Origin of the sequence: Aquirufa aurantiipilula (genome assembly GCF_019923745.1) — a bacterium.
GTDB classification, from domain to species: domain Bacteria; phylum Bacteroidota; class Bacteroidia; order Cytophagales; family Spirosomataceae; genus Aquirufa; species Aquirufa aurantiipilula.
This window is the reverse complement of the sequence record NZ_JAANOG010000007.1, coordinates 115343-173013: the sequence shown is the minus strand read 5'-3', so window position 1 is coordinate 173013 and position 57671 is coordinate 115343. Positions and strand designations below refer to the sequence as shown.

The 57671-nt window shown below is 35.7% G+C and carries 50 protein-coding genes (2 of these 50 running past the window's edge); 37 read left to right on the top strand and 13 right to left on the bottom strand.

Annotated elements, in window-relative coordinates:
* The 5 genes in view from G9H60_RS09645 to G9H60_RS09625 are tightly spaced (at most 33 nt apart) and all read left to right on the top strand, a layout consistent with a single transcriptional unit that may run on beyond the window.
* Window positions 1–246: the 3' end of a cbb3-type cytochrome c oxidase N-terminal domain-containing protein gene (locus tag G9H60_RS09645; protein WP_223143844.1), read on the top strand. 495 nt of this gene lie to the left of the window's left edge; 246 of the gene's 741 nt are visible here — the last part of the coding sequence; the start codon falls outside the window, past its left edge; it ends in the stop codon at window positions 244–246.
* A gap of 19 nt (window positions 247–265) precedes the next feature.
* A complete protein-coding gene (locus G9H60_RS09640; protein ID WP_223143843.1) occupies window positions 266–478 on the top strand; it encodes a YgaP family membrane protein in 213 nt (70 codons plus the stop codon).
* A gap of 33 nt (window positions 479–511) precedes the next feature.
* The gene (gene ccoG, locus G9H60_RS09635) at window positions 512–1915 is read left to right on the top strand and encodes a cytochrome c oxidase accessory protein CcoG (RefSeq protein ID WP_223143842.1); all 1404 of its coding nucleotides are present in this window, start codon (window positions 512–514) and stop codon (window positions 1913–1915) included.
* On the top strand, window positions 1908–2363 hold the full coding sequence (locus tag G9H60_RS09630; protein WP_223143841.1) for a FixH family protein: 456 nt from the start codon (window positions 1908–1910) through the stop codon (window positions 2361–2363). Before ccoG ends, G9H60_RS09630 begins: the two co-directional genes overlap by 8 nt.
* Window positions 2363–3058 carry a sulfite exporter TauE/SafE family protein gene (locus G9H60_RS09625; RefSeq protein WP_223143840.1) on the top strand — a complete coding sequence of 232 codons (696 nt, stop codon included), beginning with the start codon at window positions 2363–2365 and terminating at the stop codon, window positions 3056–3058. The genes G9H60_RS09630 and G9H60_RS09625 overlap by 1 nt, the downstream gene beginning before the upstream one ends.
* On the opposite strand, the gene G9H60_RS09620 is transcribed toward G9H60_RS09625, so the two are convergent.
* The 3 genes from G9H60_RS09620 to G9H60_RS09610 are packed head-to-tail and all read right to left on the bottom strand — an operon-like array spanning window position 3042 to window position 7555.
* Window positions 3042–4109 (bottom strand): response regulator, encoded by a 1068-nt coding sequence (locus tag G9H60_RS09620; protein ID WP_262900005.1) that lies wholly within the window; start codon window positions 4107–4109, stop codon window positions 3042–3044. The two genes, G9H60_RS09625 and G9H60_RS09620, sit on opposite strands and share 17 nt — an antisense overlap.
* Window positions 4099–5322, bottom strand: a complete 1224-nt coding sequence (locus tag G9H60_RS09615; protein ID WP_223143839.1) for a PAS domain-containing sensor histidine kinase — start codon at window positions 5320–5322, stop codon at window positions 4099–4101. Before G9H60_RS09615 ends, G9H60_RS09620 begins: the two co-directional genes overlap by 11 nt.
* 52 nt (window positions 5323–5374) lie before the next feature.
* Window positions 5375–7555 (bottom strand): penicillin acylase family protein, encoded by a 2181-nt coding sequence (locus G9H60_RS09610; RefSeq protein ID WP_223143838.1) that lies wholly within the window; start codon window positions 7553–7555, stop codon window positions 5375–5377.
* A 186-nt stretch (window positions 7556–7741) separates the two neighbouring features.
* On the opposite strand from G9H60_RS09610, the gene G9H60_RS09605 reads away from it, so the two are divergent.
* The 10 genes from G9H60_RS09605 to G9H60_RS09560 all read left to right on the top strand — a co-directional run bounded on the left by G9H60_RS09605 (window position 7742) and on the right by G9H60_RS09560 (window position 26641).
* Window positions 7742–11131, top strand: coding sequence for a HEAT repeat domain-containing protein (locus tag G9H60_RS09605; RefSeq protein WP_223143837.1), 3390 nt, complete (start codon window positions 7742–7744; stop codon window positions 11129–11131).
* Between the two features lie 91 nt (window positions 11132–11222).
* Window positions 11223–11525: a hypothetical protein gene (locus G9H60_RS09600; protein WP_223143836.1), complete on the top strand. Its 303-nt coding sequence runs from the start codon at window positions 11223–11225 to the stop codon at window positions 11523–11525.
* Between the two features lie 142 nt (window positions 11526–11667).
* Entirely contained in the window at window positions 11668–13266 is a 1599-nt protein-coding gene (locus G9H60_RS09595) for a SulP family inorganic anion transporter (RefSeq protein WP_223143835.1), read from the top strand.
* A 90-nt stretch (window positions 13267–13356) separates the two neighbouring features.
* Window positions 13357–15861, top strand: a complete 2505-nt coding sequence (locus tag G9H60_RS09590) for a YbcC family protein (RefSeq protein WP_223143834.1) — start codon at window positions 13357–13359, stop codon at window positions 15859–15861.
* Between the two features lie 5 nt (window positions 15862–15866).
* On the top strand, window positions 15867–17732 hold the full coding sequence (locus tag G9H60_RS09585; protein ID WP_223143833.1) for a proton-conducting transporter transmembrane domain-containing protein: 1866 nt from the start codon (window positions 15867–15869) through the stop codon (window positions 17730–17732).
* A 133-nt stretch (window positions 17733–17865) separates the two neighbouring features.
* Window positions 17866–19272 carry a glycoside hydrolase family 30 protein gene (locus G9H60_RS09580; RefSeq protein ID WP_223143832.1) on the top strand — a complete coding sequence of 469 codons (1407 nt, stop codon included), beginning with the start codon at window positions 17866–17868 and terminating at the stop codon, window positions 19270–19272.
* Complete coding sequence (locus G9H60_RS09575) at window positions 19269–20639, top strand: Gfo/Idh/MocA family protein (protein ID WP_223143831.1); 1371 nt, start codon at window positions 19269–19271, stop codon at window positions 20637–20639. Before G9H60_RS09580 ends, G9H60_RS09575 begins: the two co-directional genes overlap by 4 nt.
* 10 nt (window positions 20640–20649) lie before the next feature.
* Complete coding sequence (locus G9H60_RS09570) at window positions 20650–22044, top strand: sialate O-acetylesterase (protein ID WP_223143830.1); 1395 nt, start codon at window positions 20650–20652, stop codon at window positions 22042–22044.
* Window positions 22045–22073: 29 nt separating this feature from the next.
* Window positions 22074–24554 carry a PIG-L family deacetylase gene (locus G9H60_RS09565; protein ID WP_223143829.1) on the top strand — a complete coding sequence of 827 codons (2481 nt, stop codon included), beginning with the start codon at window positions 22074–22076 and terminating at the stop codon, window positions 24552–24554.
* Window positions 24551–26641, top strand: coding sequence for a penicillin acylase family protein (locus G9H60_RS09560; RefSeq protein ID WP_223143828.1), 2091 nt, complete (start codon window positions 24551–24553; stop codon window positions 26639–26641). The genes G9H60_RS09565 and G9H60_RS09560 overlap by 4 nt, the downstream gene beginning before the upstream one ends.
* A gap of 137 nt (window positions 26642–26778) precedes the next feature.
* Here G9H60_RS09560 and G9H60_RS09555 read toward each other — a convergent pair whose 3' ends face one another.
* The 4 genes from G9H60_RS09555 to G9H60_RS09540 are packed head-to-tail and all read right to left on the bottom strand — an operon-like array spanning window position 26779 to window position 30641.
* A complete protein-coding gene (locus tag G9H60_RS09555) occupies window positions 26779–27621 on the bottom strand; it encodes a 3-hydroxyacyl-CoA dehydrogenase (protein WP_223143827.1) in 843 nt (280 codons plus the stop codon).
* 1 nt (window position 27622) lies between these two features.
* Window positions 27623–28648 (bottom strand): phosphotransferase family protein, encoded by a 1026-nt coding sequence (locus G9H60_RS09550; RefSeq protein WP_223143826.1) that lies wholly within the window; start codon window positions 28646–28648, stop codon window positions 27623–27625.
* Complete coding sequence (locus G9H60_RS09545; protein WP_223143825.1) at window positions 28645–29856, bottom strand: acyl-CoA dehydrogenase family protein; 1212 nt, start codon at window positions 29854–29856, stop codon at window positions 28645–28647. The genes G9H60_RS09550 and G9H60_RS09545 overlap by 4 nt, the downstream gene beginning before the upstream one ends.
* Before the next feature lie 5 nt (window positions 29857–29861).
* Window positions 29862–30641 (bottom strand): glucose 1-dehydrogenase, encoded by a 780-nt coding sequence (locus tag G9H60_RS09540; RefSeq protein WP_394369780.1) that lies wholly within the window; start codon window positions 30639–30641, stop codon window positions 29862–29864.
* Between the two features lie 99 nt (window positions 30642–30740).
* On the opposite strand from G9H60_RS09540, the gene G9H60_RS09535 reads away from it, so the two are divergent.
* Window positions 30741–31712 (top strand): zinc-dependent alcohol dehydrogenase family protein, encoded by a 972-nt coding sequence (locus G9H60_RS09535; RefSeq protein ID WP_223143824.1) that lies wholly within the window; start codon window positions 30741–30743, stop codon window positions 31710–31712.
* A gap of 89 nt (window positions 31713–31801) precedes the next feature.
* Here the strand turns inward: G9H60_RS09535 and G9H60_RS09530 are convergent, their stop codons facing one another.
* The 5 genes from G9H60_RS09530 to G9H60_RS09510 all read right to left on the bottom strand — a co-directional run bounded on the left by G9H60_RS09530 (window position 31802) and on the right by G9H60_RS09510 (window position 37164).
* Entirely contained in the window at window positions 31802–32983 is a 1182-nt protein-coding gene (locus tag G9H60_RS09530) for an alpha/beta hydrolase family protein (RefSeq protein WP_262900004.1), read from the bottom strand.
* A 26-nt stretch (window positions 32984–33009) separates the two neighbouring features.
* Window positions 33010–33390 (bottom strand): iron chaperone, encoded by a 381-nt coding sequence (locus G9H60_RS09525; RefSeq protein ID WP_223143823.1) that lies wholly within the window; start codon window positions 33388–33390, stop codon window positions 33010–33012.
* Window positions 33391–33526: 136 nt separating this feature from the next.
* Window positions 33527–34765, bottom strand: coding sequence for a YaiO family outer membrane beta-barrel protein (locus G9H60_RS09520; RefSeq protein ID WP_223143822.1), 1239 nt, complete (start codon window positions 34763–34765; stop codon window positions 33527–33529).
* A gap of 94 nt (window positions 34766–34859) precedes the next feature.
* The gene (locus tag G9H60_RS09515; protein WP_223143821.1) at window positions 34860–35711 is read right to left on the bottom strand and encodes a ThuA domain-containing protein; all 852 of its coding nucleotides are present in this window, start codon (window positions 35709–35711) and stop codon (window positions 34860–34862) included.
* A gap of 79 nt (window positions 35712–35790) precedes the next feature.
* Window positions 35791–37164 carry a M20/M25/M40 family metallo-hydrolase gene (locus G9H60_RS09510; RefSeq protein WP_223143820.1) on the bottom strand — a complete coding sequence of 458 codons (1374 nt, stop codon included), beginning with the start codon at window positions 37162–37164 and terminating at the stop codon, window positions 35791–35793.
* A 218-nt stretch (window positions 37165–37382) separates the two neighbouring features.
* Here G9H60_RS09510 and G9H60_RS09505 point away from each other — a divergent pair, with 218 nt between their 5' ends.
* The 3 genes from G9H60_RS09505 to G9H60_RS09495 are packed head-to-tail and all read left to right on the top strand — an operon-like array spanning window position 37383 to window position 40686.
* Window positions 37383–38492: an alpha/beta hydrolase family protein gene (locus G9H60_RS09505; protein WP_223143819.1), complete on the top strand. Its 1110-nt coding sequence runs from the start codon at window positions 37383–37385 to the stop codon at window positions 38490–38492.
* Window positions 38492–39697, top strand: coding sequence for an MFS transporter (locus G9H60_RS09500; RefSeq protein ID WP_223143818.1), 1206 nt, complete (start codon window positions 38492–38494; stop codon window positions 39695–39697). Before G9H60_RS09505 ends, G9H60_RS09500 begins: the two co-directional genes overlap by 1 nt.
* The gene (locus tag G9H60_RS09495) at window positions 39694–40686 is read left to right on the top strand and encodes a zinc-dependent alcohol dehydrogenase (RefSeq protein WP_223143817.1); all 993 of its coding nucleotides are present in this window, start codon (window positions 39694–39696) and stop codon (window positions 40684–40686) included. Before G9H60_RS09500 ends, G9H60_RS09495 begins: the two co-directional genes overlap by 4 nt.
* A 37-nt stretch (window positions 40687–40723) precedes the next feature.
* On the opposite strand, the gene G9H60_RS13445 is transcribed toward G9H60_RS09495, so the two are convergent.
* The gene (locus G9H60_RS13445) at window positions 40724–40936 is read right to left on the bottom strand and encodes a GDCCVxC domain-containing (seleno)protein (RefSeq protein WP_262900003.1); all 213 of its coding nucleotides are present in this window, start codon (window positions 40934–40936) and stop codon (window positions 40724–40726) included.
* 155 nt (window positions 40937–41091) lie between these two features.
* On the opposite strand from G9H60_RS13445, the gene G9H60_RS09490 reads away from it, so the two are divergent.
* The 18 genes from G9H60_RS09490 to G9H60_RS09405 form a co-directional block, all read left to right on the top strand.
* Window positions 41092–41835 carry a hypothetical protein gene (locus tag G9H60_RS09490; RefSeq protein WP_223143816.1) on the top strand — a complete coding sequence of 248 codons (744 nt, stop codon included), beginning with the start codon at window positions 41092–41094 and terminating at the stop codon, window positions 41833–41835.
* A 23-nt stretch (window positions 41836–41858) separates the two neighbouring features.
* Window positions 41859–42656 carry a hypothetical protein gene (locus G9H60_RS09485; RefSeq protein ID WP_223143815.1) on the top strand — a complete coding sequence of 266 codons (798 nt, stop codon included), beginning with the start codon at window positions 41859–41861 and terminating at the stop codon, window positions 42654–42656.
* 325 nt (window positions 42657–42981) lie between these two features.
* Complete coding sequence (locus G9H60_RS09480) at window positions 42982–44187, top strand: site-specific integrase (RefSeq protein WP_223143814.1); 1206 nt, start codon at window positions 42982–42984, stop codon at window positions 44185–44187.
* A 3-nt stretch (window positions 44188–44190) separates the two neighbouring features.
* Complete coding sequence (locus G9H60_RS09475; RefSeq protein WP_223143813.1) at window positions 44191–45054, top strand: hypothetical protein; 864 nt, start codon at window positions 44191–44193, stop codon at window positions 45052–45054.
* Between the two features lie 197 nt (window positions 45055–45251).
* Window positions 45252–45461, top strand: a complete 210-nt coding sequence (locus G9H60_RS13630) for a helix-turn-helix domain-containing protein (protein ID WP_223143812.1) — start codon at window positions 45252–45254, stop codon at window positions 45459–45461.
* 30 nt (window positions 45462–45491) lie between these two features.
* On the top strand, window positions 45492–46937 hold the full coding sequence (locus G9H60_RS09465; RefSeq protein WP_223143811.1) for a DNA primase family protein: 1446 nt from the start codon (window positions 45492–45494) through the stop codon (window positions 46935–46937).
* 348 nt (window positions 46938–47285) lie between these two features.
* Entirely contained in the window at window positions 47286–47633 is a 348-nt protein-coding gene (locus G9H60_RS09460; RefSeq protein WP_223143810.1) for a hypothetical protein, read from the top strand.
* 102 nt (window positions 47634–47735) lie between these two features.
* Window positions 47736–48290: a hypothetical protein gene (locus tag G9H60_RS09455; protein WP_223143809.1), complete on the top strand. Its 555-nt coding sequence runs from the start codon at window positions 47736–47738 to the stop codon at window positions 48288–48290.
* Between the two features lie 278 nt (window positions 48291–48568).
* Window positions 48569–49411, top strand: a complete 843-nt coding sequence (locus G9H60_RS09450; RefSeq protein ID WP_223143808.1) for an AAA family ATPase — start codon at window positions 48569–48571, stop codon at window positions 49409–49411.
* Window positions 49404–50366 carry a DUF3871 family protein gene (locus tag G9H60_RS09445; protein WP_223143807.1) on the top strand — a complete coding sequence of 321 codons (963 nt, stop codon included), beginning with the start codon at window positions 49404–49406 and terminating at the stop codon, window positions 50364–50366. Before G9H60_RS09450 ends, G9H60_RS09445 begins: the two co-directional genes overlap by 8 nt.
* Before the next feature lie 279 nt (window positions 50367–50645).
* Complete coding sequence (locus G9H60_RS09440) at window positions 50646–51125, top strand: JAB domain-containing protein (protein WP_223143806.1); 480 nt, start codon at window positions 50646–50648, stop codon at window positions 51123–51125.
* A 69-nt stretch (window positions 51126–51194) separates the two neighbouring features.
* Complete coding sequence (locus G9H60_RS09435; RefSeq protein ID WP_223143805.1) at window positions 51195–51449, top strand: helix-turn-helix domain-containing protein; 255 nt, start codon at window positions 51195–51197, stop codon at window positions 51447–51449.
* A 228-nt stretch (window positions 51450–51677) separates the two neighbouring features.
* Window positions 51678–52178, top strand: a complete 501-nt coding sequence (locus G9H60_RS09430; protein ID WP_223143804.1) for a hypothetical protein — start codon at window positions 51678–51680, stop codon at window positions 52176–52178.
* Window positions 52138–53094 carry a tetratricopeptide repeat protein gene (locus tag G9H60_RS09425; protein ID WP_223143803.1) on the top strand — a complete coding sequence of 319 codons (957 nt, stop codon included), beginning with the start codon at window positions 52138–52140 and terminating at the stop codon, window positions 53092–53094. The genes G9H60_RS09430 and G9H60_RS09425 overlap by 41 nt, the downstream gene beginning before the upstream one ends.
* A 597-nt stretch (window positions 53095–53691) precedes the next feature.
* Complete coding sequence (locus tag G9H60_RS09420; protein WP_223143802.1) at window positions 53692–55332, top strand: hypothetical protein; 1641 nt, start codon at window positions 53692–53694, stop codon at window positions 55330–55332.
* A gap of 136 nt (window positions 55333–55468) precedes the next feature.
* Window positions 55469–55720 (top strand): hypothetical protein, encoded by a 252-nt coding sequence (locus G9H60_RS09415; RefSeq protein ID WP_223143801.1) that lies wholly within the window; start codon window positions 55469–55471, stop codon window positions 55718–55720.
* A gap of 404 nt (window positions 55721–56124) precedes the next feature.
* Window positions 56125–57267, top strand: coding sequence for an AAA family ATPase (locus G9H60_RS09410; RefSeq protein ID WP_223143800.1), 1143 nt, complete (start codon window positions 56125–56127; stop codon window positions 57265–57267).
* Window positions 57260–57671 carry the 5' portion of a S8 family peptidase gene (locus G9H60_RS09405; protein WP_223143799.1) on the top strand. Its footprint extends 1889 nt past the window's final position, so the window shows 412 of its 2301 coding nt (coding positions 1–412); it begins with the start codon at window positions 57260–57262; its stop codon lies beyond the right edge, outside the window. The genes G9H60_RS09410 and G9H60_RS09405 overlap by 8 nt, the downstream gene beginning before the upstream one ends.

Genomic DNA, 57671 nt, shown 5'->3' with positions numbered 1-57671 from the left:
GCTTGTCATGGTGATAAAGGTCAAGGAGGCGTAGGTCCTAATTTAACTGACGTGTACTGGATACATGGAGGTAGCATTAAGGATTTGTTTCATACCATCACCAATGGCGTTCCTGAAAAAGGGATGATTGCTTGGAACAAAACATTGAATCCAATTCAGATTCAACAAGTTTCTTCCTATATCCTCACTCTACAAGGAAGCAACCCTCCAGGGGCTAAAGAGCCTCAAGGAACGGAGCAAAAATAGTCATCTAAACTCAACTAATATGAAACAGAATGTTGGACGTACAGACAGAATTGCTCGCTTAGCTGCAGCGGTAGCTTTGGGCATTCTTACTTATGCTGGGATAATTCCCGAGAATTTGTCCGTAGTTGTTTATGTCGTTGCTGGCATCATTGCCCTAACAGGAATTGTTCGTTTTTGTCCTCTGTATAAACCTTTTGGTATAAGTACTTGTAGAGAAAAGGCTCCATTTTAAATTAAAAAGGTCCGGAAACGGACCTTCTTTTTTATGTCAAATATCAGTTTAGAAAATGATGATTATCGAAATCATCTATATAATCAAAGCAAAGATGGTAAACGTCTTTGGATTTACCCAGGAAGAATCATTGGTCGTTTATATCGCCTAAGAACCTATTTTTCTTACCTGTTAATGATATTATTGTTCGGCCTTCCATGGATAGAAAGAAAAGGAGAGCCCGTTTTCTTATTCAATGTCATTGAGCGTAAATTCATCTTTTTTGGCGTTCCGTTCTTTCCCCAAGATTTTCATCTAGTAGCATTAGGCTTGGTGGCCTCCTTAATTTTCATCAGCTTGTTTACCGTTCTTTTTGGTCGAGTTTGGTGTGGATGGGCTTGTCCACAAACTATCTTCATGGAAATGCTTTTTAGAAAGATTGAATATTGGATTGAAGGGGACGACAAAGCCCAAAAAAGATTAGATGCGGCCCCTTGGGACAGTCAAAAAATAGTCAAGCGTGTAAGTAAGCATTCTTTGTTTATCCTTTTGTCATTTGCCATTTCAAATACCTTTTTGATGTACATCATGGGTAAAAAGGAATGGATCAAATTAGTAACTGAACCTCCTGTGGATCACTTAACTGGTTTATTTGCCATTCTCTTGTTCACTGGTACCTTTTATTTTGTATTTGCTAGATTCAGAGAATTGGTCTGCATTGTGGTTTGCCCTTATGGTCGCTTGCAAGGTGTATTACTAGATAATAATTCCATCCTAGTATCTTATGACCATAAACGCGGTGAGCCTAGAGGTAAAATACAAAAGGGAGTAGACCAAAGTCAGCAAGGAGATTGTATCGACTGCCACTGGTGTGTACGTGTTTGTCCTACAGGTATTGATATTCGAAATGGCAGTAATCAATTAGAATGCATAGGATGTACGTCGTGTATTGATGCCTGTGACGAGGTCATGGAAAAAATCAATAAGCCTAAAAATCTCATTCGATATGATTCTGTCAACGGAATCAATGAACAAAAGAAATTGAAGTTCAACTTAAGAATTGGGGCTTATAGTGGAGTTTTATTATTATTGATAGGGGCTATTGCTTTTCTATTATTAACGAGAAGTCCCTGGGAAACCACGCTTTTAAGAACTCCCGGAATGACTTTTCAATTGGATGAAAAAAATAAAGAGGTTAGTAATCTGTACTCCATAGAAATTTTGAACAAATCGCTGGATTTACAAAATTTACAATTCCAAATTGAAGCACCCATGCGGATTCAATGGGTAGGAACTCCTCCTCAGGGTATTGAGCCAGGTAAAATGGTCAAATCTGAATTTTTCATTAAAGCTCCCATTGGAGCATGGAAAAGTAAGGATAAAATAGAAATTCATATCCAAAATAAAGAGGGTGAAATAGAAACAATCAAAACTAGATTTATACAGCCTGATGAGTAATACAGAAAAAAAATCATTGAATTGGGGACATGCCATAATTGGAGTATTTATACTTTTTGGTGCATTCATGGCCTATTTTTATGTCAATATGACACACGAAACCATTGAATTAGTGGGTGACCATTATTATGAGGATGGACAAAAATTTCAAAAGAAAATAGACCAAAGAAAGGAAACAGCTTTATTATCTGAAAAAGTAGAACTTCAATTTAATCCTTCAAATAAGGAAATCAAATTACGTATTCCCAAAGGTTCACATGATGTGAAAGTGAATTTCTTTCGTCCTTCTTCAGCGGCTCAAGACAAATCCTTCTCACTGAAAAGTCCTAGCGATAGCACTTGGACTATTGCTGGCGAATTCTTGACAAAAGGTCCCTGGAAAATTAATATTGAATGGATGATAAATGAAAAGACCTATTTGGAAGATCAACGAATTTTAGTTCCTTAATGCAGACTTGGTATCTCAGCTTTTTAGTAGGATTAGCCGGCAGTTGGCACTGTATAGCCATGTGTGGCCCTATTATGCTACATATAAGGCAAAAGAACCAACAAGCTAATCTGAGTACTATTCTCTATCAAGTTGGACGTATTTTTACTTATTCCATCTTAGGTCTATGCGTGGCGAGTTTAGGGTCCATTTGGATTTTCCCAACCTGGTGGCATTTTTATTACCTTGTGGCAGGTTTGATTTTACTCTTCCTATCCATAGGTAAACTAAAAGATAGCTCATTTGATTTCCTTTATCGCTGGATTGGAAAACCTTTGCAACAATCGGGGAGAGGCATGGGACTCTTAGGCCATTTCTTATTGGGAATGGGTAATGGATTACTTCCATGTGGATTGGTGATTGGAGGACTTAGTTTGGCTTTGATTCAACCAAATCCTTTGCTTGGAGCATGGACCATGTTTATTTTCGGTTTAAGTACCTTACCAGCCATTACAACAGCCATGTTAGGATTTAATTGGTTGGAAAAAAAACAAGGCTATTTGATGTCCTACGTCAGATATATAAGCTGGGGAGTCGCCTTTTTGCTTTTATTTCGTGGAGCTTGGGGAATCGGGATGAGTCATTCGAATTATTTAAAAAACTCTCCACTCAGCCCCATCATTTGTCATCCATTTAGCCCTAATAGCGCAAATTAGCCAATTTATTGACATCCAAAAGAGTCATTTCACTTCCTCTAATTTCTAATAAACCTTCCTTTTTAAAATCACTCAATGTTCTAATAACAGTTTCTGTAGCTGTTCCAACACGTGATGCTAAATCTTCGCGAGAAAGTCGGATTACAACTGGGGCACTCATTTCATTTCCATAAGTTTTCGCTAATTCGACCAAAGCCATAGAAACGCGTAAACGCAAAGATTGATAAGCCATGGAAACCAATATTTTCTCATTTTTCATGAGGTAGCTAGTTAGTGCTTTTCTGAAGTATATCTCTAAATGGATATTTTGCTTGAGTAAATCTTTAAACTCATTGGAAGAAATACTCAAAATAACAGACTCTTCTAAGGCTTCGGCTGTTTCTCGGTAAATTTGATTTTCCAAGATATCCACATAGCCAAAAAATTCTCCTTCCTTGATGAAAGATGTAATAAAGTATTTGCCTTCGCGGTTGGTATGGTAGGTTTTAATCTTACCTTTTTCTAAGAAAAATAAGCGAGAAGGGCTATCTCCTTCCGAATAAATACTTTGTTTTTTCTGCAAATGATGAGTTCTTTTTTCTCCTTCAAAATGGATAAAATCAAGAAAATCAAGTGCTTTTTGAGCCAAAGATACTTCAGATTGAAGTTCAGCATCAACATGTCCTTCAGTTCGTTGAAGGGATTTCTTTTTTAATCGAGTTTCAATAGAGCGCAATAATTCAACCTCTTGAAAAGGCTTCGTCAAAAAATCATCTGCACCCATTTCCATTCCTTTTCGCATATCTGAACGGTCAGTTTTAGCCGTTAAGAAAATAAAAGGAACTTGAGACAATTGCTCATGTTTAGAGAATACTTGCAAGACACCAAAACCATCCAAATGCGGCATCATAATATCACAAATCACTAAATCAGGGAGGTTTTGCTGAGCCATTCGTACTCCTTCAATTCCATCTGCAGCTGTTTCTACTACATAGCCCGACAATTCCAGCAATTCAGCCGTATTTTCACGGATATCATCACTATCTTCTATAAGCAATATTTTATTCATCATGGTTTAATCTCGGTATTTCTATGGTAAGTTTAGTTCCTTGGTTCAATGCAGATTCTAAAGTCAAATTACCTTGAATCAATTCCAAATATCGGTCTATCAAATGTAATCCTAGACCTGTTCCTGGTATAACGGTAGCATTACTGCCTCGGAAAAATCGTTCAAATAAATGCTTTTTATCATCATCACTTATTCCAATTCCCTTATCACTAATCGTAATTTTTAAGTTATTGTTTTCTTCCCTCACGATTAAATCAACATTCTCATTTGAAAATTTCAAGGCATTGGAAAGGGCATTCAACAAAATTTTTCTCAATACAGATTCATCACTAACCCAAGTTTCAGAAGCATTAAAATCCAATATGATTTTTTGATTGGTTTTCTTATATGGAATTAAATCCGACTTTATTTCTAAAAATAAAGCTTCTAATTCAATGGTCGAGGCATGTATCTCCACGTGGCCCGACTCCAGTTTACCCACCGATAAAAATTCTTCTAAAATCATGGTTAAATGATTCACAGAAGCCTTTATCCGCCGAATGTGTTGTTCTCTTTTTTCTTGTTCCTCTGCTTTTTGATACTTCTCCAACAAAGTTGCTGAACTCAAAATAGAGGTGAGGGGAGTCCTGAACTCATGGGAAGCCATGGATACAAATCGAGTCTTTAAATCACCTAATTCTTTCTCCTTTTGAAGTGCATTCTCCAATTCTTGTGTATTGGCCTCTAATTTTTCTAATGTATTTTGTAATGCTTGCGTTCTTGCTTTTACTTCTTCCTCTAAGGTTTCATTCAATTGATTAATCTCCTGATTTTTCAAAATCAGCTCCATTTCCACTTTGCGTTTCAGCGTGACATCACTGATGAAAGCAATGTAAAACATTTGATCATTTTCTTTAAAATGACTCAAGCTTATCTCCACAGGAAATAAAGATTCATCCTTTCTCTTGGCCTTTAAATCTAGACCAACACCCATGGGGCGATCTTGGGGATGTTCGGCGTACTTACTTTGATGACCGTGATGCCTAGAACGTAAATGGTTGGGAATTAAAATGTCAATATTCTTACCTTTCAATTCCCCTGGATCATAGCCAAATAGACGATCAGCAAAGTGATTCGTCATGATAACATTACTAGAAGAATCCGTTACCAAGATACCAATGGCAGCCTCATTGAAGATGGCTTCATATTGAAATCTGGAAACTAAAGGTAGCGACATGGTCATTTATTGATTCAACTAATTTACAAAAATTGCCTTATAAACAATGAATTTAGGGATGATAAGCGGATTTCTGATGCTTTAAAACATCTTCTCGATAAAAATGAACCTCTTTGAATTTCCCTTCCGCATAGTTCTGTGCTTGGTCAAAAAAATGAGCTGAACGAATATCCCCACTTTGTCCTCCCGCTAGTAGTGATTTAGCTTTAATTTTAGGCCCAAATTCCACAGCACAAATGAAACTATTCCCATTCACTCCATACCATTTCTTGGTATTTGAAAAAGGCTTGCTGTTATATGAAGGCAACATACCCCAAGTAGAAGAAGCAAAAGGAACAGGATAACTTGCTTGCGTGTCATCAAATGAAAAATCAACCTGATTTGTAATCCTTTGTAGTCGATTGATATCTCCCCAAGCCACTTGCCAAGTTCCCCAATTTTTAGTTAAATCTTGCAAAACGATATCCAATACTTGACACATTTCTTCACCCTTTCCTGTCGTGATATAGGCCTCCATGCTTTGTATTAAATCAATTTCTCCACCAAACATCTGTTTTTTAGGTATTTTCAATAGCATTTTTTGACCCCATTGTATAGCTAAAGTTTGAGCAACTGAATTTAATCGAGCCTGAAAATCCCATTTTTTTAAGGTATCAATCGCCATTCCAAAAGTTGAGTTTGGTCCCAAATTTCTTTTTTCTCCTGCCTTAACCAAAGCAGGAATTAAGATTTCAAAGGCGGTTAACTTTCTATCATATCCCAAGCGAATCAAGTCATCCAAATCCAATTTATCGGATGTGGAAAATAGGCGAAATGCATTTTTATCACGGAAATTTTCCGCATCTGGCGCCATATAGACTGGAAATTGTGATTTTTTGGGACTAGACTCCCCAGAGACAGTAAATGGGGTTGAATTACAATTTTGTATCCAAGCACTTGCAGGATCAATGGATTGTACAATGTCTTTTAAAGGATGTAAACCTTGCCAATCCAAGGATGATTTTGTTCCATCTTGAATCAATGACCAATCAATTTCTGGCTGACGTTTGGGAACAAAATTCCCATGCCAATACGCTATTCGACCGTTTTTACCTGCATAAACGGTATTGTTCGACGTATTAGCACGCATGTTCATGACCGATTGAAATTCTTCAAAACTTTTCGTCTTGGTTCTCGCCCAACTTTGAATCAAACTCTTGATAGATCGATTATATGATTTAACTGAAATCCATTTACCATTTCGTTCGGCCATAATCGGTCCACGGTGGTTGGAATATAAGTGGATGATTTGCGGAGTCTGACCTTTAACTTTCAGCGTCAAATTTTGTTCCTGCATGGGTAGCCATTTACCATCCAATAGATATTCTTTACCCTTTAATCCATCACGAATATTTTCTGCATAATTATCGGCCACATCCACTTGGCTAGATGTATGCATCCACCCACCATATTGGTTAAAACCCTGATAAACAAATATTTGCCCCCAAGTAACCGCACCATATACATTCAAACCTTCCTCGCTATTTACATGCACCTCTGGTCTAAAATAAAATGTCACATGGGGGTTGATGTAAAAGAGAGAGTTTCCTGACTTTGATTTTGCAGGGCCGACAGCAAATCCATTGGAACCAGTTAAATCAGCCTCAGGATCTAGGGGATTCTTTTTAAGATAACTTAATTTATTACCAGATAAGCCATAAAACTTAGCTACATCTGCTTGATTGATGCTACCGGTAGAAATTGCACCAATACTTCCATCAGTCCATAAAAGGGGATACCAGGGTTCAAAATGTGTTATTAAGGCTGGTTTTACTTCAGGATGTTTGTACAAAAAGTAATTAATAGCATTGGCATAGGCATCCAATAATTTCTTTAACCAAAGTGGACTAGTTTTATATTCTTGCTTAGCTTCTTCTTGACTGATTATCAAACGGATGTATAAATCATTGGCTAATTCACTCGGACCGAATACCTCCGCTTTTCGCCCAAGTTTTTCGATATAATTCATTTCTACCCGCATAAAATCATCTTCGCATTGGGCATATAATAAACCAAATACCGCATCAGCATCCGATTTACCATAAATATGTGGTACCCCATATTCATCTCGAATGATGTTTACTCGGTTGGACTGGGCTTTCCACGCTTTAATTTGACTTGGGTTAATTCCAAAAGAAGGAATCAGGCTGATTAAAATGAAACAAAGAGAGGGTAGAATAAAACGAGTTTTCATGATGTTGATGTAGATTTAAACAAAAATACATTTTTTTCAATAGTAGGCTTAAAAATTCTAAATGGATAGTCATTTTACCATTTTGATTCAATTATTTTAAGATAGCTCGGTATAAATAATATGGTATTGTCTTTTTATGTTTGTAGTTCTGATTGAAAAATTCGCTTTTGAAAAACCATTTTTACGATGAAATATAAATTTCTATATGCTCTTGGGCTTGTTTCCGCCATTTCTTATTCTTGTAGTAATTCCTTAGAAAAAGACACTTATCGGGTGATTTTGGAAGACCAAGATAATTTGGCAGAGAAAGCCAAATTAGCGAAAGAGAAATTACCCATTAAAATAGCTCCAGGATTACAGATTACACGATTTGCTTCAGACTCATTAGCTCCGGATCCAGTGGCAATGGACATGGACGATAAAGGTGCTATTTACATCACTCGTACCAACCGAGGTAAGTATTCAGAATTTGATATTCGTGGTCACCGTGATTGGATGACAGAATCTATTGGTTTTCAATCCGTCGCTGATAGAAAGGCCTTTTTACATAAAACTTTTGCTCCTGAAAATTCAGCTAAAAACGATTGGTTACCTGATTTAAATCAAGATGGGGTTCATGATGTGAATGACTTAAAGGTTGAAAAAGAGGAAATCTGGAAAATAGAAGATAAAAACGGAGATGGTTTAGCGGATCAAGCTACTCGTGTATACAATGGTTTCCACGAAGAATTCACGGACGTTGCTGGAGGTATTTTGGTACGTAAAAAAGATGCATTTATTGCAGTAGGACCTGATTTATGGCGCTTGAAAAATACCAAGAAAAATGGCCTATTAACTGAGCCTGTTTCCATTTCTACTGGATATGGTGTTCATATAGGTTTTGGAGGTCATGGGATGTCAGGGGTTATTGAAGGACCTGATGGCAAAATTTATTGGCAAATTGGAGACATTGGGGCCAATATTACTGCGGTGGATGGAAAGCAATATAAATATCCCAATTCAGGTGTTATTGTACGCTCTAATCCAGATGGAAGTAATTTCGAGGTATTTGCTTCAGGATTAAGAAATACCCACGAGTTTGTTTTTGACCACTATGGAAATTTAATCAGCTCTGATAATGATGGGGACCATCCAGGAGAAAGTGAGCGTTTAGTACATATTGTAGAGGGCTCTGATGCAGGTTGGAGATCCAATTGGCAATATGGAAAATATACCGATCCGGGAAATAACTTGTATAAAGTTTGGATGGACGAAAAATTGTATGTGCCTCGTTGGAAAGGGCAAGCAGCTTATATCATTCCTCCAATTCGAAACTACCACAATGGCCCAACTGGTATGTTATTTAACCCTGGGACAGCTTTAGGCAAGAAATGGACCAATAAGTTCTTTTTAGTTGAGTTTGTGGGTAATCCCAATGCCTCACATATTTGGTCTTTCGACTTAAAACCGAAGGGAGCCACATTTGATTTTAAATCCGAGGAAGATGTAGTCAGTGGAATTTTACCAACGGGTATGCGTTTTGGCCCAGACGGTGCCTTATATGCTGCCGATTGGGTAAATGGCTGGGACGTTAAACATTATGGCCGAGTTTGGAAGATTGATGTAGATGCCAAAAACAACGATTTAGAACAAGAAAGAGCCGAAACCAAGCGTTTAATCCAATTGGATTATGAGAAACAAAATGCCAACGCTTTGTACGACTTACTTTTTTATAATGATTTGCGTGTTCGTATGAAAGCGCAGTTTGAGTTAGCCAAGAGAGGGAATGCATCGGTTGCTTTATTCCAAAAGGCCATACAACAAAAAGAGAATCAATTAGCGCGCATTCATGGAATATGGGGAATGGGGCAGTTGGGAGCCATTGATCAAAAAGTGGGAGCAATGCTTGGGGAACAATTGCAAGATCAAGATGAAGAGATTATAGCCCAATCAGCTAAGGTATTGGGAGATATTTTCAATAAAGAGCATGAGACCCGTTTGATTCAATTGATTGATTCCAAAAATCCACGTATTAGTTTCTTCGCTTGTCAGGCATTGGGTAGAATAAAATCAGAAAATGCTATTCCAGCACTCTTGAAACTCATTGAAAAAAATAACGATGAAGATCATTATATCCGTCATGCGGCAGTTTTAGCCCTAGCTAGAATTGGAAAAGAAGAGCCTTTGGTGGCTTTAGCAAGTTCTTCAAATACTGCTTTGAAAACAGCCGCTGTACTTGTATTACGCCGTTTATCTAGTCCACAAGTAGCATTGTTCCTACAAGATTCTGATGAATATATTGCTACTGAAGCGGCAAGAGCTATCAATGATGATGAATCCATTCCTGCAGCCTTACCAGCATTAGCAGCAGCTTTAAACAATAAAGCTTGGAAAGGAGAGCCTTTGTTACGTCGAGCGATTAATGCTTCTTTACGAGTAGGAACAAGTAGAGAAATTGATACCTTAATTCAATTCAGTGAGCGAAATGATATTTCTGATGTCATTCGTGCAGAAGCAATTGCTACTCTAGGTTCTTGGGCTAATCCATCGGTATTAGACCGTGTAGATGGTCGACATAGAGGTGTTTTACAAAGAAATCCAGCCGATGTGGTAGGTCGTATTTATCCTAAAATTGCTTCTTTTTTAAGAAGTACAAATCCGGAAGTATTAATTGCCACAGCCAAATTATTGTCAGAATTAAAAATTACTGATTTTAAGAGTGAGCAAACTCAAATTTTCTTGAATCATGCCAATGCAAAAGTGAGAGCCGCACATTTGAGTTCATTAGTAGCATTAAAAGACTCGCATTTATCATTAATCATTCAAAAAGGAATGAATGATGCCGACAGAAGCGTTCGAGGTGCATCCTTTGGATTTTTAGATAAGGTTGATTTATCAAAAACTCAATTACCGAATGTAGTGAATCCAATCATGGAAAAAGGTAGTGTGATCGAGCAGCAACAATTGTTACAAAGTATTGGTAAAATGCCAGTAGATAAGACTGACGATGTTTTAGCTGATTTAATCCAACGAATGATTGCCAATAAATTATCCAATGATATCCGTTTGGATTTAGTTGAGGCAGTAGAAGCCACTAATTCTCAGAAGCTAATTGCCAAATTAGATGCCTTAAAAACAAAGGGGACATTGACAGATGAATTTAAGGATGCTTTGTTTGGTGGAAGTATTCAATCGGGCAATGCTATTTTCTATCGAAATCAAACGGTTCAATGCGTTCGTTGTCATAATGCCGGAGGAGAAGGAGGCATTGTTGGTCCATCGCTAAAAGGAATTGGTCGTCGTTTAAGTCGAGAGCAAATTTTACAAGCATTAATTGAACCAAGTGCTAGAATTGCACCTGGATATGGCACCATCAATTTGAAATTAACGGATGGTCAAGAAGTGAGTGGAACGGTTATTTCTGAAACGGAAAGCATGATTCAATTAAAAACATCTGAAGCTGAACCTTTGAAAATTGCAATATCTCGAATCAAGTCAAGAGAAAATTTTCCATCCAGCATGCCACCGATGGGAAGCATGATGTCGAAGAGAGAAATTAGAGATGTTGTAGAATTTTTATCATCTTTAAGAAATTAAATATACATTTGTGCCGTTATAGGTTTATATGAAATTCAATCGTCACTTCTTATTGTTTATCAGTATCTTCTTTTTCTTGGTTACGGCCTCGATGAAGCAGATTATTGGTCTAACTCAAGAAAGTACAATTGAGAATAATCTTAAGGTTAAAAAAACAGAGCAAAAAGAGCTTAGTTTTTTTAACCTTTTATTTGAAGAAGACCGTGATAATACGGAAGAAGATGATGAAGCGGAAAGCGTTCATTTTGATTTTTCCAGTTTTGATTTACAAAGTCATTTTTCATTCAACAATCCCTATTCAGGGGCTTTAAGATCTGTAGCTATTCCATCTATGATGGCCAATAGCTATTCTTCAACACCATTTTTCATACTTTTCAGGAATATTAGGCTGTAGGATAAATCTCTTAGATTATCCTTTATTCAATTCGCCTAATTGGATTCTATCCAAATTTTACCACTGCTCATTGATTTTTCTTAGAAAATGGCCCATGTTTTGGCTTAACAAGAGGAATGAATGCGCTCACATGAAAAATAACATGAAAAATGTAACGCCTCAAATCCCAAAAGATGGAATAGCTGGATTGAAAGAAAATTTCAGTGCCGATGCTGTTTCAGGTTTTATTGTATTTTTATTAGCCTTACCTCTAAGCTTAGGTATTGCTAAAGCTTCCGAATTCCCACCATTGATGGGATTATTAACTGCCATTATAGGTGGTATTATTGTCAGTCTGTTTTCAGGATCAAGATTAACCATTAAAGGGCCTGCTGCCGGACTTATTGTCATCATAGTAGGTGCTGTTGCTGATTTTGGTGGGGGAGAACAAGGATGGCATTATGCCCTGGGAGCTATTGTCGTGGCGGGTATTGTGCAGATTCTGTTTGGTGTTTTCAAACTGGGAAAACTCGTTGATTTTTTCCCTTTATCTGCCGTGCATGGAATGTTAGCCGCCATTGGTTTAATCATCATATTCAAGCAAATACCCGTTTTATTGAACGTAAACCCAGTATTAGCTAAAGGTAAAAGTCCATTTGAATTGGCGGCATCTATCCCTCAATTTGTCATGAATTTAGATCGTAATGGGGCCATAGTAGGTATCCTAAGTTTTATCATCATGATGACTTGGCAAAAAATTCCTGTCCAATTTTTACGTAAAATTCCAGCTGCCCTAATTGTACTTTGCATCGCAATCCCGGCAGAAATTTTTCTAGATTTCAAGCATACAGAACCTGCCTCTGCCTTGGTGAAAATTGGTAGCTTAATTGACAATATTCATGTAAACGTTGACTTTGCGGGATTTGCCAATAAAATGGTATTTATCAAATATGTTGTCATGTTTGCATTGGTTGGTTCATTGGAATCTTTATTGACAGTTAAAGCCATTGACATGCAAGATCCTTTCAAACGTAAATCCAATCCCAATAAAGATTTAATTGCAGTCGGAATTGGAAATACTTTTGCAGGTATTTTGGGTGGTTTACCCATGATTTCAGAAGTAGCTCGTAGTTCAGCCAATGTGAATAACGGAGCCAAAACACGCTGGGCCAACTTCTTTCATGGATTCTTCATTTTGGTATTTGTGGTATTTGCAGCCCCAGTCATTGAGCTAATACCGAATGCGGCATTAGCTGCTATGCTAGTATCAGTCGGTATTAAATTGGCCCATCCAAAGGAATTTATCCATATTTTCAAAATTGGTAAAGGCCAGTTGGCCATCTTTTTAGTGACTATATTCTTCACTTTATATGAAGATTTATTGATTGGTATAGCGGCAGGTATGTTGGTAAAAATCCTCATTCATTTACTTAATGGAGCACCAATCTCAAGTTTCTTTAAGGCCAATGTAGCCGTTTCCTTTAATGATGATCAGTATTTAGTGGAGGTAAATAAAGCGGCAGTATTTACCAATTACATGGGCTTAAAGGCTAAATTAGATGCTATTCCACAAGGGATGCATGTCACTATGGATTTTAGTAATACCCATTTGGTTGATCATTCTGTCATGGAAAATCTACATCACTTTGAGGCTGATTATATAGCCGAAGGAGGTACATTTACCATCATAGGCTTCGACGAGCATATTTTACTTTCTGAACACAAATTGGCTGCTAGAAAAAAGAAACAGATCGTTTCTTAATTTCAATTGAGACTTATATCTCATTCCGCCTACATTTTTCATACATTCCAATGGGAATAAACTTCTCATTGGAATATTAAATTAAGGAAGATGACTACAACACATAAGGGATTTCATGTAGAACATGTTCTGCATGAACTGAAACATTATTTGCCAGCACAGGCTCCATTAATGGATTTTGTGCACCATAACACCTTGCATGCATTCCAACATTTACCATTTCATGAGGCTTTAAGAAAGGCGCAAACCACATTGGGATACCAAGTTTATTTGAGTATCGATCAGTTTCGCGAGCTTTATCATAGTAAACGTATCAATGACGACATTTTAAATAATGTTATTGAAAAGAAAAAAGGAGCAAAAAAAACAACTCAGTGGAAATACAAATTATTGCACCAAGACCTAGATGACCTACCAAATCCAAGAATTGGGGCTTTGCGTGGTCAGTGGAAAAAGGTCTACAATATCGACTTAGATTCGATGGTACATCCTAATTTATTTCGCTTAATTTCTAGCTATTTAGATCAAGGGATTTCTATCTGGCATTTTCCAATTGAGAATAAAAGCTTTTTAGAAGCTATCAAGGAACTTGAAAAAAAGAGTTGGGTAAGTTTGTTTAAGGGTAAAAGAGCCAAAAACATGCTGCTGGATGATCATACTACGCTGGAGGATGTATTAAGCATCCTGGTAGGCTCACATCCACATTTGTACGAACAATACTTATTTGATCAGCAATTTGCACATCAGGGATGGTCAGGAATGGTTTCAACGGTAGAGGATTTACCCCAAACTTTATTAGATCGGAGACAAATCAGCCTACATGATTTAATCATGCTAGAATGCCTATTGGAAATAGATACCATTGATTATCTTTTATCCGATGGCTGGATTGGCATAGGCAATACACTCGAAAATCCCCTTCCTTCTTTATTGGACCCAATTGAACATTCTGAGGTAATGGAAATTCTCTCCATTTTTCAGGAAGCATTTGAATGGACCTATTACGACCAAGTTTTAGCGGGTATTCAACAAGAATCTAAAGTGTCCAAGACAAAAGGTCCAAAAAGCTTTCAAGGATTATTTTGTATTGACGATCGGGAGTGTTCTTTTAGAAGGTATTTGGAATCCATTGATCCTCAATGTGATACTTATGGTACGCCCGGATTTTTTAGTGTCGAATTCTTTTATCAACCCATTGGTGGCAAATTTTATTCCAAGCTTTGTCCTGCGCCAGTAACACCCAAATACCTGATTAAAGAGATAGGAGATGAGAAAAAAAGGGAAAAAGACCTGCATTTCTCCAAGCATAGCCACAATTTTTATACCGGCTGGATTATTTCTCAAACTCTAGGATTTTGGTCAGCGCTCAAATTATTTGCTAATATTTTTAAACCAAGCATGAGTCCTGCTACGGCTTCATCCTTGCGCCATATGGATAAGTTTTCCACTCTACAAGTGGATTACGATGCTTTGTTTCAGCAAGAAAATGGCTTACAAATTGGTTTTAAAATCGATGAGATGGCCAATCGGGTAGAAGGTATGTTAAAAAGCATAGGATTGGTCAAGGATTTTGCACCGATTGTTTATGCGGTAGGTCATGGTGCCAGTTCAGTAAATAACCCACATTATGCTGCTTACGATTGTGGAGCTTGTTCGGGTAGAGCAGGATCTGTTAATGCCCGTGTGGTGAGCCAAATGGCGAATAAACCAGAGGTTCGTGCCATTTTAAGAGAAAGGGGCATAGATATTCCGCATGAAACTATTTTTGTGGGTGCATTGCATGATACGACCCGTGATGAGGTCGTATTTTACGATGATGAAATCAAAGATGATTTTTACGTAAAATTACATGCGCAGCATGTTAAGGTATTTGAAAAGGCATTGGATTTAAATGCCAAAGAACGTTCCAGACGATTTGAATCTATCAATACCGAATTGAGTCCAAAGGAAATTCACGAAAAAATCCGTTTGCGTTCTGTTTCTCTTTTTGAGCCTCGACCAGAGTTAAACCATGCCACCAATGCCTTGTGTCTAGTGGGAAGAAGGGAACTTTCTAAAGGTATTTTCTTGGATAGAAGATCGTTTTTAAACTCATTTGATTATCGAGTGGATCCCGAAGGAAACTACCTTTTGAATATACTTAAAGCAGCTGCTCCGGTATGTGGAGGGATCAATTTGGAGTATTATTTCTCTCGAGTAGATAGTGAAAAACTAGGTGCTGGGACCAAATTACCACATAATGTCATGGGACTATTTGGTGTTGCCAATGGAATCGACGGGGATTTACGACCTGGTTTACCTTCACAAATGACAGAAGTTCATGATCCTATTCGATTATTGCTCATTGTGGAACATTTCCCAGATGTCGTGTTAAAAACCATTCAAAAATCAGCAGAAACGTATGAATGGTTCATCAACGATTGGGTAATATTGGCCTCAGTTCATCCAGAAACCAAAGAAATTCAAGTATTTGAAAAAGGGGAATTCCATCCTTACCATCCAATCAATAAGCAATTAGAACACATTCGTGAAATTGAAAGCTTATTGGAGAGTAATCAAGAGAATTTTCCTGTGTATTTAATCCAACAAGACTAATTAGCATGCAAAATTACCTTCCCATATTTATTTTAATTCCTCTGGCAGGTTTTTTGATAAGCTTAGTCTTACCCAAAAACGATGAGGGGAAAATATCATTTACAGCCTTTGGTACTCTTGGGGTACAATTACTTGTAGCGATATTGTTTGTTGCCAATTGGTTAGGCCTTGGTGCTCCAGATTGGCAAATGACAGGTTGGATTCTGTTCAAAAATAGTGATTATGTATTCCAACTTGATTTTCTATTTGATTACATAACGAGTGTATATCTTTTAGTAGGAGCTATTTTAACATTTTTGGTAACCTTATATTCCCGCTATTATTTACACCGAGAACCCGGATATAAACGCTTTTTCAATACCACACTTTTCTTCTACATGGGATATAGCATTACCATTTTAGCAGGAAATATGGAAACCTTGTTCATCGGTTGGGAAATGTTAGGAATATCATCTTTTCTCTTAATTTCTTTTTACCGAGAGCGGTATTTACCCGTTAAAAATGCGGTAAAAGTATTTTCCATTTATCGAATTGGGGATGTTGGTATCATTTTAGCGATGTGGGCCAGTCATCATTTATGGCACCAAAACATTACTTTTTCTCAATTAAACAATGCAGAATTAGTACATGAACACCTGCAAACACATAGTTTCATCGGTGTATTTATATCCCTAATGATCTTGGTATCGGCAAGTGCTAAATCGGCCCAATTACCCTTTTCATCTTGGCTTCCAAGAGCCATGGAGGGACCGACACCTTCAAGTGCCATTTTCTATGGGTCTTTATCGGTACATATCGGAGTATTTTTGATGTTACGGACATTTCCATTTTGGGAGCACCAAATCTCCATCCGCATCCTGATAGCAGCCATGGGATTGATTACGGCCGTAATCGCAACTGGTATAGCACGAGTTCAATCGTCGGTTAAAAGTCAAATTGCCTATTCGTCAATTGCCCAAATCGGTTTAATTTTCATTGAAATATCCTTAGGCTTTGAAAAACTAGCCTTGTTTCATTTTGCAGGAAATGCTTTTTTAAGAACATACCAATTGCTCGTTTCACCATCGGTAGTTAGCTATTTAATTCGCGAACAGTTTTATCATTTTGAACCAAAAGACAAGACGGTAGAAGATTCATTTCCGGATAAAATTCAAAATACCTTGTATTTACTTTGTCTGAAAGAATGGAACTTAGACTCCATCATGTATCAATACCTTTGGAATCCCATGAAGTGGGCAGGAAACAAACTTAATTTCTTGACTGTCAAAAGGTTAATTGGCATATTCGTTCCCATATTGATTGGAATTTTTGTGATTAAAGAAGGTAATTACTTCAGTAATGAATGGACTCTTTATATGCCCGTGATTTTGGGAACGATAGGATTAATTTTTGTGTTGAAATCGTTCACTCAAAGAAGAAGCCTCCGATTAAGTTGGATTTTGGTCATAATCAATCATATTACTATAGCTTTGGCCATTTCATTCAATGAAAGTTATGATAGCAAGGAAACTTGGATTTACCTGAGCGGAATTCTTGTGGCTGGTCTGATAGGATATGCTTGTATTATGCGATTATTTCGCTTAGAAGGTAAAATATTGCTAAATCGTTTCCATGGTTTATCGGAAGAACACCCCAAAATAGCTTTGGTATTTTTATTGGCATGTTTAGGCTTAACAGGATTTCCTATTACTCCCACATTTATAGGCGAGGACGTTATTTTTTCTCATATTCATGAGGATCAATTTGCTTTAGCTGCTGTGGTTTCTTTAAGTTTTATCCTGGATGGTTTATCCATTATGCGCATTTATGCCCGAATTTTTATGGGTCCAAATTCCAAAACACATACGGAATTCTCCAATCGATATTTTTAACAAAACCCAAGATAATCCTTGATTGCTAGCGAACCCTCAAAAGGGTTCGCTTTTTTTATTGAAAAATAGTAAGATAGAATTGAACAATTTCAAAATATGAATATCTTTAAGCTTGCAATCTAATACCTAGTTTATGAATGAAGTAAAAGCGAATCCAAAGTCGAATTGGATGCTTTTCATGCTGTTAATTCCTTGGTGCATATATGGGCAATCCATAGAGAATTGGGTTTCTTTTCCTAAGAACAAGCAGATGTTTCAAAAAATGCCCAATTTAAGCTGGAGCATAGACAAAAATGACATTCATCAAAATCCCATCCTGCTCAATCCCTCTAATTTAGATCAAACGATAGATGGTTTCGGTTATACTTTAACAGGAGGCAGTGCGCATTTAATTCAAGCATTAGCATCACAGGAGAAACAAGCTCTTTTACAAGAATTGTTTGGTAATAAACCGAATCAAATAGGTATTTCTGTATTGAGACTAAGCATAGGAGCATCAGATATGGATGAAGAAGTGTTTTCTTATGATGATATAGCTCTACAAAAAGAAGATCTAAAACTTCAACATTTTAGCCTACAAAAAGAGAAAAAAGCATTAATTCCTCTATTAAAAGAGATTTTGAGAATTAATCCCAACATTAAAATATTTGCTACTCCTTGGAGTCCTCCAACCTGGATGAAAGACAACCAAGAAAGCAAAGGAGGGAAATTATTATCCAAGTATTACGAGGTGTATGCTCGATATTTTGTCAAATACATTCAAGAAATGAAGCATGAAGGCATTGTTATCCATGCCATTACTCCCCAAAATGAGCCACTTCATCCAGGAAATAATCCCAGCTTGTTGATGACAGCTGAAGATCAATTGATATTTATTCGAGATTATTTAGGTCCGCAATTTCAAAAAGACCGAATTTTTACCAAAATTATATGTTATGATCATAACTGCGATAAACCTGATTATCCCATCACTATTTTAAATGACCCAGAAGCTAGAAAGTACGTCGACGGATCTGCTTTCCATTTATACAATGGGGATATTAAAGCATTAGCACAAGTAAGGACAAAACATCCTGATAAAAACCTCTATTTCACAGAACAATGGACAGGAGTGAAGGGAGATTTTTATGGAGATTTTATGTGGCATATAAAAAATGTGGTCATTGGCTCTTTAAATCAAGGTGCTAAAACGGCTTTGGAATGGAATTTAGCAAATGATAGAAACCTAGGCCCACATAGCCCTGGAGGATGTACCGAATGTTTGGGCGCAATAACTATTGACAAAGGAATCCAAAGAAATGTGGCATATTATATCATAGCCCAAGCTTCAACATTCATTCCTGCAGGATCCAAACGAATAATATTAAAATCATCAAGTAATTTACCTCTAGTGGCTTTTGTTAGACCCGATAAAAAAATCTGTTTATTGATTCAAAATGAAGGCCCAAACAATCAAAAAATTCCCTTTCAATATCTAAACAAAACACTTGAACTGGACATACCAGGATCATCTGTTTCAACTTTTTTATTCAAGCTATGAAAACATTCAACATTAATCGAAGACATTTTTTAAAAGGTGCCACTGCCAGTTTAGCCCTGTCTCAATTTGGTGCATACGGCCTTGATTTAATTCATCCCGACAAGCCTTTACGGGTGGCTCTCATTGGAACAGGTTGGTATGGAAAAAGTGATTTATTCCGACTCATTCAAGTAGTGCCTGTAGAGGTAATAGCCCTTTGTGATGTCGATAAAAACCAATTAAACCAGGCAGGCAAATTGGTTAGCGAGCGACAAAAATCAGGTAAAGTACCCCGTCTTTATGGTGATTACCGACAGTTATTGAAGGAAAATGAATTAGACATTGTGTTAATTGGAAGTCCTGACCATTGGCATCCTTTACAAATGATTGATGCGGTAAAAGCCGGAGCTAATGTCTACGTACAAAAGCCCATTTCGGTGGATGTATTAGAAGGAGAAGCCATGGTAGCTGCTGCTCGAAAATATGGTAAAGTAGTTCAAGTAGGTACTCAAAGAAAAAGTACACCTCATTTAATTCATGCCAAGAAAGAGATCATCGATAAAGGGCTTTTAGGAAAAGTCGCTCATGTAGAAATGTACTGTTATTACCACATGAGAAATAATGGAAACCCTCCAGTACAGGCTGTACCAGACTATTTTGATTATGAAATGTGGACTGGCCCAGCCCCAATGCGACCTTATGACGGAAGTCCACATATCCGCTGGTGGAGAACTTTCAAGGAATATGGCAATGGTATCATGGGAGATATGTGCATTCACATGTTCGATACCGCTCGTTGGATGTTGGATTTAGGCTGGCCAAAACGTATCAGTTCTCAAGGAGGAATTTATGTTCAAAAAGAAGGAAAATCTAATATTTCAGACACCCAATCTGCTGTTTTTGAATACGATGGCTTAAACTGTGTTTGGCAGCACCGTACTTGGGGTACACCGAATGACCCAGAATATCCTTGGGGATTAACCATTTATGGTGAAAAAGGTACCTTACGTGCTAGCACCATGAAATATGATTTTACTCCGACAGATTCCAAACAAAAAAGTTTGCACATGGATGTTGTTTATGAAAAAGAAAAATATCCAGAAGATTTAACTGAGGAACGCATAGAATTAAATGCTGCTCCAGCTACTCGCTTGCACATGTTGGATTTCTTAGCAGCTATAGATAAAAAGTCTAAGCCTATTGCTGATATTGGAGAGGGGCATATTTCTACGGCAAGTTGTCTCCTAGCCAATGTTTCCATGGAATTAGGTGGAAGACCCTTGATCTATGACCCAAGCTCAAAAATCATTGTCAATGATCCACAGGCTACGGCTTTATTAGCTAGACCGTATCGTGGACCATGGAATAGAAACATGTTGAAATCATAATCTAGAACACATGAAAAAGATTTTTTATTCGCTTGCTCTAATTTTCGCTGGATTTATGGCGAAAGCAGATGTCCAATTACCTGCCATCATTGGAGATCACATGGTTTTGCAACAAAAAAGCAAAGTCACTTTATGGGGTTGGACCACTAGCCCTACGGAAACAGTGAAAATCAATGTGGATTGGGATACGACACATTTTAAAACCAAAGCTGTTTTGGGAAAATGGAGTATTCAAATTCCAACACCAGCGGCTGGTGGAAATCACCAAATTGAATTTCAAGGAAATAAAAATTCCATAAAAATCACAGATGTGGTTTTTGGAGAAGTTTGGGTTTTCTCTGGTCAAAGTAATATGGAATGGAGCGGGGATCAAAATTTACAAGAGACCTTGGATGAAATGCCCAATGCAAACAATAATCAAATTCGCTTTTTTTATATTCCTAAAGCTACTTCTTCTTTTCCACAAGAGGATGTCAGAGCACATTGGGTAGTATGTAATCCTGAGGCCATGAAATCCTTTTCGGCTATTGGCTACTTTTTTGGGAAAGAATTAAACCAAAAATTAGGCGTTCCTATGGGATTAATCAATTCCAATTGGGGAGGAACACCTGCTGAGGTTTGGACCCCAGAGGATGTATTAGCCAAGAAAAGTAATTTATGGGAAGCGGCAAAGCAACTTAGACCGAATGCCTTTTGGTCTGTTTATCCTGGCTTAAATTACAATGCCATGATTGCTCCCATCACTTCATACACCATTGCGGGTGCATTGTGGTATCAAGGTGAAAGCAATGTAGGACAATACAAAACGTATGCTGAACTCATGGAAACCATGATTGCTTCGTGGCGAACAGCATTCAAGAATAATTTTCCATTCTATTTTGCACAAATTGCGCCCTACAATAAATACGGAGAAAATAACCACGGCGCAAAACTTAGAGAAGCTCAAACCAAGAATTTATCCATTGAAAAGACCGCCATGGTCGTTTTAAGTGATTTGGTGCCCGATGTAAGTAACATTCACCCAACCAAAAAAGTAGAAGTGGCACATCGTTTTGCTAGTTTAGCTTTGGTAAAAAATTATGGTCAAGAAGCAGGACCTATATTTTATCCTAAATACGACAGACACCGTGTAGAAAAAGGGAAAATTCGTATCTATTTTAGAGAATTAAACGGCAAATTAGTCGCCAAGGATGGTGATCCATCTCATTTAATGATTGCCGGAGAAGATCAAAAATTCTATCCAGCACAAGGAAAAATCGATGGAAATACACTTTTGGTTTCAGCTCCAGAAGTTCCTAATCCTGTAGCCGTAAGGTATTCCTTTACGAATGATGCCATTCCCAATTTATTCAGTCGCGAGGGTTTACCCGTTAATCTTTTCAGGACTGATAACTGGGAAAACTAAACCCTTTCACAATAGCCTAACATAAATTCATGAAAAAAATATTTCTTTACTTATTAGCCTGTAGTAGTTTTTCCAGTTTTGCTCAGCAAACTAACGCTCAATTATACGAGGATTTACAGTCCATTCAAGTTTTAGGTACAGTACTACACGTAGCGGCTCATCCTGATGATGAAAGTACCCACATGTTGACTTGGTTTGCGCAAGAGCAACATTGGGAAGCCAATTATTTCTCATGTACGCGAGGTGATGGAGGTCAAAACTTGATTGGAGATGAACAAGGAGTGCCTTTGGGATTATTAAGAACCCAAGAATTATTAGCTGCTCGAAAAATAGATGGAGCTCATCAGTATTTTTCCCAAGCCTTGGATTTTGGTTTTTCTAAATCCACCGATGAAGCTTTAAGCACTTGGAATCATGAGCTAATTTTGTCGAATTTGGTATGGGTAATAAGAAAATTACAGCCCGATATTATTTTTACCCGTTTTCCTCCCGATGCACGAGCTGGACATGGTCACCATTCAGCATCGGCAGCCTTGGCTATTGAAGCTTATGCCGCTGCCGCTGATCCTAAACGTTTTCCTGAACAATTAAGTAGAGGAGTAACAACTTGGCAAGCCAAACGACTGCTTTGGAATACATTCCGTTTTCCTGGTTCTGCCAATAGTACCATCAATGAAAACCAGTTCAAAATCCAAATTGGAAATTATTTACCTGCTCTAGGAGTCAGTACCGGTGAGTTAGCTGCCTTAAGTCGTAGTCAACATAAATGCCAAGGATTCGGATTTGCCGCAGACAGAGGCTTAAGTACCGAATATTTTGAAACCTTAGCAGGCGAAGCACCTAAACAGCAGTTATGGGATGGAGTTTCCACATCATGGTCTAGGATCCCAGGTTCAGAATCTGTTGAAGCTCAATTGAAAGCGATTATACAATCTTACCAATGGGAAAAGCCATATGCCAGTGTTAAAGCCATGATAGCTTTGAAAAAAGCAATAGAAGCATTACCAAAATCCACTTACCAAGAAAAGAAACTAGTTCAAGTGAAGAATTGGATTTTGAAAGCTGCGGCTTTATATGTTTCAGGAACAACCCAACAAAGTACCATAGCTACGGGGGATACCTTGAATTTCAAAACAGAAATTATTTTAAGAAGCCCTTTAAACTTGGAAAATGTTCACGTGAAAGTTCTTCAAAAAGACACAACTTTTGCCGGCAAAATCAATAGTTCACGAAAACTCATTTGGAATACAAAAGTTCCTGTAAATCAAGCATATACACAACCATACTGGTTGCAAAAAGCTAGAAATCTTGGCAATTTTGTTGTGGAGGATCCCATGAAAATAGGTCAAGCTGATGTGGACCCAGCCGTGACGGTTCAGCTAAGTTTTCAATTAGAAGGAGAGACATTTAGACTAGAAAAATCCATTCAACAAATGTTTGTGGATCCAGTCAAAGGTGAGATTTACCAGCCAATTGCTATTACTCCCAAAAGTGTATTTTCTTTAAGTTCCCAAGTGCTTTTACTCCCTAGTGGCTCTAAATCGAGCAAAAGTACATTGGTCAATATTACAGCTATGTCTGCAATAAGCCCTGGTCAGGTTCAAATTAAAAATGAATTAGGAGAAACCTTAGCCAATATTTCTTTGGAAAAAGGACTCAGAAAAGGAGAGAAGAGATCTTTTGCTATTTCATTCCAAGAAAATGCGCTAAAACAAACTGGCAAAATTCATCATCAATTGTCTTTGGCTTACACGACAGAGCATGGAAATTGGGTTGATTCTTTGGAAATGCATACTATTGAATATGCTCATATTCCAACTCAACGCTATTTTACCGGAGTAGGATTGGATATTATACATAGTCAAATTATTAGCAAAGGTAAGCGTATTGCTTACATACGTGGGGCGGGAGATAAGGTTCCAGAGGCTTTGATGCAAATGGGATATCAAGTTGATTTTCTTCAAGAAAGTGATTTGAAATTTGAATCCTTAAAGAAATATGATGCCGTAGTAACTGGAGTAAGAGCTTATAATACAGAGGATTATTTAGGTAATGCACATCCAGAATTGATGAAATACATTGAAAATGGTGGAAATTATGTGGTTCAATACAATACAGCTAGTTTCTTAGGACCAATGAAAGCCCAAATGGCGCCTTATCCATTCCAAGTAGGACGTTCAAGAATTACCCGTGAAAATGCTCAGCCCGAGTTTTTAATAGCCAATCATGCGGTGTTTAATCAACCCAACAAAATCACAGTGGATGATTTTCAGGGTTGGGTACAAGAACGCAGTATATATTTGGGAGAATCCAGTGATGCTCATGTAGAATTTCCACTTGGTTTTACGGATCCAGGTGAAAAATTAGAAAAAGGGAATATTGCAGTAGCCAATTATGGAAAAGGGCGATTCATTTATACGGGACTAGTATTCTTCCGGGAATTACCTGCGGGAGTACCTGGGGCCTACCGCTTGTTTGCCAATTTAATCAGTAACCCAAACAGTAAATGAAATTAAGTATTCAAAGGATAATTTGTCTCGCTTTTGTGTTGATGACACAATGTAATTTAATGGCGCAGACTTATTCATTTCCTATCATTAGAACAGATAAAATTCAAATTGCGAGGGATTCCTATGGAGTCCCTCATATTTTTGCACCAACTGATCCAGAAGTGGCTTATGGTTTAGCCTGGGCACATGCAGAAGATGATTTCAAGACCATTCAAACCTTAATTTTAACAGGGAAAGGTAAATTAGGTACTTATTTAGGTAAGAAAGGGGCACCGGTAGATTATGTATTTGGCCTTCTACAAACAAAAAAAGTGGTGGAAGAGCAAATTAGTACCATGGATCCCAAATTCATTTTACTAATCAAAGGCTACTTGTTGGGTTTAACAGCTTATGCGGAAGCGCATCCCAAAGAAGTTTTAAATAAGCATGTTTTTCCTATTAGCGTGGAAGAATATCTATCCACCACTGTATTTTCGGTGGCTGTATTTTGTGGAGTTGAAAGGACTTTACCCAAATTATTGAATGGCAGTATAGCCACTTTGCCTGGATTTACAGGAGAAGGAAGTAATTCCTTTGCCATTCATGCCAATAAATCGGAAAGTGGGGAAAACATGTTGGTCATCAATGCTCACCAACCAATAGAAGGTGCTACAGCTTTTTATGAGGCGCACCTTCAAAGTGAGGAAGGTTGGAATATGTTAGGTGGTCTATTCCCGGGGGCCCCATTAATCTTTCATGGAACAGGTCCAAATCTGGCTTGGGCTCATACGGTCAACTTTCAAGACAAAATCGATGTATATCAATTAAAAACTGATGCCAAACATCCAGGTATGTATCAAGTGGATGGGGAATGGCTGCCTTTGGAGAAAAGAAAAATCAAGTTAAAAATCAAAGGCTTACCCATTTCAATTTCTAAAATGGCCTATCGTTCCATTTATGGCCCAACTGTAAAAGGACCAAAGGGCGCGTATTTTTCCATGCGTTTACCTTCTTTGATGGATTCCAAAGCCTTGGAACAATGGTATCATATGAATCGTGCGAATAACTTCACTGAATTCAAAAAAGCATTAGAAGAAAATCATTTGGCCATGTTTAACATCCTTTATGCAGATAAAGAAAGTAACATTTTCTATGTTTCCAATGGTAAAATGCCCTATCGAAATCCGGATAAACAATATCATTGGGCATCAACTCTTCCTGGAAATACGAAAGCCAGTTTATGGACTTCTTTCAAACCTTTTTCTGCTTTGCCTCAATACCACAATCCTAGCAGTGGATATTTATTCAATACCAATCATTCTCCATTTTTGGCAACAGCTGAAAAAGAAAACTTAAATCCTAAGGATTTTGATGCCAACGATGGCTATGAATTGTACCATAATAACCGAAGTGTTCGAGCTAGGGAATTATTGGAAGCAGAAGAAAAAATCAGTTATCAGGAATTAAAACGAATCAAATTTGATCGACAATTACCTAAGAAAATAGTATTTCCATACGGATATGCTGCTGATTCCTTGTTTTCAGTTCAAGCCTCAAAATATCCACACGTTCAAGCCTTAATCGAAAAATTACAGGCATGGGATCATGTAGCCTCACCTGAAAGTCAGGGGGCTTTGATATATTTGATGGCATACTATCATGTACCCAAAATCATGGCTGGTCGACAAGATCAAACATTAACTTCTACGGAAGCTGTTCAAGTGTTTGAGCATATTCAAAAAACCTTAATGCAGCATTTCAAGCGAACAGATTTAACTTTAGGTGAGGTACAAAGATTAGTCAGGGGAAAAGAAAATTGGCCTCAAGGAGGCATGCCTGATGTGCTGGCAGCTGTGATGTCTGTTGAAATGGAAGGAGGAAAGAGAAGAATGAATAGCGGCGATGCCTATATACAATTTGTTCGATTCCCTAAAGACGGAGGATTACCTTTCATTGAATCTGTGAATACTTTTGGTGCCAGTTCTAATCCAGAAAGTGCACATTTTGCAGATCAGAGACCTCTTTATCAAGCCCAACAAGTCAAGCCGATGACACTAGATAAAAAAGCGGTGCTTGAACAAGCGAAAAGAGTGTATCATCCGGAGTAGGGCAGTTATTAGGGATTAGTGTTTAGTTATTAAGTAATATAAGATTCAGGAATTAGGACTAGTTTTTAGGGATTAGTGTTTAGTTAATAGATTTATTATTGTTCGTTTCAATTATTCTAATAACTTATAACTAAACACTAATACCTATAAAACCCTTCTCCTGATTTTTCGCCTAATTTTCCGGCATCTACGTAAGTTTTTAATAAAGCAGCAAATGCCTTTGAATTAGCATCTGGCAATTGATGGGTAACATGCCAAGCCGTATCTAGACCAATGGAATCTAAAATGGCAAATGGTCCCATGGGAACATGAAAATTCACCATCCAAGATTTATCAATATCTTCTATCGTAGCTACTTCATTTACCAAAAGTTTACCTGCAGCTCCCAAAAATGATAATAACATGGCATTAAAAAGGTAGCCGTGGTTCTCTTTTTTAACTAATACAGGTACTTGGTTGAGTCTTTTCCCAAATTCATCTAAAATGGGTATTAAGTCAGCATCTGTTTCAGGATGCGGCATAATGTCCACAATTTTAGAGTAAAACACATCATGAAAATGAAATGCACAAAAACGCGCTGGACGCCCAGTAAACGATGCCAAAGAGGAGGGAAGTAAATAAGAAGTATTGGTGGTAAATATCGTTTTTTCAGGTGCAATTTGCCCCATTCTTGACCAAACTTGTTGTTTGAGTGCTAAATCCTCTGTGACTGACTCAGAAATGATATCAGCATCAGAAACGGCCTCCTCATCGTTTAATGTATAGTTCAATCGATGTAAAGCAGCAGCTATATCATCTTTTGAATAAGTCTCAGCAGCAAAAAGTCCCTTAGCAATCTTGGAAATCATCTTTTGAGAGATGATAAATGATTCCTCTTTGATATCATAAATTTTTACCCAATAACCGGATAAAGCAGCTTGAAAGCCTATTCGGCTGCCAAGGGTACCTGCACCTAAAATACAAACATGCTTGATTTCCATATTAAATTCGATGAGTTAGAATACTTTGAACAGCTAATTTTCCACAAGCTTTGACTACATGAATCAATGCCGCAAAACGGGGATCCGGGGCAAATCCCTGTACATGTCTTTGGTAAATTTGTTGAGCAATGACACCCACTTTAAATAAGCCAAATGCATAGTAAAAATGAATCTTATCTAAATTCAATGAACTCCGTTGAGCATAATATTCAATAACCTCAGCTCGGGTAAAATTACCTTCAGCATACGATAAATTGAACATTTTTAAAATTTCTGGATCTTTAGCCTCCGCCCAATAGGCTAACACCGTACCTAAATCCATCAAAGGATCTCCCACCGTGGCCATTTCCCAATCCAATACCGCTTTAATCTCGGGTTGATCTAAATTGGACAAAACTAAATTATCGTACTTAAAATCATTATGTATGAATCCAACGTGTTCTTCCATTGGAATATGCTCTTGTAACCATGCAGCCAAATGGTTCATATCCAAGATTTCTTCTGTTTCGGCTTTGAAATATCGTTCCGACCAGCCCAGCACTTGTCGCGTGACAAAACCCTCAGGCTTTCCCAAATTCCCCAAACCTGATTTTTCGAGTTCTAATTGGTGCAATTCTAACATTACATCCAATGATTTAGCCGAAAGCTGTTGGAAGAAATGGGGGGATAAATGTTGTCCATCCGGCATTTTATTCCGTAAAATGGGCCCTTCAACATGCTCCATGATGAAAAATGGAGCATCCCAAATGCTCTCATCCTCACAACAGAGAATGGGTTTCGGTATTTTATTGTATCCAGCTCTTTCCAAAGCTTCCAAAATTCGGAACTCCCTGACCATATCATGGGCTTTGGATATTTTCTTTCCTAAAGGTGGCCTCCGCAAAACCCATTTTTTGCCTTGAGATTCTATTCCAAAAGTTAAATTTGAAAAACCACCTTTAAATGAATGCAATTGTATATCAGATGCTGGAACATGTAAATGATCCGACAAATATTCCAATAAACTGGGGTTCGTTCCTTGAATCATTTGGCATTGTAAGATTGAATAATTCGCTTCGCTAATACCGTTTTATGCACTTCATCAGGACCATCATAGATTTTTGCTCCTCGCTCATGTCGGTACCAAAATGACAATAAGGTATCATCTGTAATACCTAATGCACCATGTACTTGAATTGCTTTGTCAATAACACGCATCAAGACATTGGAAACATAAAATTTAATGGTTGAAATATCTTCCTTGGCAGCCTTAGCTCCATATTTTTCAATCAAATAAGCAGTTTGTAAAACCATCAATCTAGAAGCTTTAATTTCTGCAGCACTTTCTGCTATACCATGTTGAATACTTTGTTGTTCTGCCAAAACATGATTGGGATTTAATTCCCTTTCCATGGCCCGCTTACACGTCATTTCCAACACTCGTTCACATATACCAATCCAGCGCATACAATGATGAATTCTTCCAGGTCCTAATCGTTCTTGTGCTAAAGCAAATCCTGATCCTGCCTCACCGATTAAATTCCCCTTGGGTACTCGACAATCTTTGAATTCCACTTCACCATGAGATAAATAATCTTCACCTACATCACCCATGATTGAAATATTTCGAATTAGGCGATAACCAGGATTGTCCAATGGTACCAAAATCATACTTGCCCTTTGGTAGGGATTTGTGTTGTCAGGATCGGTTACAGCCATGACAATGGTAAATCTGGCTCCATCAGCGGAAGAGGTAAACCATTTATGGCCGTTGATCACATATTCATCACCATCCAAAACAGCACGAGTCGAAAGATGGATGGGATTACTACCAGCATGTTCTGGTTCTGTCATGGCGAAACAAGAACGTATTTCCCCCCTTTGTAATGGATGAAGGAATTGTGCTTTCAAATCTTCAGATGCAAATCGGTGCATCAATTCCATATTACCAATATCGGGTGCCTGACAATTGAACACATAATGACCTAATGGGCTTTGACCTAATACTTCTGAAATAGAGGCAAATTCCAAAAGACTCAATCCTAATCCTCCTTCTTTCTCAGCAAGATGAGGAGCAAATAGGCCCTCTGATTTCGCTTTGTTTCTCAATGCTCCTAAAGCAGGAAGATGAGCCTTAAAAGAACCATAAATGGCTCCTTGTTCTAAGGGTCTTAGATGCTCTTTGACAAAATGCTGGTAACGAGGTAATAGATTGGCCACCCGCTCCGATAAAAAAATAGAAGGTATTGATTCCATAGGGTTTAAATCGTAAATCCGCCATCGGCTGTTAAAACCGTACCAGTTGTATAAGAAGATGCCTCAGAAGCCAAATAAAGTGCAGCTGCCGCTATTTCATCTGGTTTACCTACCCGTTTAATGGGTAAGTTTTTCATCATATGCTTGAGAATATGTTCATTATCCCAAAGCGCTTCCGAGAATTTCGTTTTAATTAAACCAGGACAAATGGCATTGACACGGATACCATGTTCTCCCCATTCTTTAGCAAAAACTTCGGTCATGGAAATCAATGCTGCTTTACTGACACTATAAATTCCTAAACCTGGCTCTGGGGATAATCCTCCAATAGAGGAAATATTGATAACTGAGGCAGCTTCTGATTTTTTCAAATAAGGGAAGCAAATCTTCATCAATTGAAATGGGGCTTTTAAATTCACTTCGATGATTTTATCGAATGCTTCTAAACTCGTATCCTCCACAGGTCCAAAAAAAGGATTCGTAGCAGCATTGTTTACCACTATATCCAATTGTCCATAAAATTCAATGGTCTGATCTACTAAAGATTGTAATTCATCCATGTGGCCCACATGACAGGCAATAGCCTCCACCGACAAACCCTTTTCTCTGAGCTCTAGAGCCATCTCATCCAATGACTCTTGTCGTCTACTACTAATAACCACTCTGGCACCAGCTTGAGCGAAAGCCTCCGCTATACTTAAACCGATGCCTTTACTTGCTCCTGTGATTAAAGCGACTTTCCCTTCGAGGGAAAACAGGGTGAATGGATGCATAAAAATATTCATTTGTTAAGAAACAATTTAAGCATTCTAAGCTAGATTTGAATTGGCTTTCAGCGATTTTTTTTATATTCCTCTTTATTTATGCTTTTAAAATTCATGAACATGAAACAAGTCATTTTTGAACAAACAGGATTACCAAAGGATGTACTAAAGATGGTCGAGGCACCCATGCCAGAACCCAAAGCCCATGAAGTTAGAATTCAAGTGCTGGCCAGAAACATCAATCCTTCCGACATCATGTTCGTTCAAGGATTATATGGGATTCAACCCAAATTACCGTCTAGTGCTGGTTTTGAAGCAGTAGGCTTGATTGAAACCACAGATAGTACATCCGTATTTCCAGTAGGTACACGAGTTATATTTACAGCAATAGGCACTTGGAAAGAATATGTGTGTGTTCCAGTCAATTCTGTCATTCCTGTCCCGAAAAACATGAGTAATGAAATGGCATGTCAAGCGTTTGTCAATCCATTAACGGCCTATGCTATGTTGGAAGCTAGTGGACTAAAAGAAGGAGATACATTATTGATTACAGCAGGAGCTTCAGCATGGGGTAAATTAGTCATTCAAATGGCTAAGCAAAAGGGTATTTGGGTAGCAGCTACGGTACGACAAGCCCCTCAAAAGAAACATCTATACGATTTAGGAGCAGATTTGGTCATTGATACTGAAAATGAAAAAGTAAGCAGACTTATCAGGGAACATGTCCCCAATGGAATACAAGCCGTATTTGATGCTGTCGGCGGAACTTTAGCTGCTCAGGCTTTATCTTGCCTAGCTGTAGGAGGGACCATGCATGTATTCGGGCTTTTAAGCCTAGAAAACATTCCGTTAAATTCAGGCTTATTGATTTTCAAAGATTTAACAGTAAAAGGCTTCTGGCTGAGCAGTTGGATGGAAAATACTAGTCCTGAAACAAGAAAAACAGCCATTAAGACTGTTTTTGAGCACTTGAGTAAAGAAAGTATTCAAGTTGATGTTGCTAGCACATTTCCATTAGAAAAATTCCAAGAAGCTATCCGAGCTTACGAAACTCCGGGTAGGAATGGGAAGATTTTGATAGTTAGTTATTAGGGTTTAGGTATTAGGTATTAGGGGTTAGGTATCATATTCATTTATAACGAAACACTAATAACTATTAACTAACAACTGATAACCAATAACTAAATCTGCGCCATCACCGCATCATCACCTTTCAGCGCATTGGATGGAATAGGATGCTCGGCATTGAAAACGCGAAGCTCTTGGTTCGTAAGTATGACTGATTTGTTTTCATCCACTTCGCCCTTTTTATTTAAAACAAGGTTCATATCCATCCCTAAGTGCTTGGCTAAAAATGGATATAGAGCCATGCGTTTGTTTACTCCATAATCGTGTACATCTTTGGCTAGATGCACATTCTCTACCATAGCTTCTTTTTGAAATAAAGAATATATATGTTTAATAAATGGATATTCTACATTGGGAGTATTTTTAGTCCAATCTGCTCCATCTGAAATCAAAAGCATAGGTCTAGGAGCTGTTAATGAAGCTATTTCCACATTATTAGTTTGATAATCACCTTTCTTGTGAATAGGCATTCCACTTTCGCAATTGCAGCCACCAAAGAAATGAGCTGAAACCATAACACATGGCACAGACACTTTAATTCTTTTGTCTAAGGCTGCTAGCAAAAAAGTTTGAGTGCCTCCACCAGATTCACCTGTCATGCCTATACGCTCAGAGTCCACTTGTGCTAAGCTCAATAAAAAATCCAAAGCACGTGTGCCATTAATCGTCTGTAATTTTAACGACTTCTTGATATTATGAGTGCACTGTTGGGAATCTCCATAACCAAGCATATCATAAGCAAATACAATGGCACCCATACGAGCAAGCGTAGCGCATCTTCTTTGGGTTTGCTCTCTAAATCTTCCTTCCGCTGCTCCATCATGGCCATGTGTGCATAAAATTCCAGGATAACTTTTCCCTGCAACTAATTCAGCCGGACGGTATAGATTGCCTGTTACATAAAAACCGGGAATACTTTCAAAGGCAACGTTTTCAATTGTGTAGCCATTGTATTCCTTTTTACTGTGAATGATAGGAGCCAAGGTAGGGGCTGATGGCATTTTGTTTAACTCCATGCCGGCTTTGATTTGCTTGATGATCTGCTCCGAACGTTTATTCCAAACTTTCAGATTAGCTGGAGTATGTTTTTCTAAAAAAGCTTTCCCTTCAGCCTCGGTGAAATAGCCTCCGCGACAAAGTTCAGGTTCATTGTCGGCCATGGCCCATGTAGCAGATGGAAGACAAAAGGCGCCTACGGTGAGACTGGCAGATTGTAAAAAATGTCGACGTTTCATATTCATAGTTTATAGGTTTAATTCGATTATTTAGATTTTTTTGAGGTGTATTGAACATCCATTTCATGTATTCGAAATTGAATCATTTCTCTGATTAAGTCCTTGGGCAGAACTTTATTCATGGGGAATTGAATAGTTCCTTTCGACATTACATATTCTTTGGATTGTTCTTGAAAAGCTTCAATGCAGCTAGCATGTGGAAATAAGCTGATATGGTCTTTGAACGCGCCAAAATAAGCAACAATTTTTCCTTTCCATTTAAAAGCTGGCATATGGTATGATATTACTTCTATTCCATCTGGTACAAGATGTTTCATGATTTTTCGAATCTCTTGTAAACGCTCATGTTTATCCAAATCTTGAGATTCAATATAGTGATCTATGGATTGATATGCGGTTTTATCCATGTTCTATTTTTTCCAAAAAGTAAAAAATTATTTGACAAAAAATATCCTTTTTAACCTAATTCACTCTGAAATTAAACAAATTTTCCAAAGCATATTTTCTGGCTATATTTATCCAAATGGATTTTAGTCTTCAGTGCTAAAATCTACGGATATAGCCCAAACCTAATTCAATCATTCGCCCCTGTGTATCCTTTTGATATTCTTGACTGGTCCAGCTTGCCCTAACATTCAGCACATGAAGTGTTTGTATGGATTTTCGGTAGGACAAACTTATGCCATTCGACTGCAATTTATAATTGGATGCATTAATCAATACGAGGTTTCTTTGCTCATCTGGAGAAAGACCCGTATTTAATCCAAGACTGATAAAATCATCTTTTCCTCCCAAGTAATAGCGAGAAGTGAAGGCAAAAGATTGACCAATTTGACCCGAAGCAGGACTAAGATAAGTTCTTACATTAAACCAAAATGAACGATAGTATTTCCCCAAAGATGCCGTGTAAATCCAGGAATTATGGCCAAAAAACAAGTATCTCAAACCTGCCTCTGCTTCATAACTTTTAGGTAAATTAGCATAAATGGATATTCCAGACCGAGACTGAGGAAACACGCCTAAATTAGCAGAATATCCAGCACTGATATAGGCGGAAAAAATATTGGAAAGTCGGGGATATACATCCAACTCATATTGAACCCCATTTCCATTAAATCGATTAGCATAATTAAATCTGCCTATCATGGGGCCTATACCCGTTTGTCTACTGTATTCCAAACTGGTCAAATGCCAAGGATCTTCAAATTGTTTATCAAAAGATATGAAAGTATAAGTTAGTCCAATTCGATTGGCAGCACTATTTTCTCGAATTCGATTGGCCCAAGCTCTTGCTTCTGCATGATCAGGATGATTCTTCAATACCAAAGAAATTACTTGATCGGCCTCAGACCATTTTTTTTGACTCGACAAAAACTTAGACTTCAAAATTCCAAGTTCTATGGATTGAGGAAATTTAGTTAAACCTCGATTGCTGAGAGCCAAGGCTTTTTCTACCTCATGATTCCAAAATTCTACTTGAGCGTAAGCCACATACGCATCTTCAAAGTCTGGATTTTGTTGAATAACCCATTCAAATTCCCTTCTAGCGCTATCTGCTTGATTCTCCCAAGAGTATAAGCGACCTAAAAAAATCCGAATATCATAATCTTTTGGGGATTTTTGTATGGCTTTTTTGGCTAATTGTTTCGCCTGAGTATATTGTTTTTGTTCGAATGCCGCCTTCCTAGCTTGACTAAATAATTCATCAGCTTGTTGCGAATAAGCCGGTATTGAACTGCAAAAGAGCAGGAAAAATAAAGAGATATGTAATTTTATAGACATACAAGAACGAAAAACGTAGTTCTATAAAAGTAAATAAAAAATTAAAAAATAAGATGTAAGTCCCATTCACAATTTACCATTCACCATTAACAATTTATAATTCACCATTCACCATTAACTTATCGTCTTTCCCTGTAGAAATAGCTTTGCTATAATCTATTCCTTGATACTGATTGGCTATAAACTTGATTCCTTGTAAAAGGTGATTGCGGTACATGGGATTCTGATAATCCGTTTTGGCATGTCCTAAGGTAGTTACCCAAACATGCCCACCTTGGAAACTTTGATACCAAACTGCAGGAAAATAGTCGCCAAAAGTGCCCGCATTTTTCAGAATTAAATCCGATTGTTTTTTATCTAAGGTAGTCACATCATGCATCATCAAAACCTTGATACCAGGATACATTTCTCTTCCAAAATAACACTCATCCTCTTTGGTCCAAACAGCAGGAATCCCCTCCATGGATGGATGCTTAGGGTCAATATTGATTAGTGAAAATGGCTGGAAATTAGCATGCCAAGTGAACGTTTCGCCCACCATCATTTTAAACCAAGCCCATTTACGTTCTGTACCTGTTACCGAATGTACTCCCACAAAACCACCACCTGCTTCTATGTAGCGCCTAAAAGCTACTCGCTGCTCATCTGTTGCAAATACATCATTGTTCGTACTTGTGAAAATAAGCATGGTATATTTTTTCAAATTCGCTTCCGTGAAAATGTTTGGGTCATCAGAAACATCGACCGTAAATTTATTTTCCACTCCTAATTCTTTAATACAAGCTACAGCCGAAGGAATATTATCATGCACATAGCCTACACCGTTTTTGGTATACACTAAAACCCGACTATTCTTCAATTTATGCTTTTGGGCCAATGCGGGTGAAAGCATAGTGGCAAAAGTGAATGCAAGTAATATGAAGCGACTGTAGACTATTTTTTTCATGTTGTTTTCTATTCTGTGAACTACGCATAAAACCCAAATGTGCTTTGTTTTTACTCATATTTTGAAGCCAATTCAAAAATTATGGATTTACTCCGTGCTGATCTATCAAATAAATGATGGCAGCCATATTTACTGCACCTAATAGTAATTCTCGTTTATTCACATTCTCAAATACATCCGTTTTGGCATGATGAAGGTCAAAATAGCGTTGGCTATCTGGTATTAATCCTGACAAAACGATGGATGGATTGACTTTAACCAATGGACCAATATCGGCACCAGTGCCTCCTAAAGTCAGTTCTCCACCAAAAGGCTTAAATAGGGGAGACCATGTTTGAAATTTCTTCCATTGCTCTTTGGAACAAGTAACTCCAATGGATCTTGGAGTAAATCCTCCCTCATCGCTTTCCAGCGCAAAAATATGTTTCTCTTGGTTCGTTTTAGCTTGGTTGGCATATTCGTTGCCACCACGCATACCGTTTTCCTCATTAGCAAATAAGACAAAACGAATGGTCCGCTTTGGTCGGTAATTAAAGGCTTTCATGGTTCTTAGAATTTCCATGGTTTGTACTATACCCGCTCCATCATCATGCGCTCCTTCATTCACATCCCAACTATCCAAATGACCACCGACCGTAATGATTTCTTCAGGATATTCAGAGCCCTTTAATTCTGCGACTACATTGTTTTCATCCGCATCTGGCAGAAAATATCCATAGGTCTGTAACTGAACCCGAACAATGGACTTTTTACTTAATTCATATAATTCCTTAGCGTCTTCTGGTCCCAAAGCTAGTGCTGGTATTTTAGGATAAGCTTCATCATAGGCCATACTGCCTGTATGTGGCTCATTATCGGTAGCAGTACTTAAGGAATGAATCATGACACCCACCGCACCGTATTTAGCAGCCCGACTAGGCCCTACACGGCGAAAAACACCAGATTCGGCATAGGCTTTAAACGTTTGGAATTTAGTAGGATCAAAAACACTATGAAAATAAACTACCTTCCCCTTGATATCATCCTTACGTTTCTCCATTTCATCAAAACTCGCAAATGAAATAATATCAGCTTCTATTAATCCATTGGATCCCAATGAATTACCCAAAGCAAGCGCCTTCATTGGATGAATTTGAGCTAGCCCATTCACAGCTACTATGGCAGCAAAATCATTTCCTCCACGCTTCCAATTAGGTGTTTTTACTGCCTGAAAATATACTTTATCTGCTTGAAAAGCTTCCAAACTTTTTTTCCCCCATATAGCTGCATTTTGTTGTTGGGGCGAACCCGCTAATCGACCACCAATTTGCTTGGTTAATTCCCTCAGTTTGTCATAGGCTTTTCCATGCGTCATGATTTCATCCGCCATTTTTTTAATCGTTAAGCTATCTTGAGGAGATTGGGAATTCGCTAAAAAAGGAATTGCTATGAGTATAAAAAGTAGTTTGTGCATGGATGAAATTATTTGTTGAAGTATAAATCTAAAAAACAATCAGGAATATATTAACCTGCATTCCATGATTGAAAAAATCAAATTTTTGACTTTAGGATAGCCATAGAATCCCATTCGTTTATTTTTAGGAATCAGGATGAAAAAAAATGTAGGAAAAAATGGTAATTTAGAAACTCCAAAATGAACAAAACCCATTTAAATACCTAATCCTGCCCATCATGAAGTATGTAATATTACTTGTATTGACCAGTATTTCCCTTTTCGGTCAAATTGAAAAAAAAGATCTTGGCCCACTTCAAGGAGGAAGCTATCAAATCTTAATCCCTAAAAATTGGAATAAAAAATTGGTCATGTATGCTCATGGATACCAATTTCAGGGTCAAAAACCACAAGAAGCCAACGTTGGATTAGACAAACGATTACAAGTAATTCTTGATCGTGGTTTTGCCATAGCGGCCTCAGATTATCCTGCGGTAGGTTTTGTGTTACCAGAGGGCATCGATGCCACAGAAGAATTGCGACAAGCATTTGTTAAAAATATTGGCAAACCCGATTCGACTTTCATGGTAGGACATTCCATGGGAGGTGGAATTACCTTAGGAACGATGGAAAACTTTGGAGAAAATTATCATGGTGCTCTTCCTTTATGTCCTTTAGCTTCTAGACCTTACCTTCAGTGTAGAAAAGAATATGACATGTATGCCACCTTCAATGGCCTATTTCCGGGTATTATTCCCAGCCTGAAAGACATATTTGATGTCAATTCTCAGGTTGGATATGTCAATTTATCGCAAGCCGGTCCTAAAATTGGCCAAATCATGAAAGCTATCATGGAAAAAGACTCTAGCTTGGCTAAGGCTTTTGCCAAAAGATTTGATTTAAAATTAAAGGACCTAGGTGGATCTCTGTTCTTTAATCAAAACGTGTTGAGAGATATAGCCGTCAGGTTAGGAGGAAATCCTTTCGACAACTTACAAACTGTCTATACCGGCTTCCCAGATGATTTATTAACCAATCAAGTCGCAGAACGCTTAGCTGCCACCAAAAATCCCAATCATTTGTTTTCTCGCTATGATCGTACAGGAAATATCAACAAGCCTGTACTATTAGTTCATACCATTTATGATCAATTAATTCCACCCATTTATGCCGTAGTGAATTACGAGAACATGGTACATCAGCAACAAAAAGACCAGTATTTTACAGTAAAATATACCAATGGGCAGTCACATTGTGCATTTACTCCCCAACAAATGGCAACTTCATTTGACTTATTAAGAAATTGGGTAAAAAATGGAGTTAAACCACAGGGAGGATTTTTAAAATAATGGAGAATCAAATCAAATTACAATCGAATTCCCCCATGTCGGGATTTCAGATATTAATGGTAGCCTTGTGTTTTTTCATGAATTTCAATGATGGGATAGACGTATTAATTGTGTCCTTTTCAAGTTCTGAAATCATTCGGGAATTTGGTTTATCCAAAACTGAAATGGGGTATATTTTTAGTGCTGGATTAGCAGGAATGACTTTGGGTTGTTTTTCATTAGCTCCATTGGCAGATAAATACGGCAGAAGAAAAATCTTTTTGATTTCTTTACTTATGATTAGCCTAGGGATGTTTGGAGTGGCTTTTGCACAAGCCTATTTACCCATTTTAGGTTGGCGTTTTTTAACAGGTCTAGGGATTGGAGGAATTTTACCAACAATAGCCACTACTGCCGCTGAGTATTCCAATGATAAATACCGCGATTTTAATGTGGGACTAATTCAGGCAGGTTGGCCCATTGGTGCCATCTTAACTGGCCTCATTTGTGCTGATTTAATTCCATTGAAAGGATGGCATTATGCCTTTTTTCTAGCTGGATGTTTTTCAGCCATGATGACAGTGTTGGTCTTTTTTGTGATGAAAGATTCTGAAGAGTTTCAAAGTAAAAAAATAGAAGAACAAGGAGTCAAAGTATTATTAACAGAAGAGTTAAAACCCAATACTTGGCGACTTTGGTTAGCGGCCTTTTTTGGTTTTATGACATTATACACGGTCATGAGCTGGGTTCCTACCATTGCCAAAGATTCAGGCATGCCCTTTGAATTGGCCACCTATGTAGGTATTTCCCTCAATATTGGCGCAGCTATTGGCTCTTCATCCATCGGTGCTTTGGGTTCCAAATTTGGATTAAAGAAAACCCATTTTATCTACATGCTTTCGGCCTTTACCGTCATGCAATTGTATGCCTTTTTACCATTAAATACGGTGCTAATTTTCATTTTAGTCATGTTTATTGGTGTATTTGCTCAAGGAGGTTTTAACGGTATCTGGCCTATTTTATCCCGTATTTATCCCACCTCCATTCGCGCAACAGGAGTAGGCTATACAGTAGGTATTGGTCGACTAGGTGCTATTTTAGGACCGGCAGTATTCGGAATTTTATCGGATAGCCAGGTGAGCAATACAGTTTTATTTGTTTTATTTTCCTTACCACTATTGGTTATGGGTTTAATTATCCGAACTCTGCCATCTCCAAAATTATGAAAGCAGCTGTATTAGAAAATCCTCAACATATACAAGTCAAAAACTTGGAAAAACCAGTTCCTCAAGCGAATGAAGTGTTAATTCGATTGACGTCAACAGGGATTTGCGGCTCTGATGTACATTTATACTTGGGTGATCGATTGTTACCTGTACCAACTGTACTTGGCCATGAAGGAATCGGATTCGTTGAAGCAATAGGGGCTAAAGTAAGTGGTTTTCAAATTGGTCAAAGAGTGGTCATTGAACCCAACATTCCCTGCGGGACTTGTCGTTTTTGCCAACGAGGCAAAGGAAATATTTGTCCCAATAAACAAGTCGTAGGAGTAAATTCCCCCGGTTGTTTTGCTGAATACATTTGTTTGAATGCAGATTTCTGTTGGAAATTACCTGATTCCATATCAGATGAAGATGCGGTTTGCATCGAACCATTGGCAGTTGCTTTGCATGCCTTGCACGTAAGTACTGCTCCCCCAAATGCCAGCATAGCCATATTTGGATTAGGTGCTATTGGCTTATTATTATGTCAATTAGCCCTGACAAAAGGTTACCGAGTTTGGGTAAAAGATTTGAATGTAGAAAAACAAGCTTTGGCTGAAGCTAGGGGAGCAGGCATATTGCCACTGGAAGGATTGGAAGCATTTTTATATGAGCAAGAGATTGCTGCCATTTTTGATTGTGTGGGAGTAGCCAAAGCCACCAATCTAATCTTAGAAACCGCACCTAGGGGATCAGAAATCATCTTGGTAGGTTTAGCCAATGAATTAGCTCAATTTGTGCCTTTAAAAATCGCTAGAGAGGGCATTTCTATTTTACCTTCGATCATTTACGACCATCCACAAGACTTTGCTGAAACCATTGAACTTATTGCACAGGATAAAATTCATCCAGGACAAATAATTTCGGGTCGTTATCCTTTAGACAAAATAGAAGAAGCCATGGTTCTGGCTGTGAGCGGAAAAGCAAGCAAGGTTGTTGTCGATATGAAATAACGATTTTATTGCATTTACCTGTGACTGTCTAGAAATACTAGCAGCATTGATCTCCTCTTTGAATAGGAGGGCAGGGAACTGTACCATAGCTACAGAAAACACAACAATCACCCGCCTTCGGTTTTATCAATTCTCCACAATAAGTACAAGTATAGAAATATTGGCATGCATTTTCCGGCATATTTTCGGTTGCCTGATGCATGCAATGCGGGCAAGTAATTGTTGATCTTAAAAGAATCGATTTAGACATTAGATAATCCCATATTCAATCCAATGTAAGGTATTATAAGGAAATACGGACAAAAAGTATACTTTTTTGGACAAATGAACTAGTTGATTTCTAGTTAATAGAGCCATAGGAGGCCTATTATTGTGAAAAATTCTACATTTTAATTAATTCACATAATGAAAAAATCACTACTCATTTTATTAGTAATCTTATGGTCTAGTCCATTTATTTTCGCTCAAGAAGTTCCTAAAACGTACATGATTTTGAATGAAAGTAAGGTCCATGACTTGAATCTCTACAAAAAGAATTTCCCCATTATCAGAAATTGGTGGTTAAAAAATACCAATCAATTAGTCAGTAATCGTGCTTCTCATTCTTCTGAAATGGGTAAAATCTATAGTTTAATCTTCATCTCAGGAGAAAAAAATTTGGGGGATTATGCTAGTCAGCGATTAACCCTGTCGAAGAAAATTTCAGAGGAATTACCTGAGGTAATTAAATCTTCTCGGGAAAATGAGGCTGATGCTATTACAAGGTCTACTTGGGTTCAAATAAAAAATAATACGATGTTGGTACCTGATTTTAAAATTGAAAATTACGAATTCCGCAAACTCCTATTATTTACTGTAACAAGTAATAAAATCACTGAATTTGAATCCACTATTGAAGAAATCCTTAAAGAGGAAAAAGCAATTGGATTTAACTATAACTACATTGTTTATCAGGCTATTGAAGGATATTCCAATAATACATTTATGTTGCTTTTGCCAGATAATTCACGCTTAGATTACTACACTCACCAAACAGCTAGAAACGAAAAAAGGAAAGGAAATCAGAAAATGACTGATTTAAATCAAAAAGCAAGCAAACTGAGAAATCCAATTCGAATTGATTATTTAACCCGTATTCCCAATAATTAATATACACCTCTAAATTATACCATATGAAAAAGTTCTTCACATGGGCAATATGCCTAATAGGTCTTATTGCTTTTAGTATTCATGTCCAAGCACAGGAAAAACCAGTTTATGCGAATGTCGCCTTTCACAAATTGAAACCAGGGCATAGCTTAGAAGAAGCTATGAACCTAGAGAAGAGATGGAAAACCATCCATTTGATTAGAAAAGATATGGGTTTAATCAATGCCTGGGGAGCATTTCCTATTATCCATGGATATAAAACTCCTAGTATAGATTATGATTATATCTCAGTCAATGTGAGTTCTGATTTAAATAAAATCACTCAGTACCCGATGGATAAATATCAAGAATTAGTCAAAAAAGATCCCAGTTTTGCCAATATTCTGACAGAAACTGAAAAAGTACAATCGGTTACAAATAACATCTTAGTAAAGCTATTAGAAGGAACGGGTAGCTCCAATGATTTAGGTTCAATCATCATGATGGAAACCATGAAAACGACGGTGTCGAATTATTTATCCTACGTCAATTTTGAGAAACAAATGAAAGGAGTACATCAGGACAGAATTAAAGCAGGAGAAATCCAAGAATGGAGCTTTTGGCAGACCATTGTACCGGTAGCCGACGATTCGAAAGGACAATTTACTGCCTTTACCTATTTTAAAGATTTAGCTCATTTAGATGGAGGAGGAAATGGTTTTATACAGTCTGCACAAAAGAGAACGAAATTAACCACCGAGCAATTATTAAAAAAGATGGATCAGTTGAGACAAATTAATCAAATGGTGATTTTTCAATATGCGGTAGGTACCTGGAATTAAGTATTTAGTTTGATGAGAGTATGAAATGAGAGCCCTTTAGGGCTTTCATTTTTTGTATAATCAGTATGTATGTTTCAAAAATCTCTAACTTTTCCAACAAGCAAGGGATTGGGATATAACAAAAAAAACCTTGCCAAAATTTGACAAGGTTTTCATTTTTTAAGTGATCCCGCTGGGATCACTTGAAAGTAGCTTAATTTCTTCCATTTTCTTTAAAATACCTATTTAAAGCAATAATATGCTACCTTTATAAAGAACAAAGAGGAAACAAAAAGACATTTATTGACACAAAACCTGTACCTATACCTGTACCAAAAACATTAAAATGGCAACTATAAAAGTTATTCTAAAAAAGAATAAATTAAAATCGAATGGGAAATATCCTTTGTATTTAAGAATTATAGAAGGGGAGAAGAATACATTTAAATCAACAGGTATAGATGTCTTTTTAGACGAATGGGATGAAAATAAACAAAGAGTTAAGTCGAAGCATTCAAACTCTGGAAGGATAAATCTACTTTTAGCTAAAAAAATCAGCGAAGTTGAAGATCTTAAATTTCAATTAGATGGTAAAAAAGGAATAGGAGATTTATTAAAAAAAGAAAATGAATTGAAGATTGCGAAAGAAATAAGTTTTATAAAATACTTTCAGAATTATATAGATGAACTAAAAGCTTCTGAAATTGCTGGTACATATAAAAGAGCCAAATCGATACTTGAAAAATTCAAAAATCATCACAATCAAAAAGACGTTTTATTCAATGAATTCACTATTGATTTATTAAAGGATTATGAAATTCATCTTAGAAGTTTAAAAAATTCGACTAATACAATTCATGCGAATTTAAAAATGTTCAGGATGCTCTTTAATAAAGCAGTAATAGAAGATTTAATCGATGCAAATGACAATCCATTTATAAAATTTAGATTAAAGAAAGTCAAGGTAGAACAAACATTCTTAACTGAAGATGAGGTTAAAGCAATTGATAATGTAAATGTTACTCCAGGGACAGTTATAGAAAAGCATAAAGACTTATTTGTTTTTGCTTGTTACGCAGGGGGAATTCGAATTTCAGATTTATTACAGCTCAGATGGGAAAATTATGACTTTAAAAACAATAAAGTTTCATTTTTCATTCAAAAAACAAAAGAGAATCATACGGTTAAATTACCCAATAGAGCTCAAGAAATCATTAATAAATACTATGTTAATCCTAAAATAAAAGGATATATTTTCGGATTATTACCTGAAAGTGTTTACGGATCAACATCATTTGATTTATTAAACAAAATATCCTCATCTAATGCATATGCCAATAAAAACTTGAAAATATTAGCAAAAAAAGCTAATATAGAGAGGAATATAAGTTTCCACTCAAGTAGACATAGTTGGGCTACAATAGCGCTAAAAAAAGGAGTACCAATAACTCATATAAGCGAAATTTTAAGACATGCAGATATTGGAACTACAATGGGTTATGCAAAACTTGTAAACAAAGACTTAGACGACGCAATGTCTTTATTTAATTAAATCATGACAATCTCCTCAATAATAGATAAAAACATTTCTCAGATAAATCAAAATTGGTACGATACTGCATTAATGATATTTGACCGGTTACTTTTTAAAAAAGGTGAATTCCTAGAGTATAGTGGCGAGTTTACAATGGATTTTTATACTGTAAAGTATGATGAATACAGTAATATATTAGAGAAATTCCCCCAAAGCATGACTTATAAAGTTGAATTCAAAATTTCATTTTTAGATTTTATAACATCTACAAAAGAATACTATAACAAGAGTACAGATATATTGGATAATGAAAAAATAAATCATCCTGAAAGACCTGAAAGAGTAATTTATTCTTTTAGTGATATAACTTCTATTGTAAATTCATTAGTTGAACAGTTAGTTAGAATTAGCAAAAAAATAAATGACAAAACATTTAACAATTTTTACAGAAGTATTTTTTATTTGGTAGAAGAAAAATGGGATCAAGTCACCAATCCTCAACTACTTCACTTGAAAGATATTTATATTGATTTATTTACAACCAAAATAAATGAAGCTTTTGAATTAAAGTTTGATTTAGACAAGTTTCAAATTTCGGATGATAAATTACAGCTCTTAATTACAAAAGAGCATTTAGCTGCATTAGCTAGGATACTTTGGGAAGCAAAGCTTTTTGAAGATAAAGAATCAATGATTGATTTTATTTCTAAATATTTTTGGGTCAAGGATAGATATGGGAAAAATAATCTTCATTTAGACAGATCTAAGTTTTTAAAATCCTTTAAAAATCAAGGTAATCGAACCGATCGTCAGGCACCGCTTGATGAAATTATTTCAAAAATTAATAAAGCCTATGAAAGCATTATACAGGATAAAATGCTCTAGGTATAATTATTCTAATTCTTGTAGGTAAATTTTCACTTACAGGCCTCATTTTCTTCTAATGTACATTTGTTTCGTTGATCTGCAAGACAGAAATTGAACGAAGCGTTGTGCTATCGCCTCCCCTCAATTTATATGCACTTGTTTTGACAGATCAATCCTTGTTCCAAGGATTGGATCATATTTAAATTAACAAGAAAATGGAAAATCATTTCCAAAATGGAGGAAGCAATAATGTAATTGCAAATCCAATTTATAGCACACAAGATGTGTCAAATCTTTTAAAAGTCTCTACTCGTACTATTCAACGGTGGAGGGATAGTGGACAAATTAAATTTTCTGCCATAGGTTCTAAATTCTACTATTTCCATAGTGACATCGTAGATATGATTAAAATAAATGTCCAATAACTCCTCCTTCAAGCATTTAAACACAAAAAAATGTATCAAATAAATCTAGTTAAAAAGAATCAAGAGAATATTCTTAAATTCTATATTGACAATTTAAAACCTATTGACTTAATAAGTCTAACAAAGATTAGTCCAATAGAAAAGATTCCAAGACCTGACGTTGTCGTAATTCTAATTGAAGAATTACTCAACCAGACTAAAGAGAACAATTGGAATATTAGAGTTAAAAACGAAAAAGTGTATGTATTTAACGGGGCATACTGGGAAATCCTAGATATGGATGTTACTAAAAATTTCCTTGGTAAAGCTTCTATAAAATTAGGCTATAACCTTACTCGAGGTAAATATCACTTATTTATTGAGGACTTAGTTAAGCAATTTTTAATGAACGGTAGTATTGATAAGAAAAGGAATATTTCTAAAGATATTCTTATAAATTTCCTTAATGGTACATTAGAAATTAATGTAAGTGGGGATTTGAACTTTAGAGAATTTGATCCTAATGACTATTTATATTACCAACTAAATTTCAACTACGATCCAAATGCCAAAACTACAATATTCGATAAATTTTTAAATAGGGTTTTAACTGATAAGAATGAACAGTTAATCCTTTCTGAATACTGTGGTTACATTTTTATTCGAAATAAAGCTTTAAAGCTTGAAAAGCTTCTAGTTCTATTAGGGAATGGAGCAAATGGGAAATCGACATTTTTTGAAATACTTTATGCACTTTTGGGACCAGAAAACATTTCAACTTTTAGCTTACAGTCGCTTACGAATGAAAATGGCTATTATAGAGCACAAATTGAAAATAAACTCTTGAATTATGCTTCTGAAATTGGTGTAAAGTTAGATTCTACTTTGTTCAAACAGCTAGCGTCAGGTGAACCAATGGAGGCTAGACTACCTTATGGGCAACCAGTTATCATGGAAGATTATGCACGATTGATCTTTAATTCTAATGAACTACCTAAAGACGTAGAACATAACCCTGCATTCTTTAGAAGGTTTATCATCTTGAATTTTGACCAAACAATTCCTGAGGACGAAAGAGATCCTGAATTAGCTAGTAAAATTATTTCAAATGAGCTGTCTGGCATATTTAACTGGGTAATTGTAGGAATGAAAAGGTTAATGACACAAAAACAGTTTACACATTCAGTTAAAAGTGAGAATACTCTTAAAGAATATAGATTACAATCTGATACAGTCAATCTCATGATTAATGACTTGCAGTATGTACCAGGTATTGATTATAGTATTCCTTTGAAGCAATCTTATGAATATTTTAAGACTTATTGTTCGGAGAATGGCTTTAAATATTGTGCAATTACTAAATTTTCAGAAAGGTTAAAAAAGTTAGGATTTGAAGTAAAAAGGAAATCCGAAGGTAATATTTTATATTATTCTAAGTTTCCCCAAAAGGCTTCATTACCTACACTATCTACATTAGATTTTGACAAGAAAATGTAGCTAATGTATATAATGTATTGAAAATTGAAAAGTTGAATCTGTAATTTTCAATTTAAAGTAGCAAAAGTGTTAGTGTGGCTTGGGATATACTCAGGCCACACTTTTGTTAAATAGAATGTTTCAAAAATATCTTCTAGCATTAAAATAATATAATAGCTATAATTTTTTTGAAATAAATTTTTCAAGTGTGTAATAATCTATGAAGGGTTACTAACCAACGACTCCCCCCCATACATCTAGGCTAAGGTTCCCCCCTCTGAAAGAGAGTATCTAGATGATATTTCTAATAAGGTAAATGTGGAAATATTCCTTAGTGTAATTCTTTTATTCACTTTAAATCATTTTAACATGGTAGTCGTTTCAAATTATTTTGAAGTAAAAACTTTAGAAGGTAAGACCTTTGTTTCACTTGAATTATCAGGAGGATTAGAGCTTGTTCAATCCCAAATTAGTGGGAAATTTTATGCTACAACTCGAAAATGTAGAATTTCAAGTACATTCGACGTTGAAGTAGCCAAACAAATGATTGGTAGTACACTTAATGGGGATATAGTAAGAGTAGAAGTAGAACCTTATGATTATGCCATTCCAAGTACAGGAGAAATTATTACATTAGCTCATTCTTATTCGTATAAACCAGCTGGATCTATGGAACTCGTAGGTCAGAGTAAGATTAAAGAAATAGCTGAACCCTAAACTTAGAAAGTTTAAACCTAAGGAAGTTATACATCAAACTCCTTAGGTTTATTATATTCCTATGAGTAATTTCCAGCTTACTTTTAAACCAACGTTAGAATAATGATTTTAAAGCAATTATTAAGGCTAAATATCTTTCAAAAGATTAATTATTATTTGATATTTTTTTTATCATTATCAAGCGTAATCGTATTAATTGGGTTTTCAATCGATTTTTATGAAAAGTACATTTCAAAAACATGGAACAATGAAAGTATAAGTAAAGGATGGACTTTTGTAATATCTATAATTGCTTTTAATCTAATATTTGTATTTCCTAATACATTTACCATTTACGTGTATGAAATGCGTAAACATATGATTCCTAAAATTCCCCAATGGTACAATTTAATTAAAAATGTAATTCTCATACTTCTTATAATAGGGATTTACATACCATTAATAATATATCCCTTATTAAATTCTCAAGATCCGTCTTCTTCAGAAATTATAACAAAACAGATGATTAACTCAAGATATTCAAACCTACCGTTGGAATATGGAAATATTTGGGTTTTAACATTAATTGCCACAATTTTCCTAATACCAATATGGGGAATTATTAATTGGGTTCATGCGATAATCTGGAAAGGAGGTTTTAAGCTAAAAGGTAAGTAATAACGGAAAGTAAGCCAGTATTTACACAAAAATTAATTTTTCATGCAATACCTACGGGAGAAAATCATTTTCGCAATATTTTGATTGTACTGATTATTTTAAACATGAAAATTTGATGGTACAATTAGAAATAATAGTTTAAACAATCGCTTTAACTTAAAGATCACCATTTATTTTATTCTTAAGGCTTAAAAGGATTATATCAAACTTATAAATCCGATTTTATTAAAGGGCATACCATTCTGGTGTGCCCTTTTTCATTTTAAACGTATATACATATGGAATTACAAACTGCTCAACGAAAGAAAGCTAAGATTAAGATGGCCATTACAGGAGCATCTGGAAGTGGCAAAACCTATTCCTCATTGTTACTCGCCCACGGATTATGCATGGACTGGGAGAAGGTGGTTGTCATAGATACTGAGAATCATAGCAGTCATTTGTACGCTAATCTTGGAGCCTATAAGGTGCTGAATCTAGAATCTCCGTTTAGCCCTGAAAGCTATATTGATGCCATCGACTTTGTTGTAAATCAAGGTATGGAGGTCATTATCCTAGATAGTATCACTCATGAATGGGAATACCTGCTAGATTATCATTCCTCCTTACCAGGAAACAGCTTCACCGCTTGGAGTAAAGTTACACCTCGACATCAAGCCTTCATTTCTAAGCTATTACAAGCGCCAGTGCACATAATAGCTACTATGAGAAGTAAGTCAGATTATGTCCTTAGTGAGAAGAATGGAAAGACTGTACCTGAAAAAGTAGGCTTAAAGTCTATTCAGCGTGATGGTATGGATTACGAGTTTACTTTAGTATTCGACTTAGATATCAAGCATAATGCTGTTGCTACTAAGGATCGAACAGGTTTATTCTCTTCTAAGCCAGAATTCAAGATTACTTCGGCTACAGGTCAACAAATCAGCCAGTGGTGTCTAGAAGACCTTAGCCCTAAGATAGATTATGTCAGGGATAGAATTCAGCAGGTAAACACAACCCTTGAATTACTAGGTCTGTATAATCAATATCCAGAGTACCGAGATCTACTTCTCCCTTATTACGAGAAGCGTAAGCATGAAATCAAGTCATTAACCTTAACCAAACCGATTAGAAATGAATAATCAAATTGATTATAGCACCGAAATAGAAATAGTTTCTAGTTCCAGCACCTTTATAGAGGCAAATACTTTGGAAGTAAGCCTCCAAGAAATCGAGAGTACCCATATTATCCCTTCCTATACCAAAGATTACGAACCCTTGATCTCTGTAGGAGATTTCATTAATAGAACCCAAGATGTGCTTCATCACTTCCTAGAAGGTGAAACCATCCTTTCTCCAGCGATTAGGGTATCTCATCCCATAAAAGGAAGAATACCTGAGGCAAGATTTAAGCCAACTTCTGAGCTTAGAGATGATGAGAAAACGGTTTATTATGAAAGAGCCATGTTTCTATTTGAAATTCCTTCTATAACAAGTACCATAAATGGTCAACCAATGTGCTTAATCGTTGGAGGAGTAAAAGCATATAACGAGGATAAGATAAACGGTAAGAAAGGTAGTCTAGAGAACTTCAAAATATTTGTAGGTTTTCAAGTAAAGGTCTGTTCTAATCTATGTATATGGACAGATGGAGCAGTCGTTCATGCCAAAGTTCGTAGTATTGGTGAACTAATGGATGAAACCATGAAAATGTTGAATGGCTTTCAACCTAAGAATCAAATTCAAGAACTTGAATCTTTAGTAAACTATTCTCTTTCAGACCGAGAATTAGCTCAAATACTAGGTAGGGCCAGATTGTATAATTACTTGCCCCTAAACGAAAGAATTAGAGTTCCTGAACTACTGTTTACCGATACACAGTTAAGTACTGTAGCTAGAGATTACTACCAAGATGAATCATTTCATCGAGGCTCAAATGGAGAGATTACTCTATGGAGATTTTACAATCTGCTAACAGGTTCTAATAAGTCCAGCTACATCGACCAGTATATCCCAAGAGCTGTTAATGCATCCCAGTTTGTCTTTCAGATAAAAAGTGCATTAGATACAGGTTCAACCAACTGGTATTTAGGATAGGTTTATGAGGAAAAATCAACAGGTTGAATTCCTTCATCCAAATATACTATTGTTAATAACACCCAAAGGAGCTCTCATAGAACTTTTTACCCCAATAAGTGCCGTCGTAATTGATGATGTTAACAATTGGAAAATTGGAACTATGATCTACATTGATGCAATCGTACAATCAAATGAGTACAAGTTACTATACTGTATACTTGGCAAATGGTATCCCTACCACCATTTTAAGGTAGGAAAATAAAAATTGGCCACTCAGAAATGGGTGGCTTTTTCATTATGAAACATTCAGAATTTGTAGCTGAAATTCAGCTAAAATACATCCCAACAAATATTAAAAGGCGTGATTTAGGATCAATCAGAAAATCAGACGAAGCCTACAATTTCCTTTATCCGCTCTATGACCAAGATACCATAGGTCTAACCGAAATATTTATCGTGGTATTTTTAAATCGAGCTTCCAGAGTGATTGGATATAATATCCACTCCATAGGTGGAATTACTGGTACAGTAGTAGATATCAAGTTGATTTTAGCGACGGCATTAAAATGTGCCTGTTCAAGTATTCTTATTAGCCATAATCATCCTTCAGGTAATCTTGAACCATCTAAGAATGATAAACTTCAGACTAATCAGCTAATTAAAGCTCTAGAAGTGTTCAATTTAGATCTACTGGATCACATCATCGTGGCCCCTGAGAGGGGAGATTATTACAGTTTTACAGACGATTGGTTATGCAAGTCAATTTCTAATTCATAATATCAACAATCACTCCTCCTTGTCATACGTGACATTGTGTCATTTATGACATGTTTGGAATTTTGGACCATGAAATATACTAAAAATGAATTCGCTCAAACCATTGGAAATCGAGTTAGAGAAGTAAGGAAATGCAGAGGATTCTCATTGGAAAAATTAGCCTTGGATACTGAAATAGAACCCAAGCAATTACATAGAATAGAATACGGTCAAATTACAACTTCTGTGTTTCAAATCTACAGATTATGCTATTCTTTAAATGTAGACCTTGGAGAATTATTTGGATCAATTCCAATGAATTCACAGAGGTTAAAACATGAATAGAGAAGATATTAAACCTGAATATCTAAAATTATTACCTTAACATTTTAACATAAAATAATGATTAGAACAACAAATTATAGTAAAAAGGCTATTTATCTCAAAATTGATAAAACATAAAACATATAGCTGTCAATTTGACATTGAATTTAATGTTGAGCTTGAATTAGTTTCCTCATTATTAAATTTCTTAATAATTGAATTTCAAAGATATTTTAAACTATTAAAAAAATGCAAAAAATTTATTTCTTAATACTCGTCAGCTTCGTGCTTACATCCTGTTATCAAAAAGTTTGGAAAGCAACTATTACTCATAAACAAGTAATGGAAAGTTTTAATACCAAAGAAATTATATTATCAAAGTTCGGACTTCCCACCTCTAAAAAGACTGAAGGGGAATATGAAGAATGGTTTTATGATTATGGCACAAAAATAATCACTGACCAACAAACAAATAGTGCTGCACGAGTAAACGGATATGGTGCGTATACCGGATCATCTGCTGCAACCGCAGGATATAATGTATATAGAAATCCAACTATTGTAGGAAATTCAAATGCATCTTATGGTACAAGTGCTTATGGTAATTCAAGTTCAAATACTCGCCAAGTAGTAAAAGAACATAAAACGTATATAAAATTCACAATACTAAATAATAAAATTATCAATTGGGAAACCAATGGAATAGACTATGGAAAATATGAAATTGTCAAACAAAAAATGCATTTTTAAATCAGCTGGATTTTATACTTTTTTCTTTATTTGGTTTTTATCATTTAAGATTCAAGCTCAAAATAATAGGATTGATAATTTAGAAGAGTTTAGTATGGAACTCTATCTTACCAAAAACTATGAAAAAATTTTAAAAGATGTTGAGCCTATGATAGAAAACAATAAATCTTCAAATAAAATAAATCAGATTATCGGATACTCAAAAATCGAATTAAATAAATTTAAAGAAGGAATTGAATGGATAAACGAAAAAGTAACAAATAAAATTTATATGGATGATTTATACCTAGGGAAAGGATATTTAGGTATTGGGAGTGATTCACTTGCTTTAATGTATTTTGAGAAAGCTGCTCCATTAGATACTAATAATAACGTGTATTCTCTTATTCATGATGTACGTTACAAGCAAAAGAGATATGCGGATGCTGCTAAGGCAGGATTGGGTAGTATTGATTGGAAAAGGAAGAAAAATCAAACAGTAGGATCTGGTGACTTTTTCAAAGTAGCGATGGACTATTACTTAACTTCTGCTTATATGGATCGTTCAGATACCATAGTTCGCCCAGCGATGGCCATGAAAGCTGATTCTATGTTTGCTAAGGCAATTGAGATTAATGACAAATGGCCTCCATTCTATATTAACCGTGCTCGTGCTAATAACTTCATTGATTATACAGGAACAAAATGGTTAGGCGCTCCTTATTATGAGAAGTTTTTGGCTTCTATAGAGCAACAAAAAAACGAAAAAAACAGTACATATAAATTAGATTTGAATCACACATTCGAAGCATTTAAATATTTAGGAGGATATTACAATTCTAAAGTAAAAGATACAGCAAAAGCGAAAGAGTATTTTTTAAATGCTTTACAAATTAAACCTAATGATCCTGATATTAAAGCGGCATTATCAAATTAAAATTAGAGAATTTACTCTATTTGCCCGATACAGAAACAACTGACAAATAAATATCTATTTCGATTTTTAATTTGTTTTAATAAAATGGAAAATATTGTCCTTTTGATCAATAATAATCATAAATTCCTGATATGAATATCTTGAAAGGGTAGTGAAAGGATCATTGGATTTTTAGGAATTTAACAAGTGAAATATTATTACAATTGTCATTTATATTGATCCAGGTATAATTTTAATAAATCACCTCTCTTTTGAATTCTATTCTTTTGGAGAGGTGATTTTATTTTAATCTTCAAATACCTAGTAATCCCAAATTTAACTTAATTGGTAAGTTTAATAAAATGAAGATGAAAGAGACATATTATGCTTTTAAATGATATTATCTTGAAATAAGTCATAAACAAGTATTCTTTTATGAATAGGTACTTCTAAACAACTGTACTTCATTTAAAGTGATTTTAGAATATTTCTGCCAAAATTCATATTAAAAAGATCGACATAGATTTAATAAATCCTTAAAAATTGTAATTCCTAATTTTTATATTTAGAATTAAAAATCACAAATTAGACATAGTAAATCATCAAAATTCCTAATTCATGTTATTATTTCTAAAAAACATATTACCAAGACTCAAAAAATATGGTGATTCGCTTGATAAGATTGAAACCTTAGTTGATAAATCCTGGAGAGTAGTTAATGAAAATAATGAAATTATTATTTACAGATTTAAACGTAATGGTATTTTAAGGAAATCAATAAATGGTAATTTTTATGATTTAACATGGGAATTAGAAGGGGATAATGCAATTGCTATTAAAGATCCAGATAGAAAAATTGGAGAAATATTCAAACAAGGATTCCTTTTAGATGGAGTATTGGTAGTACAAAAAGAAAATTCATTAGGAACTCCTATTTTCTTTTTTAATGAAGACATCCTCAATGAGGATACATTTCAACAATATTTAAAAGATTATATAATTAAGAAGGAATCTCTATCAAAAATATATACTGATAATAAAATATTCTATTCAGACTCTATAAATGTAGGAGGTAAGATTTTTAATGAAGATCTAGAACCTATTGATGAATCATTAACTATCACTACTGGTGAAAAACAGATAAATATATTTAGGGGCGAAATTACAAGCATAAATTTTTCTAAAATATTCCATTCAAATCGAGGAAACATAATAATTACATCAAACAGCTATTCAATTATGATGGGTGGAATCAAAATTGGAGATGAGGCTAAATTTGAGGGGCAATTTGGAAATATAGATGGAGAGTTTATTATAAACTTAGAAAAAATTCTAATTATTAAAATTGAATCTGGAAGGATTATAGATGTTAAACAAAAGAAGGATGAATATTCCTATATTTTATTTGTAGTTATTTTAATCGTTATCTCTATTGGAGGTTTATATTTCTATAACAACAAAAAGAATTCAATTGATGAGAAAATTAATCCACCTTTGATAGACTCTACAAATTCAAATATCGATACATTATCCAATGTGAACAATCAACCGGGAAACTTTGATATAATTAAACAGGATCAACTTAAAAGCATTTTAATATCTTATTTTGAAATGATTAATAAGAGAGAGTGGTCAAAAGTAGAATCACTATTTCAAAGCGAGGTTAAATATTTAGGAGTAAATCAAAGCGTTTTAGATATTCGAAGCCGACTTATTGACTATTGGGATGCTATGAGTGGACTACAAAATATGATTTTATATGACAGAAATAACTTTAGATTAAGTACTTCTTTTGATGGCTATACAGTTGAAGCTGATGTAATAGATCTAGCCGAGAAAGGAATATATAAAATTCCATATTTGTATTTCTCCACAATGACTTTTGAAATATCAAATTCAAATTTAATAAGTTCTATAAAATCTGATATTAAAGGTTCAAAGCCATATTTCCAAAGAATGTTTGATTTAGACGAAAATATAACAGACGAAGATTATAAGAGTAGAAATAATCCTAATGATTGGGATTCAATATTTAAAAAATTGAAATCATTTTCAACTGACTCTCCTAATAAATATATACAATATCAAGAAGCAATTTTAAATATTTATGGTCCAAACTGTTTAGTTGAGAATGCTTCAACTTCATCTAGAGTTAAATTGGAAGATTTTATACGATCCATTTATTACTCTGGAACCTCAGTAAGCTATGTATCAAAAGTTACAACTTCAATGGATTCCAAAATTATTTCTGTCTATTAAAATTTTGAAATATAAGAAGTCGTCAAGTTTAGGCATAAATAAGATGAACCACCTCCAAAAGAAAAAGCACGATCCATACATTCACCAGAGAAAAAATAATATAATGAACTAAATTAGCTTCAAATATTACTACGGAATGAAAAATATCATAAAGATTGAGCATGAAGCTCTTGAGTCTGCTGCAGAGTGCTCCTACAGTAAACTAAGTGAGATCTGGGTCCAGTTGAGAAAGGATATTGATGAAGGGAACCATATCCGGGTAAATGTTAAATCAAGTCGCATTATTGGTCATGGATTTAAAGACATATATGATAATACAACGTTGAATCTATTCATATCAAAGTTTGAAAATGAATTTCATTTTATCATTGGAAGCAAGCCTAATTAAAAACACTTTTTCAGCTTAAAATTGTTTTTGGGCAATCTTTCTAATATTTATATATATAGATAAATATTAAAATGAAATTATTCATCCCAACAAAATCATTGTTCATCAAATTTTCAAGTAACAAAAACTACTTCTATTACAAATAGAAGTAAAGAAATGGTTTATTGATAATAATTTACCTTAAAAAAATAGAGGAATTACCCCTTCTTTTAAGGTAAATTATTGTTTATTTAACTAACCACTTCTATGTAATCACGATAAAATGTTTTGAAATAAATCTTATTTTGGAACAATATTCAAGCTCTCTTATTTTGTTCAGTTTTGTATAAATTTAAAATTAAACCAAACAAATACTTGATTTTTTAAATTATAGATATAATTTTGGTGTACAGTAATAACCAAACATGAATAAAAACCCGAACAAAATTACTCATTTCAGATATTTGACCGACTTGGTTATGGCAGGCTTGCAAAAAGACACAAGGAAAGTTGAAGCCATCGCCTTGAGTTTGTCCAGATCAATTAAACAAATAGACCCTGAAATTGCAAAAGAGATAATTTCTATTTTAAATACAAGTTCAACAGGGGGGCTTAACGCTATTAGATCATTAGATTCTGGACCTTCTCCTATTCCAACAGACGGTGAAACTCATCTTGAAATGGCGCAAGTTGTTCCACCAAATTTATTTGACAGAAATCCGCCCGTATTTAATCATAATTTAAAAAATCAAATAGAAGATATATTAGAAGAGAGGAACAAATTGAAAATATTATTAGAAGAAGGAATTATGCCTTCCACTAGTTTATTACTTATTGGACAACCAGGAACAGGTAAAACGATGTTAGCTCATTATATTGCAAATAGACTTAATAAAAATTTAGTTATTATGGACCTATCTGCAAGTATTTCTAATTTAATGGGGAAAACTGGTACCAACATTAAAAAAGTTTTGAATTTTGCGAAATCAACTGGCTCCGTCCTTTTATTGGATGAATTTGATGCAATTGCTAAAAAACGAGATGACAATAGTGATTTAGGAGAAATAAAAAGAGTTGTTAATGTGCTTTTAATGGAGTTAGAGGACTGGCCAATTTCATCCATGGTAATCGCAACAAGTAACCACCCTGAACTGTTAGACAGGGCTATTTGGAGACGATTTGATCATATTATTGAAATACCTATTCCTGCAATTGAAGAAAGAAACGAATTACTTAATCAAAACTTAGATAAGTATTTATTAAAAGACCTCAAAATTGTGTTTATACCATTAATTTCTGAACTGCTATCTGAAAAGAGCGCGGCAGATATCTGCAAGTTTTCAAATAACCTAAAAAAGCGTATAGTTATAAAAAATGAAGATTTTGCTATAGCAACACTTAACGAATTAGAAAATTTCTGTTCAGATAAAAGAATTAGAGGTAAATTCTGTGTACTTGCAAAAAAAATGCTTGGAAAGGATATGACTGTCAGAAAATTATCAGAAATAACAGGTCTAAGTCCAGCAGGAGTACAACATCACTTAGCAAAATCAAAAGATCATGAATAATAAAAGAAGACCCATTCTTTATAAAGGAGAGTTATATAGCCATTCAATTACAAAAAGGTCATCTAATTTCGGAAAACCTTTGCCTATATCCTTTAATGAAGCTAAAGATAAAATTATTAATGACTTAGATTCTGCGACTGAAATTTTACGTCAATTACCTATAAACTCAAGATTACCCAATGAGATAGTTTTATGTATGAGAATGCATCCAGATTTTTCGGCTAAAAGCTATTATCCAGATTCAATATTTGACGGAACTACAGAGCGATTTGGTTTACAAGAAATAGGCTCTAGGATTTGGCGATCAGAACATTACACTGAGAAAAATGAAAAGAATGACTTAACTCAGGGGAAATTATTTTTTGTAAGAGGGACAGAGGTAAGTATAAATAAATTTAAAACAC

What these genes read in the sequence shown, in the direction of transcription:
- G9H60_RS09430 (WP_223143804.1), top strand. Translation starts at nt 51,678, where the DNA reads ATGCAAAAAATTTATTTCTTAATACTCGTCAGCTTCGTGCTTACATCC.
- G9H60_RS09610 (WP_223143838.1), bottom strand. Translation starts at nt 7,555, where the DNA reads ATGAAAACTCGTTTTATTCTACCCTCTCTTTGTTTCATTTTAATCAGC.
- G9H60_RS09425 (WP_223143803.1), top strand. Translation starts at nt 52,138, where the DNA reads ATGGAAAATATGAAATTGTCAAACAAAAAATGCATTTTTAAATCAGCT.
- G9H60_RS13445 (WP_262900003.1), bottom strand. Translation starts at nt 40,936, where the DNA reads ATGTCTAAATCGATTCTTTTAAGATCAACAATTACTTGCCCGCATTGC.
- G9H60_RS09580 (WP_223143832.1), top strand. Translation starts at nt 17,866, where the DNA reads ATGAATGAAGTAAAAGCGAATCCAAAGTCGAATTGGATGCTTTTCATG.
- G9H60_RS09595 (WP_223143835.1), top strand. Translation starts at nt 11,668, where the DNA reads ATGAAAAATGTAACGCCTCAAATCCCAAAAGATGGAATAGCTGGATTG.
- G9H60_RS09590 (WP_223143834.1), top strand. Translation starts at nt 13,357, where the DNA reads ATGACTACAACACATAAGGGATTTCATGTAGAACATGTTCTGCATGAA.
- G9H60_RS09565 (WP_223143829.1), top strand. Translation starts at nt 22,074, where the DNA reads ATGAAAAAAATATTTCTTTACTTATTAGCCTGTAGTAGTTTTTCCAGT.
- G9H60_RS09535 (WP_223143824.1), top strand. Translation starts at nt 30,741, where the DNA reads ATGAAACAAGTCATTTTTGAACAAACAGGATTACCAAAGGATGTACTA.
- G9H60_RS09515 (WP_223143821.1), bottom strand. Translation starts at nt 35,711, where the DNA reads ATGAAAAAAATAGTCTACAGTCGCTTCATATTACTTGCATTCACTTTT.
- G9H60_RS09410 (WP_223143800.1), top strand. Translation starts at nt 56,125, where the DNA reads ATGAATAAAAACCCGAACAAAATTACTCATTTCAGATATTTGACCGAC.
- G9H60_RS09455 (WP_223143809.1), top strand. Translation starts at nt 47,736, where the DNA reads ATGATTTTAAAGCAATTATTAAGGCTAAATATCTTTCAAAAGATTAAT.
- G9H60_RS09520 (WP_223143822.1), bottom strand. Translation starts at nt 34,765, where the DNA reads ATGTCTATAAAATTACATATCTCTTTATTTTTCCTGCTCTTTTGCAGT.
- G9H60_RS09555 (WP_223143827.1), bottom strand. Translation starts at nt 27,621, where the DNA reads ATGGAAATCAAGCATGTTTGTATTTTAGGTGCAGGTACCCTTGGCAGC.
- G9H60_RS09485 (WP_223143815.1), top strand. Translation starts at nt 41,859, where the DNA reads ATGAAAAAGTTCTTCACATGGGCAATATGCCTAATAGGTCTTATTGCT.
- G9H60_RS09630 (WP_223143841.1), top strand. Translation starts at nt 1,908, where the DNA reads ATGAGTAATACAGAAAAAAAATCATTGAATTGGGGACATGCCATAATT.
- G9H60_RS09480 (WP_223143814.1), top strand. Translation starts at nt 42,982, where the DNA reads ATGGCAACTATAAAAGTTATTCTAAAAAAGAATAAATTAAAATCGAAT.
- G9H60_RS09415 (WP_223143801.1), top strand. Translation starts at nt 55,469, where the DNA reads ATGAAAAATATCATAAAGATTGAGCATGAAGCTCTTGAGTCTGCTGCA.
- G9H60_RS09475 (WP_223143813.1), top strand. Translation starts at nt 44,191, where the DNA reads ATGACAATCTCCTCAATAATAGATAAAAACATTTCTCAGATAAATCAA.
- G9H60_RS09540 (WP_394369780.1), bottom strand. Translation starts at nt 30,641, where the DNA reads ATGAATATTTTTATGCATCCATTCACCCTGTTTTCCCTCGAAGGGAAA.
- G9H60_RS09505 (WP_223143819.1), top strand. Translation starts at nt 37,383, where the DNA reads ATGAAGTATGTAATATTACTTGTATTGACCAGTATTTCCCTTTTCGGT.
- G9H60_RS09450 (WP_223143808.1), top strand. Translation starts at nt 48,569, where the DNA reads ATGGAATTACAAACTGCTCAACGAAAGAAAGCTAAGATTAAGATGGCC.
- G9H60_RS13630 (WP_223143812.1), top strand. Translation starts at nt 45,252, where the DNA reads ATGGAAAATCATTTCCAAAATGGAGGAAGCAATAATGTAATTGCAAAT.
- G9H60_RS09445 (WP_223143807.1), top strand. Translation starts at nt 49,404, where the DNA reads ATGAATAATCAAATTGATTATAGCACCGAAATAGAAATAGTTTCTAGT.
- G9H60_RS09435 (WP_223143805.1), top strand. Translation starts at nt 51,195, where the DNA reads ATGAAATATACTAAAAATGAATTCGCTCAAACCATTGGAAATCGAGTT.
- G9H60_RS09545 (WP_223143825.1), bottom strand. Translation starts at nt 29,856, where the DNA reads ATGGAATCAATACCTTCTATTTTTTTATCGGAGCGGGTGGCCAATCTA.
- G9H60_RS09615 (WP_223143839.1), bottom strand. Translation starts at nt 5,322, where the DNA reads ATGTCGCTACCTTTAGTTTCCAGATTTCAATATGAAGCCATCTTCAAT.
- G9H60_RS09465 (WP_223143811.1), top strand. Translation starts at nt 45,492, where the DNA reads ATGTATCAAATAAATCTAGTTAAAAAGAATCAAGAGAATATTCTTAAA.
- G9H60_RS09525 (WP_223143823.1), bottom strand. Translation starts at nt 33,390, where the DNA reads ATGGATAAAACCGCATATCAATCCATAGATCACTATATTGAATCTCAA.
- G9H60_RS09420 (WP_223143802.1), top strand. Translation starts at nt 53,692, where the DNA reads ATGTTATTATTTCTAAAAAACATATTACCAAGACTCAAAAAATATGGT.
- G9H60_RS09495 (WP_223143817.1), top strand. Translation starts at nt 39,694, where the DNA reads ATGAAAGCAGCTGTATTAGAAAATCCTCAACATATACAAGTCAAAAAC.
- G9H60_RS09440 (WP_223143806.1), top strand. Translation starts at nt 50,646, where the DNA reads ATGAAACATTCAGAATTTGTAGCTGAAATTCAGCTAAAATACATCCCA.
- G9H60_RS09585 (WP_223143833.1), top strand. Translation starts at nt 15,867, where the DNA reads ATGCAAAATTACCTTCCCATATTTATTTTAATTCCTCTGGCAGGTTTT.
- G9H60_RS09460 (WP_223143810.1), top strand. Translation starts at nt 47,286, where the DNA reads ATGGTAGTCGTTTCAAATTATTTTGAAGTAAAAACTTTAGAAGGTAAG.
- G9H60_RS09625 (WP_223143840.1), top strand. Translation starts at nt 2,363, where the DNA reads ATGCAGACTTGGTATCTCAGCTTTTTAGTAGGATTAGCCGGCAGTTGG.
- G9H60_RS09620 (WP_262900005.1), bottom strand. Translation starts at nt 4,109, where the DNA reads ATGATGAATAAAATATTGCTTATAGAAGATAGTGATGATATCCGTGAA.
- G9H60_RS09575 (WP_223143831.1), top strand. Translation starts at nt 19,269, where the DNA reads ATGAAAACATTCAACATTAATCGAAGACATTTTTTAAAAGGTGCCACT.
- G9H60_RS09570 (WP_223143830.1), top strand. Translation starts at nt 20,650, where the DNA reads ATGAAAAAGATTTTTTATTCGCTTGCTCTAATTTTCGCTGGATTTATG.
- G9H60_RS09605 (WP_223143837.1), top strand. Translation starts at nt 7,742, where the DNA reads ATGAAATATAAATTTCTATATGCTCTTGGGCTTGTTTCCGCCATTTCT.
- G9H60_RS09530 (WP_262900004.1), bottom strand. Translation starts at nt 32,983, where the DNA reads ATGAAACGTCGACATTTTTTACAATCTGCCAGTCTCACCGTAGGCGCC.
- G9H60_RS09490 (WP_223143816.1), top strand. Translation starts at nt 41,092, where the DNA reads ATGAAAAAATCACTACTCATTTTATTAGTAATCTTATGGTCTAGTCCA.
- G9H60_RS09510 (WP_223143820.1), bottom strand. Translation starts at nt 37,164, where the DNA reads ATGCACAAACTACTTTTTATACTCATAGCAATTCCTTTTTTAGCGAAT.
- G9H60_RS09640 (WP_223143843.1), top strand. Translation starts at nt 266, where the DNA reads ATGAAACAGAATGTTGGACGTACAGACAGAATTGCTCGCTTAGCTGCA.
- G9H60_RS09550 (WP_223143826.1), bottom strand. Translation starts at nt 28,648, where the DNA reads ATGATTCAAGGAACGAACCCCAGTTTATTGGAATATTTGTCGGATCAT.
- ccoG (WP_223143842.1), top strand. Translation starts at nt 512, where the DNA reads ATGTCAAATATCAGTTTAGAAAATGATGATTATCGAAATCATCTATAT.
- G9H60_RS09560 (WP_223143828.1), top strand. Translation starts at nt 24,551, where the DNA reads ATGAAATTAAGTATTCAAAGGATAATTTGTCTCGCTTTTGTGTTGATG.
- G9H60_RS09600 (WP_223143836.1), top strand. Translation starts at nt 11,223, where the DNA reads ATGAAGCAGATTATTGGTCTAACTCAAGAAAGTACAATTGAGAATAAT.
- G9H60_RS09500 (WP_223143818.1), top strand. Translation starts at nt 38,492, where the DNA reads ATGGAGAATCAAATCAAATTACAATCGAATTCCCCCATGTCGGGATTT.